The 57,671-nt window shown below is 60.9% G+C and carries 44 protein-coding genes and 1 pseudogene (1 of these 45 cut by a window edge); 26 read left to right on the top strand and 19 right to left on the bottom strand.

All coding sequences use genetic code 11. From position 1 onward, the window contains the following. Positions 1-22: 22 nt before the first annotated feature. The 4 genes from recG to mutY form a co-directional block, all read right to left on the bottom strand. On the bottom strand, positions 23-2,122 hold the full coding sequence (gene recG / locus VF629_RS20555; protein WP_331060380.1) for an ATP-dependent DNA helicase RecG: 2,100 nt from the start codon (positions 2,120-2,122) through the stop codon (positions 23-25). Positions 2,123-2,131: 9 nt separating this feature from the next. Next, positions 2,132-2,689, bottom strand: coding sequence for a gliding motility lipoprotein GldD (gldD, locus tag VF629_RS20560; RefSeq protein WP_331060381.1), 558 nt, complete (start codon positions 2,687-2,689; stop codon positions 2,132-2,134). Positions 2,690-2,860: 171 nt separating this feature from the next. Next, positions 2,861-3,283: a single-stranded DNA-binding protein gene (locus VF629_RS20565; protein WP_331060382.1), complete on the bottom strand. Its 423-nt coding sequence runs from the start codon at positions 3,281-3,283 to the stop codon at positions 2,861-2,863. A gap of 140 nt (positions 3,284-3,423) precedes the next feature. Next, the gene (mutY, locus tag VF629_RS20570) at positions 3,424-4,494 is read right to left on the bottom strand and encodes an A/G-specific adenine glycosylase (protein WP_331060383.1); all 1,071 of its coding nucleotides are present in this window, start codon (positions 4,492-4,494) and stop codon (positions 3,424-3,426) included. Positions 4,495-4,683: 189 nt separating this feature from the next. Here mutY and VF629_RS20575 point away from each other — a divergent pair, with 189 nt between their 5' ends. From VF629_RS20575 to VF629_RS20585, 3 genes are all read left to right on the top strand, one after another. Continuing rightward, positions 4,684-4,992, top strand: coding sequence for an HU family DNA-binding protein (locus VF629_RS20575; protein ID WP_331060384.1), 309 nt, complete (start codon positions 4,684-4,686; stop codon positions 4,990-4,992). A gap of 139 nt (positions 4,993-5,131) precedes the next feature. After that, positions 5,132-6,094, top strand: coding sequence for a tetratricopeptide repeat protein (locus VF629_RS20580; RefSeq protein ID WP_331060385.1), 963 nt, complete (start codon positions 5,132-5,134; stop codon positions 6,092-6,094). 343 nt (positions 6,095-6,437) lie between these two features. Further along, complete coding sequence (locus tag VF629_RS20585) at positions 6,438-8,045, top strand: Rne/Rng family ribonuclease (protein ID WP_331060386.1); 1,608 nt, start codon at positions 6,438-6,440, stop codon at positions 8,043-8,045. Between the two features lie 90 nt (positions 8,046-8,135). Here the strand turns inward: VF629_RS20585 and VF629_RS20590 are convergent, their stop codons facing one another. Continuing rightward, on the bottom strand, positions 8,136-8,816 hold the full coding sequence (locus VF629_RS20590; protein ID WP_331060387.1) for a porin family protein: 681 nt from the start codon (positions 8,814-8,816) through the stop codon (positions 8,136-8,138). A gap of 80 nt (positions 8,817-8,896) precedes the next feature. Between VF629_RS20590 and VF629_RS20595 the strand changes: the two genes are divergently transcribed. Continuing rightward, the gene (locus VF629_RS20595; RefSeq protein WP_331060388.1) at positions 8,897-9,922 is read left to right on the top strand and encodes a gliding motility lipoprotein GldB; all 1,026 of its coding nucleotides are present in this window, start codon (positions 8,897-8,899) and stop codon (positions 9,920-9,922) included. An 82-nt stretch (positions 9,923-10,004) separates the two neighbouring features. Further along, on the top strand, positions 10,005-11,210 hold the full coding sequence (locus VF629_RS20600; RefSeq protein ID WP_331060389.1) for a glycosyltransferase family 4 protein: 1,206 nt from the start codon (positions 10,005-10,007) through the stop codon (positions 11,208-11,210). Between the two features lie 100 nt (positions 11,211-11,310). Here VF629_RS20600 and nth read toward each other — a convergent pair whose 3' ends face one another. The 3 genes from nth to VF629_RS20615 all read right to left on the bottom strand — a co-directional run bounded on the left by nth (position 11,311) and on the right by VF629_RS20615 (position 13,710). Then, a complete protein-coding gene (gene nth / locus VF629_RS20605) occupies positions 11,311-11,988 on the bottom strand; it encodes an endonuclease III (RefSeq protein ID WP_331060432.1) in 678 nt (225 codons plus the stop codon). 387 nt (positions 11,989-12,375) lie between these two features. Beyond that, positions 12,376-13,011 (bottom strand): RNA polymerase sigma factor, encoded by a 636-nt coding sequence (locus VF629_RS20610; RefSeq protein WP_331060390.1) that lies wholly within the window; start codon positions 13,009-13,011, stop codon positions 12,376-12,378. A gap of 297 nt (positions 13,012-13,308) precedes the next feature. Then, complete coding sequence (locus VF629_RS20615) at positions 13,309-13,710, bottom strand: hypothetical protein (protein ID WP_331060391.1); 402 nt, start codon at positions 13,708-13,710, stop codon at positions 13,309-13,311. Positions 13,711-13,837: 127 nt separating this feature from the next. Here VF629_RS20615 and VF629_RS20620 point away from each other — a divergent pair, with 127 nt between their 5' ends. Beyond that, on the top strand, positions 13,838-15,118 hold the full coding sequence (locus VF629_RS20620) for an MFS transporter (RefSeq protein WP_331060392.1): 1,281 nt from the start codon (positions 13,838-13,840) through the stop codon (positions 15,116-15,118). 24 nt (positions 15,119-15,142) lie between these two features. On the opposite strand, the gene VF629_RS20625 is transcribed toward VF629_RS20620, so the two are convergent. The 9 genes from VF629_RS20625 to VF629_RS20665 form a co-directional block, all read right to left on the bottom strand. Continuing rightward, positions 15,143-15,781, bottom strand: coding sequence for an NUDIX hydrolase (locus VF629_RS20625; protein WP_331060393.1), 639 nt, complete (start codon positions 15,779-15,781; stop codon positions 15,143-15,145). Then, positions 15,765-16,454, bottom strand: a complete 690-nt coding sequence (locus VF629_RS20630) for a nucleotidyltransferase family protein (protein WP_331060394.1) — start codon at positions 16,452-16,454, stop codon at positions 15,765-15,767. Before VF629_RS20630 ends, VF629_RS20625 begins: the two co-directional genes overlap by 17 nt. Next, positions 16,454-18,787, bottom strand: a complete 2,334-nt coding sequence (locus VF629_RS20635) for a xanthine dehydrogenase family protein molybdopterin-binding subunit (RefSeq protein ID WP_331060395.1) — start codon at positions 18,785-18,787, stop codon at positions 16,454-16,456. Before VF629_RS20635 ends, VF629_RS20630 begins: the two co-directional genes overlap by 1 nt. Before the next feature lie 162 nt (positions 18,788-18,949). Then, on the bottom strand, positions 18,950-19,933 hold the full coding sequence (locus tag VF629_RS20640) for a xanthine dehydrogenase family protein subunit M (protein ID WP_331060396.1): 984 nt from the start codon (positions 19,931-19,933) through the stop codon (positions 18,950-18,952). 2 nt (positions 19,934-19,935) lie between these two features. Further along, a complete protein-coding gene (locus VF629_RS20645) occupies positions 19,936-20,577 on the bottom strand; it encodes a (2Fe-2S)-binding protein (protein ID WP_331060397.1) in 642 nt (213 codons plus the stop codon). Between the two features lie 144 nt (positions 20,578-20,721). Further along, positions 20,722-21,789, bottom strand: a complete 1,068-nt coding sequence (locus VF629_RS20650) for a helix-hairpin-helix domain-containing protein (protein ID WP_331060398.1) — start codon at positions 21,787-21,789, stop codon at positions 20,722-20,724. 173 nt (positions 21,790-21,962) lie between these two features. Further along, entirely contained in the window at positions 21,963-23,456 is a 1,494-nt protein-coding gene (locus tag VF629_RS20655) for an alpha/beta hydrolase family protein (protein WP_331060399.1), read from the bottom strand. 178 nt (positions 23,457-23,634) lie between these two features. Continuing rightward, a complete protein-coding gene (locus tag VF629_RS20660) occupies positions 23,635-25,020 on the bottom strand; it encodes an alpha/beta hydrolase family protein (protein WP_331060400.1) in 1,386 nt (461 codons plus the stop codon). 42 nt (positions 25,021-25,062) lie between these two features. Next, positions 25,063-26,022: a hypothetical protein gene (locus VF629_RS20665; RefSeq protein ID WP_331060401.1), complete on the bottom strand. Its 960-nt coding sequence runs from the start codon at positions 26,020-26,022 to the stop codon at positions 25,063-25,065. A gap of 184 nt (positions 26,023-26,206) precedes the next feature. Between VF629_RS20665 and uvrA the strand changes: the two genes are divergently transcribed. From uvrA to VF629_RS20695, 6 genes are all read left to right on the top strand, one after another. After that, on the top strand, positions 26,207-29,092 hold the full coding sequence (gene uvrA, locus VF629_RS20670) for an excinuclease ABC subunit UvrA (protein ID WP_331060402.1): 2,886 nt from the start codon (positions 26,207-26,209) through the stop codon (positions 29,090-29,092). A gap of 144 nt (positions 29,093-29,236) precedes the next feature. Then, a complete protein-coding gene (locus VF629_RS20675; protein WP_331060403.1) occupies positions 29,237-30,118 on the top strand; it encodes a hypothetical protein in 882 nt (293 codons plus the stop codon). A 173-nt stretch (positions 30,119-30,291) separates the two neighbouring features. Beyond that, positions 30,292-31,059, top strand: coding sequence for a triose-phosphate isomerase (gene tpiA, locus VF629_RS20680; RefSeq protein WP_331060404.1), 768 nt, complete (start codon positions 30,292-30,294; stop codon positions 31,057-31,059). Positions 31,060-31,143: 84 nt separating this feature from the next. Beyond that, positions 31,144-31,527, top strand: a complete 384-nt coding sequence (locus tag VF629_RS20685; protein WP_331060405.1) for a hypothetical protein — start codon at positions 31,144-31,146, stop codon at positions 31,525-31,527. Between the two features lie 161 nt (positions 31,528-31,688). Continuing rightward, the gene (locus VF629_RS20690) at positions 31,689-32,447 is read left to right on the top strand and encodes an ABC transporter ATP-binding protein (RefSeq protein ID WP_331060406.1); all 759 of its coding nucleotides are present in this window, start codon (positions 31,689-31,691) and stop codon (positions 32,445-32,447) included. After that, complete coding sequence (locus tag VF629_RS20695) at positions 32,429-33,820, top strand: hypothetical protein (RefSeq protein WP_331060407.1); 1,392 nt, start codon at positions 32,429-32,431, stop codon at positions 33,818-33,820. Before VF629_RS20690 ends, VF629_RS20695 begins: the two co-directional genes overlap by 19 nt. A 211-nt stretch (positions 33,821-34,031) precedes the next feature. On the opposite strand, the gene VF629_RS20700 is transcribed toward VF629_RS20695, so the two are convergent. After that, positions 34,032-34,178, bottom strand: coding sequence for a hypothetical protein (locus VF629_RS20700; RefSeq protein WP_331060408.1), 147 nt, complete (start codon positions 34,176-34,178; stop codon positions 34,032-34,034). 438 nt (positions 34,179-34,616) lie between these two features. On the opposite strand from VF629_RS20700, the gene prmA reads away from it, so the two are divergent. The 4 genes and pseudogenes from prmA to VF629_RS20720 all read left to right on the top strand — a co-directional run. Continuing rightward, entirely contained in the window at positions 34,617-35,447 is an 831-nt protein-coding gene (prmA, locus tag VF629_RS20705) for a 50S ribosomal protein L11 methyltransferase (RefSeq protein WP_331060409.1), read from the top strand. 350 nt (positions 35,448-35,797) lie between these two features. Continuing rightward, entirely contained in the window at positions 35,798-36,334 is a 537-nt protein-coding gene (locus tag VF629_RS20710) for an FAD-dependent oxidoreductase (protein WP_331060410.1), read from the top strand. 3 nt (positions 36,335-36,337) lie between these two features. Beyond that, positions 36,338-36,739 carry a hypothetical protein gene (locus VF629_RS20715; RefSeq protein WP_331060411.1) on the top strand — a complete coding sequence of 134 codons (402 nt, stop codon included), beginning with the start codon at positions 36,338-36,340 and terminating at the stop codon, positions 36,737-36,739. Positions 36,740-36,751: 12 nt separating this feature from the next. Continuing rightward, positions 36,752-37,019: pseudogene (locus VF629_RS20720) on the top strand (sensor histidine kinase); the annotation flags it as partial. A gap of 50 nt (positions 37,020-37,069) precedes the next feature. Here the strand turns inward: VF629_RS20720 and VF629_RS20725 are convergent. After that, positions 37,070-38,104, bottom strand: coding sequence for a LacI family DNA-binding transcriptional regulator (locus VF629_RS20725; protein WP_331060412.1), 1,035 nt, complete (start codon positions 38,102-38,104; stop codon positions 37,070-37,072). 367 nt (positions 38,105-38,471) lie between these two features. Here VF629_RS20725 and VF629_RS20730 point away from each other — a divergent pair, with 367 nt between their 5' ends. The 10 genes from VF629_RS20730 to VF629_RS20775 form a co-directional block, all read left to right on the top strand. Then, on the top strand, positions 38,472-40,973 hold the full coding sequence (locus tag VF629_RS20730; protein WP_331060413.1) for a TonB-dependent receptor plug domain-containing protein: 2,502 nt from the start codon (positions 38,472-38,474) through the stop codon (positions 40,971-40,973). A gap of 595 nt (positions 40,974-41,568) precedes the next feature. Continuing rightward, complete coding sequence (locus VF629_RS20735) at positions 41,569-43,938, top strand: glycosyl hydrolase family 28 protein (RefSeq protein WP_331060414.1); 2,370 nt, start codon at positions 41,569-41,571, stop codon at positions 43,936-43,938. A gap of 510 nt (positions 43,939-44,448) precedes the next feature. Continuing rightward, positions 44,449-47,490, top strand: a complete 3,042-nt coding sequence (locus tag VF629_RS20740) for a TonB-dependent receptor (RefSeq protein ID WP_331060415.1) — start codon at positions 44,449-44,451, stop codon at positions 47,488-47,490. A gap of 33 nt (positions 47,491-47,523) precedes the next feature. Next, positions 47,524-49,179, top strand: a complete 1,656-nt coding sequence (locus VF629_RS20745) for a RagB/SusD family nutrient uptake outer membrane protein (RefSeq protein WP_331060416.1) — start codon at positions 47,524-47,526, stop codon at positions 49,177-49,179. A gap of 279 nt (positions 49,180-49,458) precedes the next feature. After that, the gene (locus VF629_RS20750; protein WP_331060417.1) at positions 49,459-51,390 is read left to right on the top strand and encodes a glycoside hydrolase family 88 protein; all 1,932 of its coding nucleotides are present in this window, start codon (positions 49,459-49,461) and stop codon (positions 51,388-51,390) included. A gap of 252 nt (positions 51,391-51,642) precedes the next feature. Next, positions 51,643-53,328 carry a sodium/sugar symporter gene (locus tag VF629_RS20755; RefSeq protein ID WP_331060418.1) on the top strand — a complete coding sequence of 562 codons (1,686 nt, stop codon included), beginning with the start codon at positions 51,643-51,645 and terminating at the stop codon, positions 53,326-53,328. Between the two features lie 101 nt (positions 53,329-53,429). Continuing rightward, positions 53,430-55,070 (top strand): glycoside hydrolase 43 family protein, encoded by a 1,641-nt coding sequence (locus tag VF629_RS20760; RefSeq protein ID WP_331060419.1) that lies wholly within the window; start codon positions 53,430-53,432, stop codon positions 55,068-55,070. Between the two features lie 54 nt (positions 55,071-55,124). Next, on the top strand, positions 55,125-56,081 hold the full coding sequence (locus VF629_RS20765; protein ID WP_331060420.1) for a pectinesterase family protein: 957 nt from the start codon (positions 55,125-55,127) through the stop codon (positions 56,079-56,081). Positions 56,082-56,093: 12 nt separating this feature from the next. Beyond that, complete coding sequence (locus tag VF629_RS20770) at positions 56,094-57,077, top strand: pectinesterase family protein (protein WP_331060421.1); 984 nt, start codon at positions 56,094-56,096, stop codon at positions 57,075-57,077. 351 nt (positions 57,078-57,428) lie between these two features. Then, a protein-coding gene (locus VF629_RS20775) for an SDR family oxidoreductase (RefSeq protein ID WP_331060422.1) crosses the window boundary here: on the top strand, positions 57,429-57,671 show its beginning. 528 nt of this gene lie beyond the right edge of the window; the window shows 243 of its 771 coding nt (coding positions 1-243); the start codon lies at positions 57,429-57,431; the stop codon falls past the right edge of the window.

Consider the following 57,671-nt stretch of genomic DNA (forward strand, 5'->3'; position numbering starts at 1 on the left):
CCTAGAAAAACCAGGACCATCCTTAACTGATTCGGCTCCAATTGACGGCCGTGGCCGGCAGGCTCTCAATGTGCCGACGGATGTTGGCGTTGTCTGGGTGCACTAAGTCGGGGTCTTCTGTCAGCAGGGTTTGCGCGGCGGCTCGGCTCTCGCTCAGAATGCGGCCGTCTTTGGCCAGGTCGGCAATGAGCAAGTCCAGCACTCCGCTTTGCTGAGTGCCCATGAGGTCGCCCGGGCCGCGCAGCTTCAGGTCGATGTCGGCTATTTCGAACCCGTTGTTGGTGCGGACCATGGTTTCCAGGCGGGTGCGGGCGTCTTTGCTTAGCTTGAAGCCCGTCATCAGGATGCAGTAGCTCTGGTCGGCGCCCCGGCCCACCCGGCCACGGAGCTGGTGCAGCTGCGAAAGCCCAAACCGCTCGGCCGACTCAATGACCATTACGGAGGCGTTGGGCACGTTCACGCCGACTTCGATAACGGTGGTTGCCACCATAATCTGGGTTTCACGCTTGATGAAGCGCTGCATCTCGAAATCCTTCTCCTCCGCCTTCATGCGCCCGTGCACAATGCTGATTTGGAACTCCGGAAAGGCGCGGGATACGCTTTCGTAGCCGTCGGTTAGGTCTTTGTAGTCCATCGTTTCCGACTCCTCAATCAGCGGGTACACGATGTAAACCTGCCGGCCCAGCTTGACTTGGTCGCGAATGAACTCGAACACTTTCAGGCGGTTGGCGTCGTATCGGTGCACGGTCACGATGGGTTTCCGGCCGGCGGGTAGCTCGTCAATCACGCTCACGTCGAGGTCGCCATATAGCGTCATGGCCAGGGTGCGCGGGATGGGCGTGGCCGTCATCACCAGCACGTGGGGGATGATGTGTGGGTTTTTCTGCCACAGCTTCGAGCGCTGAGCCACCCCAAAACGGTGTTGCTCGTCCATGATGGTGAGGCCCAGGTTGCGGAACTGCACCACGTCTTCTAGCAAAGCGTGGGTGCCCACCAGCATGTGCATGGTGCCGTTGCGCAGGGCTTCGTGCAACACGCGCCGTTCGGCCGTGCGGGTACTGCCCGTGAGTTTGCCAATGCTGATGCCCAACTCGTCGGCATACACTTTCAAACCGGTGTAATGCTGGTCGGCCAGAATTTCGGTGGGGGCCATGATGCAGCTTTGGGCGCCGTTGTCGGCCGCCATCAGCATGGCAATGAAGGCCACAATGGTTTTGCCCGAGCCCACGTCGCCTTGCAGCAGGCGGTTCATCTGCCGCCCAGTGCAAAAATCCTTATAAATGTCATGGATAACGCGTTTTTGCGCGCCGGTTAGGTCAAACGTCAGATGGTTTTTGTAAAAGTCCACTAGAGTTGGGACTTCTTTAAAAATCTGACCCGCGAGCGTCACTTTGCGCTGGTCGCGCTGCCGTAGCAGCTTGAGTTGCACGTAAAACAGCTCTTCAAACTTCAGGCGGAACTTGGCTGCGGCTAGTAGCTCGGGGCTTTGCGGGAAGTGAATCTGTTGCAGCGCCTGGGCCTTGCTCATCAGGCCGTAGTGCTCTACGAGTGCCGGCGACAACGACTCCGTGATGTGAGACTGGGCTAGCTTCAGCAGCTCGGCCACCATCCGCATGATGGCTTTGCTGTCGACGCGGTGATAATTCTTGAGCTTCTCCGACGTGTTGTATACCGGCTGCAGGAAGCTTTGGCCCGGTTTGGCTTCGGTTACTTCCTCCAGTTCCGGGTGGGCCATCTGTGGCCGGCCGTTGAACATGGTGGGCTTGCCGAAAACGATGTATTCCTGATTATTTTTGGTGTATTGCTGCACCCACTTCACGCCCTTGAACCACACCACTTCCAGCTCGCCGGTGCCGTCGCCCACCTTGGCCACCAGGCGCTGCTTGGGGCCTTCGCCAATTAATTCTTTGCCGCGCAGCAGGCCCTTTACTTGCACGTAAGGCAAGTCGTCGTGCAAATCGGCAATGCTATACACCTGCGTCCGGTCCAGGTAACGGAAAGGGTAGCGCTGAATCAGGTCCCCGTAGGTGAACAGCCCCAACTCCTTGCCCAGCAACTGTGCGCGCTGGGTACTGCCCACCGTGCGCAAAAACTCCAGCCGGGTATTGAAGAAATTACTCATTCTTCGTCCCTACTTATACTTCAGCGTGTTAATCATGCGTACCATGTCGGTTTTCACGTATTCAATCACGGGCGCCAGCGAGTCGTTGGCCGTGGCCGTTTTGAAGTACAGGGCCCCGCGCAGGAAGTGCTTGGTGCTATCGGTGGTGTAGAACTGAAACTGGCTGGGCACCTCGCCCTGCAGTTCAAACACCGAAGCCCGAATGCCGCTGGGCGTCTTCAAAATGCGCTCATCAATGGCCGTGGCCTTGATTTCGTGCTTGCCCGTCAGTTTGCGGGCGTCCTCCATCATCTTGTTGTACAGGCGCCGGTCGCGCTGCACGTCCATGTAGGTAATCTGCACGTTGGCGTTCAGCTTGGGGTAGTACACGTTCAGCCAGTGCGGCTGCGCCATGTACGAAGAGTCCCGCTTTATCACCGCTTCCTTTGAGTATTCGAAAGAATAAGGATGGCCGCCGGGCAGTTGCTGGTAGCTGTGCTTCGGCAAATCGATGCGGTTGTAGCCTTTGGGCTTGGGCGTAAAATCCGGCGCCGACGAGCAGCCCGCCAGCAACCCAACTCCCACCATCAGCCCAAGTGTTATTCTCAGTATCGACACCACGTAGTTTATGCTTAAAAATGACAACGCGGCCACTGGCTGCGCCTCACGGGACCAAAGGTAACCGGTGGCCCGTGCCGGTGGCAACGAAAAAAGCCCCGGTCAAGTGCCGGGGCTTTGGGTATTCGTTTCAATACTGGGCTAAAAAGGCAGCTGGTCTAGCTCCGGCTCTTGGCGAAACGTCTGCTGAGCTTCGGGCGCGGCCGCGTCATTAGCCGGGCCGCTTCCCTGCGGACGGCCGCCCAGCATCGAAATTTCATCGGCGATGATTTCGGTGATGTAGCGCGTCTGCTGGTCCTTGTCCTGGTACTGACGGGTACGCAGCTTGCCTTCAATGTAGACTTGTTGGCCCTTTTTCAAAAACTTGTCGGCCATGTCGGCCAAGCCGCGCCAGGCCGAGATGTTGTGCCACTCGGTGCGTTCCACCCGGGTGCCTTGCTTGTCTTTGTAATACTCGTTGGTGGCGAGGGTGAAGTGAGCCACGCTCACGCCGCCTTCCAAATGGCGCACTTCGGGGTCTTTGCCCAGGTTGCCTACCAAAATCACCTTGTTCACTCCGGCCATATTATTGCACGTTAGGAAATACAGAATCAAAAAAGCCACCCGGCTTTTCCTTGCCTTAAAGATACGGAGACGAATTTAAGTTAGCTAATATTTTGCTAAAATTATCGGCAATAATTTCTAATTAGAATGGCAAGCCGTACTCACAAGTATTGGCCACAGTAATTAGCAATGAGCTTGGGCTTCGGCAGAGCCTCTATTTCGTCAACCGAATACGCCCGCAAGCCTAAGTCGCGCAGCGTAGCTTCGGGCAACGGTTGCGTTAGGGACATGGGGTGAAACCGCGCTTCTAGTTTCTGATGGCTCAGCACGTGGCGGTAAGCGGACGTTGGCTCGGCGGCTTGGCTGGTATCTAGCTCTGCGCCCAGGGCGTCGAGGTGGCGCACCAGTTCCGCCGGAGGCAGGTCCGGCACCAACGTCTCCGCCATCGCAAAATCGTAGAGCCCCTGCCAGATGTCCTTCTCCCGGCGCTCGCGCAGATAAGTCTGCTGGCCATGCCGCAACACGAAGTAGTGGAAGTAGCGCGTTCGCGAGGCTTTGGCCTTGCTCTTCACCGGCAGCAATGCCACTTCGCCATGTTGGAACGCCCAGCACTGGCTTTGCAATGGGCAAAACAAGCAATCAGGCTTGGCCGGCGTGCATTGAATGGCCCCAAACTCCATGATGGCTTGGTTGAAGTCGGCTGGTGCAGTAGCCGGAATGTGCTGGTCGGCCACCGCCTGGAACTCCTTGCGCGAGCTGGGGGCGGCAATGTCGGAATGCAAACCAAAAATGCGGGCCAATACACGGTACACGTTGCCGTCGAGCACCGCAACGGCCTCATCAAAAGCAAAAGAGGCAATGGCTGCCGCAGTGTAGGGCCCCACGCCGCGCAGTTTCAGCAAGCCGGCGTAGTTGTTGGGAAATTGCCCACCGTATTCGGCCACCACTTGCTGGGCGGTGTGGTGCATGTTGCGGGCCCGGGAGTAGTAGCCCAATCCTTGCCAGTAGCGCAACACTTCGGCCTCGGGCGCAGCCGCCAACTCTTGAACCGTGGGGTACGCCGCCAGAAAAGTTTCGTAGTAGGGAAGGCCCTGTGCCACCCGGGTTTGCTGCAGGATGACCTCCGACAGCCAAATAGCGTATGGGTCACGAGTGTGGCGCCACGGCAAGTCGCGATGATGGCGCGGATACCAAGCCAGCAACGCCGCCGCTAGAAAGGAAGAATTTGTCAAAATTTTGAAAGAGAATAATTTGGACCAGGGAGTTGTTTAGACGCTCAGGTTGGTAAAACAAAAAAAGGGGACTACCTTTGTGGCCCCAATTCAAGGGCGAACCGCCTACCGGGCAAGGGCTTACGCTGGAATCTGGGATTTTTTGCCTAAAAATGTATTTTTTTTCAACCACCTAAGTACCATACCAACGTGACTAAAGCTGAGGTAATCGCCGAAATCTCCACGAAGACCGGCATCGAGAAAGCAGATGTATTGATGACTGTTGAGGCTTTCTTCAAAGTCGTGAAAGATTCCATGACGGAAGGCAACAACATTTATGTGCGCGGCTTTGGCTCGTTCGTGAACAAGAAGCGCGCCCGTAAAGTAGCCCGCAACATCTCGAAAAACACGTCGCTCATCATCGAAGAGCACTATATCCCGAGCTTCAAGCCGTCGAAAACTTTCGTGGCAAAAATCAAGAACAGCAAGAAGGTTAAAGCCGTTTCGGCCAAAGCCTAAGTTTTTTGGTGGGGCGTGCTACGAATTCGGTTGTTTGATTGTTAACTGCCAAATGCGTCCCATCAACTAACACGTTACCGGCCGCGCCGCCGGTGTCTTTTCCGCGAGGGGAAGCCCGGCGGCCGGTTTTTTTCAGCCCATGGCTACTACCCGTCCAGCTTCTCATCAATTGGTTGTCCTTGCCGGTGCCCTTGCACTGGTCGGGGCGTTGTTTGTGTTGCCCAAAGGCATTGTAAAGCCGAAAGAAAGCCGCTCGGAACTGAGCAGCGACGCCGCCAAAACGGCCAACCGCGACGGCGGCGGACCCAATACCAACGGCTCCAAAACCGAAGCGTCGTCGGGCCCAGTGCCCGCTACCGCCACCGATAACGGCGGTGCCCACTCCGACGACGATGGCCACGACCACAGCGCTTCGGCTCCGGCCGCCGCGCCCCACACCACGGCCACTCCCGCCCAACGGCAGGAACTGACACGGTTGCTGGCCGAGTACAAGGCTGCCCCCGACGCCGCTACCCGCGCCACGGTGGCCACCACCTTGGCCCGTCGCTACGACGGCGTGGAGCGGTTCGACAGCGCCGGGTATTACCTGGAGCAGGTGGCGTTGGCCCGCCCCAGTGCCCAAGCGTGGCAGCGGGCAGCGGATGCTTATTTTCAAGCGTTTAGCTTTGCAGCGTCGGACGAGCGGGTGAAACTGCTTGGCGGCAAAGCCCGGGAGTTGTACAGCAAGGTGTTGAAAACGGAGCCAGGCAACCTCGACGCCAAAACCAACCTCGGCATGGCTTACATGGCTTCCGAGGACCCCGTGCAGGGCGTAACGTTGCTGCGCGAAGTGCTGGAAGCGGACCCGCGCAATGAGAAGGCCCTGTATAACATGGGCATCTTGGCGGTGCAAAGCGACCAGTACGACAAAGCCGTGAAGCGTTTCCAGGATTTGGTGAAAGTCAATCCGAAAAACGTAAACGGCCAGTTTTACCTTGGCGTCACCTTAGCCCGTACCGGCGCCAAGGAAGAAGCCAAGGCCGCGTTCCTGGCAGCCAAAAGCCTCAGCAACGACCCGGCTCTGGCCGCTTCGGTTGAAGAAGAAATTGCCAAATTGAAATAGAATAGAAAATACCCAATCACCAACTTAACCCCCCAAGCATCATGCCCTGCGGTAAAAAAAGAAAGCGTCACAAGATTGCCACCCACAAGCGCAAGAAGCGCCTGCGCAAGAACCGCCACAAGAAGAAGTAAGCCTCACGGGGCGTAGCGGCGGCCAGCAGTTTTCCTAACGGGAAGGGAGCAAGCCGCCTATCTCTCACGTAGCCTCCTGGATGTGGCCACGCTGAGTGCTTTTCCCGTGGCTCGCGAGGGAAGCCAGAACCCATGGTTCTGGCTTCCCTTTGCCGGTTTCGGGGTAGTGCTATGTGGTGGATTCGAGGGGTTACCCTAACTAAATCAACGCTTTGAGTAATGAATTAGTCATTAATTCTACTCAGGAAGGCGAGCGGATTGCGTTGTTGCAAGACAAACGGTTGATAGAATACCACTTCGACCGCAACGACACCAACTACTCAGTAGGCGACATCTTCCTGGGCACCGTGAAAAAGGTGATGCCCGGCTTGAATGCGGCTTTTGTGGACATCGGCTACGAAAAAGACGCATTTCTGCATTACGGCGACCTCGGCGAGCAGTACAACTCTTTCACGAAGTGGGCCCGGACGGTGCAAAGTGGCCGCGCCACCACCTCCGGGCTCGAAAAATTCACGTTTGAGCCACCCCTCGAAAAAGTGGGCAAGGCCGAAAGCGTTTTTAAGAAAGGCCAACAGATTGTTGTCCAAATCATCAAGGAGCCCATTTCCACTAAAGGGCCCCGCGTAAGCACCGACATCTCGATGGCCGGGCGCTACCTCGTGCTGATGCCGTTTTCGAACACCATCAGCGTGAGCAAAAAAATCGTGAGCAAGGCGGAGCGCGACCGCCTCAAGCGGCTCATTGCCAGCATCAAGCCCGAAAACTTTGGCGTCATCATTCGCACCGTAGCGGAAGGGCGGGAAGTGGCCGAGCTCGACAAGGACATGCAGGACATGGTGGCCAAGTGGGAACAACTCTACACCACCCTGCGCACGGCCAAGCCGAACGACAAAGTGTTGGGCGAACTCGGCCGCACTTCGTCCATGGTCCGGGACATGCTGAACGAGTCATTCGACAGCATCATGGTGGATGCTCCGACGATGTACGAGGAGATGCGCGACTACCTCCAAAAGATTGCGCCCGACAAGCTGGGCTTGCTGAAGCTGCACAACTCGAAGATTAAAATCTTCGAGCAAACCGGCATCGAGAAGCAGCTGAAGACGCTGTTTGGCAAGACGGTGACGGTGCCGGGTGGCGGCTACCTCGTCATCGAGCACACCGAGGCCTTGCACGTAATCGACGTGAACTCGGGCAGCAAAAGCAACCAGGAAAACGACCAGGAAGCCACTGCCTTGATGATTAACATGTTGGCAGCCAAAGAAGTGGCCCGTCAGCTGCGCTTGCGCGACATGGGCGGCATCATCGTGGTTGACTTCATCGACATGCGTTCGGCCGAAAGCCGGAAGAAAGTGGAGGACACGGTGCGCGACGTGATGAAGGCCGACAAAGCCAAATTCACGGTGTTGCCCATCACCAAGTTTGGCCTGCTGCAAATCACCCGTCAGCGGGTGCGGCCCGCCGAGAACATTGTGACTGGCGAGGTGTGCCCCACCTGCGGCGGTACCGGCAAGATTTCGGCCTCCATCCAGGTCACGGACGACATCGACAACAGCATCGACGACTTGCTGGTGAACCAGAACCAGTCGGGCATCACGCTGTCGGTGCATCCGTTCCTGCACGCCTACTACACCAAAGGGCTGGTTTCGCGCCAAATGAAGTGGTACTTGAAGTACTACAAATGGGTGAAGGTGGTGAAAGACAGTAGTCTGGGTTTGACTGACTACCGCATTGAAGACGAGCGAGGCGAAGAAATTCAGCTTCGTTCATCGGCCGCTGCCATGAGCCGCCTGCAAGACCGTGAGGTCGAGATTGTGGACTGACGGCAAATGCACCATCAACAAAAAGCCCCGCCGTCTGCACGAATGCAAACGGCGGGGCTTTTTGTTGGGCCAGACGGGCTAACGTCCGGCTTAGAACTTCATGCCCAGGTCTAGGGCTACGCCGCTGTTTTTGATGGTTACGTCGTTAAAATTGCGGGTTTTCTCAAAGTACCGGTCGATGTCGACCAAACCCCGATTGTAGCGAATGCCGCCAAATACCTTCGTGTTTGTTCCTAGCTGATATTCAACACCTAAGCTGGCCAAGGCGTCGGCGTCGAAGAAGTAGACGTAGTCGCTGGCTTTGTTTTCCTCGCCCGTTGCTGGGTCGGTGTAAAACTTATTGCTGTTGATGCGGGTGCCAATGGGCACGTTCAGCGAGCCACCTACCTGGAAGTACAGACGCGTGGCTGGTGCAATCTCGTTTGTAAAAAGTTTGACGCTCAGCGGCAGTTCCAGGTATTGCATGCTGATGTCCTGTTTGGCATTGATGGCCGAGCCAGTGTTCGAAGCATCTTTATACGTAATGCTGCCGCCTTTACCGTTGAGGAGTAGGCCGGTGCTGAAAGCGTAGTTCTCGCCAAAGAAGTAATCCACCACCAAGCCGCCGCCGAAACTGAATTTGCTGCCGTCGCTGGCAAAACCGTAGTTGGCAGGTGACTCGGCCCGCAGGCTAGTGATGGATGGCGAAATTTTCAGGCCTATTTCAACCTGGGCCGAAGCAGTACCAATGGTGGCCCCAAGAGCAAACAGAGCAAGCAATAGTTTTTTCATACGATGCGAAAGGATGGATTGCGGACTGCCGACACGGAGTGGCGGCGGGTTTTGGCTAATTTTGTCCCAAAGTAACGCGCGTGAAAAAGAATAATTTTGCCTGGCGGCGCTGGCTGCCCCTGTTTATAGGTGTGAGCCTAGGCCTGCAGGCCTGCAAAAGCGGCCCCGCAGAGGGCTGCCGGGTCGATGCCGCGGCCGACGCCCCGGCCGTGGCCGTGCGCTTAAAACGGTTGGAACCCGCCTTCTTTCAAATAAAGACGGCCGCCGACGCCCAGCAGTTTATGGATGCCAACCCGGCGTTTGCCCGGTACTACCTGCAGCGCCAACCGGCCAACACCCAAGCGCTTGCAGCAGGCCTGACCGAGTTGGCCACCAACGCGGCGCTGCAGCAGCTCGGCCGGGAAACCACAGCGGCTTTTCCGGACAGCGCAGCACTGAGGCGGAATTTGGGCGAGATGTTTCGCCGGGTGCACCACTATTTTCCGGATTTCCAGGCACCCCCAGCCGTCACGTATGTGAGCGGTTTCCTGGCCAAAGATATTTATGTGAACGACAGCTTGCTGGTGCTTAGCCTCGACTGGTTTGCGGGCCCCAAGGCCAGCAAGCGGCCCGACCTGCCCCAGTACATGTTGCGCCGCTACACGCCAGCAGGGCTGCTGCCAATGCTGACGCAAAACGTGTCGACCAAATACAACCGCCACGAGCTGACGGCCAACACCACGCTCGATGCCATGGTGCACGCCGGCAAGGGCCTGTATTTCGCCAGCCTGATGCTGCCTTGCACGCCCGACTCGCTGCTGCTGGGCTACACCGCCCGCGAAATGCTGGGCCTGGAAGCGAACGAGGCCCGCGTATGGGGGCATTTTTTGGAAAAGAACCTGCTGTATTCTACTACGCCCTTTTTGGTGCAGAAGTACGTAGGCGAACGCCCCAACGTGCCCGAAATCGACAAGACGTGCCCGGGCCGGGTAGGGCAGTGGGTGGGCCTGCAAATCATCCGCAAGTACGTGGCCGAGCATCCGGAAGTGAGCCTGGGCCGCCTGATGGCCGAAAAGAATGCCCAGCGCATTCTGAACGACTCGCACTATCGGCCGAAAAGGGAATGAGTGAATGGGCGAATGCGTGACTGGGTGAATGCAGCACAACCATTCACCCAGTCACGCATTCGCCCATTCACTCATTGATGCCATGCACATTGCCGTCTTCAGCCAGTACCACACCAACCCCGATTGTCCGGCTACCAGCCGGCACTACACGCTGCTGGCGCACATTGCCAAAACGCACCGGGTTACGCTGCTGACCACTCCTGCCTGGAAACCCCAGCGGCTGACGCAGGAATTCCCGTGGGTGCCGGAAGGCGTGGAGATGCGGGAAGCCGCTGTGCCCTACGAAAACAAGATGGGTCCTGCCCGGCGGGCGTTGGCCTTTGCCCAATACGCGGCGTGGGCGGTACGGGAAGGGCTGCGCATTGACAAGCCGGACGTTATTTGGGGCATTAGCACGCCGCTGACGGCGGCTTGGGCGGCGGCGCAGGTGGCGCGGTGGCGCAAGGTGCCGTGGGTGTTTGAGGTGCAGGATTTGTGGCCTTCTTTCCCTATTGCCATGGGAGCGGTGCCTACCGGGCTGGCTCGCCGGCAACTTTATCAACTAGAGAAGCGGCTGTACCAAAGCGCCCGGCACATTCTGCCGCTTTCGCCCGACATGGCTCGCTATGTGACGGACCTAGGCATTGCAAGAGCCAAAGTAACAACTGTTCTAAACGGGACTGATTTGGATTTAGCGGCACGCGCTACTCCAGCGGAGGCGCAGCTGCGGCGCTCACAAGGACTGGAAGGCAAACAGGTGGTGCTCTACGCAGGCACCTTCGGGCGAGCCAATGACATTCCGACCTTGCTGGCAGCGGCCGAGGCAATGGCTGCAACCGCGACTGACGCGGTGTGGCTTTTTCTGGGGCACGGTTTTCATGAGCCGTTGATTGCGGCGGCAGCGGCGCGGTGGCCGGGCCGTATTCGGCTGGTAGGCGGCCAGGCCCGGCACGAGGTGTTCACGTGGTTTGCATTGGCCGACGTGTCGGTGGTGTCGTTTCTGGCACTGCCGGTGCTGGACTCAAACTCTCCGGCTAAGCTGTACGATTCGCTGGCTGTGGGCACGCCGGTCATCGTCACCAACCAAGGATGGACCAAAGAGCTGGTGGAGCGGCACGGCTGCGGGTGGTACGTGCCAGCCGGCAACGCTGAAGCGTTGGTCACGCAAGTGCACCAAGTGTTGGCTCAGCCTGACTTGCGGAATGAAGCGGGCCACAAAGGGCGTCAGCTGGCGGCGGCAGAATTTGACCGGCAGCAATTGGCAGGAGTTGTGCAGCGGGTTTTAGAAGCGGCTCAAGTAACTGCATGACTTTTGTACCAAGTCACTTGTGCTTTGTGCGGCTTTGTGCTCCAAATGGAACTCTGTGTGCTGAAAAACCCGAGTATGAGCTTGTAAGCGGAGTGGTGGGCTAATTTTCCGGAATCGGCTCGTAAGCCTTTTCCTTGCCGAAGTGCTTTTCGAAATAGGCGCAGCTAGGCGCTAGCGGGCAAATAGTGCACTTGGGCGAGCGAGCCACGCAGATGTAGCGCCCATGCAAAATCAGCCAGTGGTGAGCCTTATTGATGTATTCCTCCGGAATGTAGCGCACCAGGGCCTTTTCCACAGCTAGCGGGGTGGTAGCCGTTTTGGGCACGAGGCCAATGCGGTGCGACACCCGGAATACGTGGGTGTCGACGGCCATGGCGGGCAGGTTGTAGATGACCGACGCCACCACGTTGGCGGTTTTGCGGCCCACGCCGGGCAGACGTTGCAGCTCTTCAATCTGGCTGGGCACTTCGCCCGCAAACTCCTCGGTGAGCATGCGGCCCAGGCCGGCCAGGTGCTTGGCCTTGTTGTTGGGGTAGGAGACGCTGCGGATGAAGGGAAAAATGTCGTCGGCAGTGGCCATGCCGAGGTGGGCGGCGGTTGGGAACTGCGCCAGCAGGGCCGGCATCACTTGGTTCACGCGCTTGTCGGTGCACTGGGCGCTCAGCACCACCGCCACAATCAACTCGTAAGGGTTGTTATACGCCAACTCGGTCTTGGGCTCCGGAAAGTTGGTCGTGAAGTAATCGAGGAAGTATCGGAATCGGTCGGCGCGGCGCATGAGCAGGGACAGGATGCAGGAGGGCAAAAATAAGAACGGCCACGCCGAACGCAGGGAAGCCCCTCTGCCGCGCAAGTAATCTATGTACTTACGCGGCAGAGGGGCTTCCCTGCGTTCGGCGTGGCCGCCGTTGAAATTCGCTGCTCCTCAATCCGAAGCTTTGGCCTGCCCGCGCGAACGCACGGGCCAGAGCGGCCGCCACAAGAAATCGAAGGGGCTTAGGACTTGGCTAAGAAGGTGCGCGAGTAGCGCAAAATTGCCTCGGAGGTTTCGGGCCGGGGTTCGCGACGTACGCCGTCGAGAGCCCGCTGGGCCAAAAGGAGGTCGGCGCACGAAGAAGCCAATTCCGGGTCGTGCAATAACGCCTCCTCTACCTCGCGCTGCCTTTCAGGAGGCAATTCGTTGTACACATACTGGAGCAGTATCGAATGGGGTAATAGTTGAATCATAATGGAAAGAGTTTGCAGTCATTTTCTTCCGCAGGTTTATCAACGCGTAGCGCATGCGGCCCAGGGCCGTGTTGATGCTGACGCCGGTTGCGTCGGCAATTTCCTGGAAGCTCATGTCGCCGTAGTGGCGCATCAACAACACCTCCTTTTGGGCGGCGGGAAGTTCTTGGATTAACGCCCGAAGGCGGTTGTGGGTTTCTTCGCGGGCCAGAATATCGTCCGGGCCGTCGTCGGCGAGGGTGAGCGTGTTGGCCAGGCGGTCGTTGTCGGTGAGGCTAATGTGGGGCACACGCTTGCCGCGCCGGAACGAATCGATGGCCAGGTTATGGGCAATGCGGCAAATCCAGGGCGCGAATTTGCCTTCTTCGTTGTAACGCCCACTTTTGAGCGTGTGAATAGCCTTGATGAATGTGTCCTGCACCAAGTCTTCGGCCACGTCCTCGTCGCGCACGATGAGGAGAATCGTGGTGAATACACGGCTCCGGTGACGCTCCAGGAGGAGGCCGAAAGCGGATTCCTGGCCAGCCAGGTAGAGCGAGATGAGCGCGGAGTCGCTCGGTTGCAAGAGGTCCATAAAGGGCTACGGAATAAGGGAACGTAGAGCTCTAGGCCATAGTATGCAGTTACCGAGAAAAATTTAGGAGAGCGACCGGAAGTCGGACAATTGCAGCCCGCTAGAATCAGACCAAATGTATAGAAATGCGGTGCATATCCGCAATAGCACAAAAATAAAAAAAGCCGAAATCTTTTGGGTGAAAGCAAGCAACCTTCGTCAAATCTTCATCTAGGCCCTTTTCTTGCCGGGCGGTTGGGAAGAAAAAAATAAAATTTATTTGCTTCGCCCACCAAATGCTAAGGCACTCTGCTTCAGCTAGCGGGCCAGCCACTGATAAGCCGCTGCCTCGTCGGTAAAAAGGGCGGTGAAATAGCCTTGGTCGGGGCGCGGATGGGCGCTGATGCTGGCCACCGAACTGTCGGACTGTTCCTGCTTGGCGCGCAAGGGCGAGGCCAGGAAAGCAATGCGGACGGGCGCCGCGTAGCGGCGCGGAAGCTTGGGGAAAAAGTCGTTGTTCATCCAGGCCGTTAGCGCCGGTGAGGCCAGCTCTTCGCGGCGCAAGTCGAGCAGCCAGCGCCAGCAATTCATCTCGTCGGCCGCCGCCAAGATGGCAAAGTACCCCGCCTGCAACTCGGCCGCGGTAATTTCGCGTTGCCAGCGGGCCACGAGGGCCGGCAAGTCGGGGCGGGGCGTTATTTCCAGGCCAAGGGTTGACACGAGCCAGACGGTGGAAGCGGTGAAAAATCAACAGACAAGATAGGCGAAACCACCGGGCCATGCCAACGCGCTTTTTCGGCTGGCCCTACCTTCGGGCCTCGCCGCCGTAAAGGCGTTTTTCGAGCGTATGCTTCCTGCCGACCCTGCTGCTACCCCCCCCGTTCACGACCCGTATGCTGCCTTGCGCCTGCCCGACTTTCGTAGGTTGGTGTCGGCCAGAGTTTTGCTCACCGTAGCCACCCGGGTACAGGGGCTGGTGGTGAGCTGGCAGATATTCAAACTCACCAACAACCCGCTGGCTCTGGGCTTAATTGGCTTGTCCGAAGCCATTCCGAGCATTGTGGTGTCGCTCTATGCCGGCTACGTGGCCGACTCGGTGCGGCGCAAGAACATTGTGGTGGCCGCCTTGGCCGTGCTCGTGCTGTGCGCCGTAGCCCTGGCCTACTTTGCCAGCCCCTACGGCATTGGGTGGCTCGCGAAAGGTTCGCTGTACACGCTGCCGCTGTACGGGGTCATTTTCGTGAGCGGCATTGCGCGCGGGTTTATGGGGCCGGCGCTGTTCTCGTTTATGCCCCAACTGCTGCCCGACCGGGCGCTGCTGCCCAACGCCATCACCTGGAACAGCACCACCTACCAGGGCTCGGCGGTGCTGGGCCCCGCCATTGGCGGCTATTTGATTGCCCACTTGGGCGTGGCCAATTCCTACGTGGTCAGCACGGTGCTGCTGGCACTGGCGCTGTTTCAGTTTGCCCGCATTGCCGGCCGGCCCCTGCCCCCGACGGAGGGCGAGCGTCTCAACTTGAAAGACAGCGTCCTAAGTGGCTTGAAGTTCATTTTTAGCAACCAATTGGTGCTGGCGGCACTGTCGCTCGACATGTTTGCAGTGCTGTTTGGCGGGGCGGTGGCGCTATTGCCGGTATTTGCTTCCGATATCTTGAAAGTTGGCGCCACGGGCTTTGGTCATTTGGAAGCGGCGCCGGCTGTGGGTTCTGTACTCATGGCGGTGGTACTGACCTATTTCCCGCTGCGGCACCACGTGGGGCGCAAGCTGCTGTGGTCAGTGGCAGGGTTCGGCGTGGCCACCATTGGCTTTGCGCTGTCCACCAACTTTGTGCTGTCCCTGGTGCTGCTTTTCCTCACGGGCGTATTCGATTCGGTGTCGGTGATTGTGCGCTCTACGCTCATTCACACCTTCACGCCGGAGTACATGAAGGGCCGGGTATCGGCGGTAAACAATATTTTCATCGGCTCCAGCAATGAAATTGGTGCGTTCGAAAGCGGCGCCGCCGCGCGCCTGATGGGCACGGTGCCGTCGGTAGTATTTGGCGGTGTAATGACCCTGTTGGTGGTGGCGATAACTGCCTGGAAAGCCGATAAGCTGCGACGCCTGGAGTTGGGCACGAAATAGAGTTATTCACAGCCGCTCAATCAGCTAGTCGCACAGCGCGGGCAGGTCTGGGTTTCGGGCAAACTCCATCATGGTGTGCAACTGCGCCAGCGTGGTGCGGTCGGTGGACAGCTCCAACGAGTCCAGTTCGGATTGGTGCACCCAACGGGCCGCAGAAGTTTCAGACGTGTTGGCTTGCAGACTGCCGCCCACTTCCCGACATAGCACAAAGGCCTTGTACACGTACCAGGGCTGGGGCGGGTGGGCGTGGCGCTTTTTGTCCAGCAAGGCTAGCAGGCGCACGGCTTCGGTTTCAAGGCCCGTTTCTTTCCAGGCTTCCTTCACCGCTACTTCGAAGGGCGTGTACCCAATGTCGGCCCAACCGCCGGGCAGCGTCCACCGGTTGCCGTCCATTTTCTCCTGCACCATCAGCACTTCATCGGTGCCGCGAAACAGCACCGACCGAACGTCGACTTTGGGGGTTGGGTAATTGGTCTCGCCGGCAAACAGGGCGTTGAGCTGGGCCACAGGCTCGCCGGTGAGCATGGCCATCATTTGCAGGCTGAGGTCGTGGATTTCGTGGTAGCGCTCTTGGGCATAGGAACCGGACTCATACACCAGGCCAGTTTGGGCAAGGGCTTGCAGGCGCTGGGCAATGCCCAGCCAATCAAGTTTGGGGTCCATGAGAAGAGGAAGAAGAGTCAGAGAAAGGTAAATTACTACTGCCGGCCAGCAACGCCGCGTACTGCTCGGGGGTGTCCACGTCCAGCAGGCCCGCCGGAAAAGGCACGCGGCCGACGTCGTTGCCCAAGCTGGCAATAAGCCGATTGGCTCCCTGAGTACCTTGAAGCTGGCTCAAAGCCGGAAACAGGGTGTGGTGAAAAACTGCCGGCACGCCCACTGTGTCCCCATAGGCAGCGGCTACGATGGGCGCCTGGCTTTGCTGCTGCTCAGCTACCAATTGCCGCAGCAGCTCCGCGGTAACCAGCGGTTGGTCGCTGAGCATGATGAGGGCGGCGCGCGGCTGCGCAGCCTGCACCGCTGCTAGCCCAGCCCGAATGGACGAAGCCATGCCCGTTTCCCATTCCAAATTGCGCACCACCCAAATGGGCAGGTCCGACACTTCGGCGGCCAATGCGTCGTGTACAGCGCCCGTTACTAACACAATGGGCGCGCAGCTGGTGGCTACAGCGGTTTCAGCGGCGTGGCGCAGGAGCGTGCGGCCGCGGTAAGGAAGCAGTTGCTTCGGCTGGCCCATGCGCGTAGAGGCACCAGCCGCCAGAATGAGCAGCGCCACCGCCCCGGAGGATTCCGGAACGGTGGCGCTGGCAACGAAAGACGAAGTCTGGTCGGACATTACACCGATTTGGTGCCCAGGATTTTTTCGGGCGTAATGGGCAGGTCGCGCACGCGCTTGCCGGTGGCGTGAAATACGGCATTGGCCACGGCTGCCGAAACACCCACCATCGAAATCTCGCCAATGCCCTTCACGCCCATGGCGTTGATATAAGGGTCGTGCTCGTCGATGAATTCCACGGTCATGTCCGGAATGTCGGCGTTGACCGGGATGTGGTAGTCGCCGAGGTCGGCGTTGGTGTAGCGGGCGTAGTGTGGGTCGCGGGCGGTGGCTTCCATCAGCGCCGCGCCGATACCGAAAATGCTACCGCCGATAATCTGGCTGCGGGCGGTTTTGGCATTGAGAATGCGGCCGGCGCCGTGCACGCTCACCCACCGCGTCACGCGTACTGTGCCCAGGTCGGGGTCGACTTGTACTTCGCAGAAGTGGGCGCCGAAGGAGTGCATGGAGTGCTGGCCTGCCGTTTCGGTGTTGTTGTTCGGGCCGGCGGGGTTGGAGGGGCGGCCGGTTTCGTAGCCGGCGCCATACTTGCCCTGGCCGCTGCCTTCCACGTCGTCCATGCCCGCGCGCTTCATCAAGGCCATGAAGTCTTCGCCTTTGGCAGGCTTGCTCTTCAACTGCAGGCGGCCTTTTTCCACCGTTACATCCTCGGGCTTAGCCTTGAAAAGCGGAGACTTGGAGTCTTTGATGGCCACTTTGGTGAGGCGCTCCCACACGTCCTGCGCCGCCATGTAGACGGACGAAGACACCGTGCCAGCTGCCACCGAGCCGCCCGAGTTGGGAGCAGTGGGCAGTTTGGTATCGCCCAGTTCGAAGCGAATTTTCTCGGGTGGCAGGCCTAACGAGTCGGCCGCTACTTGCGTCATCACGGTGTAGGTGCCGGTGCCTAGGTCGGTAGCGCCGGATTGCACCACGGCGTGGCCGTCGGCGTAGAGGCGCACGCGGGCGGTGCCTTGCGAGTTATGCACGGGGTAGCTGGCCGTGGCCATGCCCATGCCGACCAGCAAGCGGCCGTTGCGGGTTTGGCCGGCCTTGATGTTGCGCTTGCTCCAGCCGAATAGCTCGGCGCCGCGCTGGTAGCACTGCTTTAGGCTCTTGCTACTCCAGGGCTGGCCGGTGCTGGGGTCTTTCTCGGCGTAGTTCCGCAGTCGGATTTCGATGGGGTCAACACCCAACTGGTAGGCCAAGTCGTCCATCAAACACTCCAAGGCAAACGAGCCGGGCGCCTCGCCAGGGGCGCGGGTGAAGGTGGACGTCATCACATTGGCCCGGCCCAACTCGTAGTGCGACTCGAACGTGGGGCAGTCGTACAGCAAGTTGATGATTTTGCTGTTAGCTTCTGCGTAATTGTCCCAGGGCGACGTAGTCGAGGTTTTCTCATGAATCAGGGCCGTGAGCTTGCCTTCCCTGGTCGCGCCCATGGTGAGGGTTTGGGTCTGGTCTTCGCGGTGGCCCATGCTGGTGTACTGCTGCTTGCGGGTGAGCGCCAGCTTCACCGGCCGGCCCAGGGCTTTGGCGGCCAGCACCGTAAGCACCGTGTGCGGCCAGCACGAGCCTTTGCAGCCAAAGCCGCCGCCCAAGTATTTGGTGATGACACGCACCTGCTCCTGCGGCAGTCCCAGCATGGCGGAAAGCGCCTTTTGCGTCCGCGTCACGCCCTGGGTCGACTCATACACCGTGAGGCGGTCGGGCGACTCCCACACGGCGGTGGTTGCGCCGGGCTCCATGGGGTTGTGGTGGTTGATGGCGTGGGTGTATACACCCGTCAGCTTGATGGCCGAACTAGCCAGGGCAGCCTGCGCATCGCCGCGCCGGGTGTAGCCGTCCTGCTTGCCGTCCTGAATTTTCTGGGGGTTGAACAGCTTGGCTTCTTTGTCGGTGTAGGCGGCAATGGGCTTTTCGGCCGCGTAGCTCACCCGCACCAAGGCAGCGGCGTGGGTGGCGCGGTCCAGGGTGTCGGCCACGACCAGCGCCACCGGCTGGCCGGCGTAGTGGATGATGTCCGAGGTCATCGGCATGAAGCCCATGGGCGCGCCAATGGCTTTTTTGCCTTCGGCGTCGTTGGGTGTTTTGGCCAGTTTGGGCAGGTTCAGGTGGGTGTAGATGGCCAGCACGCCGGGCTCTTTGGCCGCCACGCTGGTGTCAATCTGCTGAATGCGGCCCTTGGCAATGTCGCTGGTTTTCAACACGCTGTACGTCAGGCCCGGCAGCGGAAACTCGGCCGAATACCTGGCTTTGCCCGTCACCTTGTCGCGGCCGTCGACGCGGTTCAGCGGTTTGCCGACCACGCCCGGCTTGGGCGAGGTTTCGAAAAAAGCGGGTTCATTTTCCATGGCGGAAGTAGGTCAGCGTGAAATATTAAAGGTGCGGCATTGGCTGGGGCCGCGGTAGAGACGCAACATCTTGCGTCTCGTCGTTGAACGATGCCGTCTGAACTCTTGCGGCCCGGTCCCGGAGACGCAAAATGTTGCGTCTCTACATCGTTCAATTATTATTTAGGCCGCCGTCAAGTCGGTAAGCGCCCGTACCAACGTGCTTTGGGCTAGCTCCACTTTGAAGCGGTTTTGCTCGCGAGGCTGGGCCTCGCGTACCGCCGCCGCGGCCGCTGCTCGGAAAGTGGCTTCCGAAGCCGGGGACCCAGTCAGTATCTTTTCGGCCGCCATCGAGCGCCACGGCTTGGTGCCTACGCCGCCCAAAGCCACCCTAGCCGAGCGAATCTGACCGGCCTGTACGTCCAGTCCCACCGCGGCCGAAACCAGCGCAAACGCATACGAAGCCCGGTCGCGCACCTTGAGGTACATCGACTTGCGCGCATGAGCCGCCGCGGGCACCAAAATGGAAACAATCAGTTCGCCGGGTTCCAGCACCGTTTCGCGCTGGGGCGTGTTGCCGGGCACCACGTGGAAATCGAGGAGCGGCACGCGGCGCTGCTTGCCCTTGGCATTTTCCAGCAGCAGCACGGCATCCAGGGCCACCAGAGCCACAGCTAGGTCGCCTGGGTGCGTGGCGATGCAGGCCTTGCTGCCGCCCAGTATGGCTAGGTTGCGGTTTTCGCCTTCCTGTGCCGGGCAGCCGGTGCCGGGCTGGCGCTTGTTGCAGGGAAAGGCCGTGTCGCGGAAATAGCCGCAGCGCGTGCGCTGCAGCAAGTTGCCGCCGATGCTGGCCATGTTGCGCAACTGGGGCGAGGCCGCCTGCAGCAGCGACTGCGAAATCATGGGAAACTGCTGCATCACCAGCGCGTTTTCGCCCACGTCGCTCATGCGTTCCAGCGCGCCAATGCGGAGGCCGTCGGAGGTCTGCTCGATGCCTTTGAGGGCGAGCATGTTGATGTCGACCAACTGGCTGTGGTTTTCCACGTTCAGCTTCATCAGGTCGAGCAGGGTGGTGCCGCCGGCAATGAAAGCCGCTCCCTTGTTGTCGCGCACGGCGGCCGTGGCGTCCTTGGGCTGGTTGACCTGGAGGTAGGTGAAGTTGTTCATGGTTAAGACTTAAAACCGCTTTTCTCTACCTGCCGAATGGCGGCCACAATGTTGGGGTAGGCGCCGCAGCGGCAGAGGTTGCCGCTCATCCACTCGCGGATGTCGCCGTCGGTTTTGGCGTGGCCTTCTTTGATGCACGCCACGCCCGACATCAGCTGTCCCGGCGTGCAGTAGCCGCACTGGAAGCCGTCGTGCTCGATGAACGCCTGCTGCAGGGGGTGCAGCTCTTCGCCGTTAGCCAGGCCTTCGACGGTGGTGATTTCCTTGCCCTGGCTCATCACGGCCAGCGTAAGACAGCTGTTCACGCGGCGGCCGTCCACCAGCACGGTGCAGGCGCCGCACTGGCCGTGGTCGCAGCCTTTTTTCGAGCCCGTGAGGTCCAGGTTTTCGCGCAGGGCGTCGAGCAGGCTCACCCGTGGCTCGGCCTGAATGGTGCGCACGGTGCCGTTCACCTTGAGCTTCATTTCGCTCACGCCTTCCACTTTTTTGGAGATGGCGGTGAGGCGTTCGGCCTGGCCGATGAGCGGCGGGGCCAGCGCCAAGCCCAAGAGGCCAGACGCTTGCTTGATAAACGTGCGGCGGCCGTCGTTGGCGGCCGAGCCGTCGGGCAGCAGGGCCGGGTCGGGCGTGGAGTTATCCGTCATGGCAAAGGAGGCTGGTAGGGGAATGGCTAACCGGACGAAACAGGAATTGATAAATCCCGCGCCGCTGCTAGCTGAACCTTACAGTACGTGGCTAGGCCCCTTAAAAGTTACTACTCAGTCCAAGAGTTTTCCTACCGCGCCGGTTTATTCACACCGCACGTAGGGGCGCATCTTTTCCCAGTCCTCGGCCTTCAAAATCGGAATCTGCTTCAGGTCTTCTACCCGCTTGAAGGGGCCGTGCTGCTGCCGGTAGGCCACAATGATGCGGGCCCGCGGCTTGCCGATGTAGGGCTGCAGATACATTTCCTCGAATGAAGCCGTGTTCACGTTCACGGCTTTGGGCGCGAAACCAGGCGCCACGAAGGTGTATTTCTTCACACTGTCGCGCAAGTCGGGCGCATCGCGTAGCACAAACACTTCATCCAGCTGGTCTTCGCGCAGGTAGCCGCCCAGCTGGTTGCGGTAGCGCACTATCCACTTGGCCCGGCCCGCGCCGATGCCCCGAATCTGCATCAACTGCGTAGTATCAGCCGAGTTCAAGTCGAAGGGCTGGAGGTTGCGAGGCTTGCGGGGAAATTTGCCGGCGGCAGCGTCCGCGTTGGCGAAGGCCGGAAACTTGCCGTCGGGGCCGGGCTGGTTGGCGGCGTAGGCCGCGGGCTTGCCGCGTTCGGGGGCTTCATCGGGCAGCTGCATGAAGGGCGCCAGGCGCTGGTACAGGGCATCTTCCAGGCCGTACATTTTCTTCACCTGGGCTTTGGCTTTGAAACCGCCGGCCGCTTCGCGGTACTTCACCATGCGGGCCGCCACAAAATGCGGCACGCCCCGGGCTTCCCACCCTTCGGCGCTGAGGGCGTTGGGGTCGAAGGGAGCCAACGCTACCTGGGCCACCTTGGGGTAGCGGCTGCCACCGGGCCCGGATGAGGAGGCTGCGCGCTTTGGGTAGCGGCTGGCGTAGCCTTGCTCAAACGTGCGGTGGTCTTTCAGCGACGTCGTGAGCCGGTCAAGCTCCCGCTGGTCTGCCTCGGGCAGGTACACCGTCGGCTCTGGCCGCAGCAGAATGGGGGCCACAATGGCCACCACGCCCACCGCCAACAGTCCCACCATGCCCCGCGCCTCGCCCCGCGAATACCCAAAATAGCGGCGTATCCAGCGCATTGGGCCTACTGTACCTCCTGGCTTGGGCAGCTGCGGACGAGGTGGCGTGGTGGCCATAGGCATAGCCCCCGCGTGAAGCTGAGAGCAGGGTAGAAAAAGGAGAGAGGACGGCCAAGCCAAAATTCCTGCTTGGCCTTGTTGAAGGCAATGATAGGCAATATTTTATCAGGCCGCCTAATGAGCTTAGTCTTGCCAGGCCGAGGATTGGCGCAACGCCTGTTGCTACCGGCCTACCCGCGCAAGCGGGGCACGCTGGCTACTTTGGTCGTCTTGCGGGGAATGCTCAGCCGCTTCACCGTGACGGGAGTCGGGGTGGCGCCTGCTGCCGCTGACCTGGTTTCGGTGGCCACCCAGGTATGAATTTTCTTCAGCGCGTCGGGCGAGAACGTGGCTTGCTGCATGCCATTCACCAGGGGCCAGTCGGCGGGGGACGGCTGAAACATGTGGTTGACGCCGGCAAGACGGTAGGCCGTCACGTCGCGTTTGGCGCGGTGCAGGGCGCGGGCCAGCGGCGTCATGTTGCGCTTGGCCGACACTTGCAGGTCGGCCGTGCCGTTGAGCAGCAGCACCGGGCTTTGTACCTTGCTGAGCTGTGCCTGCGGGTCAAAGTCGAAGAAGTAGCGCGACCAGGGCGAGGTCAGCTCCACGGCCCGGGCGCGGGCCATGGCCGCGTTCAAGCCCGTATTGGTGCCGCTGAGCAGCGAAGCCACTTTGTTGCGGGCCACGTCATTGTCGGGCGTTTGGCGGATGACGTTTACGGTGCGCTCGTACACCTCGCGCGCCGCTTGCACCTGCGACGGGTCGGCCCCAATCAGGCGCATGATTTCGCCTTGCTGGCGCAGCAGCACGTCGTAGCCAGGCTGCCCATAGCCAGCCAACGACACCACAAACGCCGGTGCCCGGCCCGGGGCCGCTGCCGCCAGCAGCGCCACGTTGGCGCCTTCGCCGTGCCCAAGCAAGCCCACGCGGGTGGGCGAAATGAGCGGGCGCGTGCGCAGGAACGCCAGCGCCGCCTGGGCGTCGGTCACCAGGTCGGCCGTGGTGGCGTTGGCGTACGAGCCGCTCGATTTGCCCACGCCACGGTCGTCGAAACGGAGCACGGCGATGCCGTGGCGGGTGAGGTAGTCGGCCAGCTGGCCAAACATGCGGTAGCCGGTTACTTCCACGTCGCGGCTTTGCGGGCCCGAATCGGAGAGCAGCACCACGGCGGGAAAGGGCCCTTCGCCGGCCGGCACGGTGAGCGTGCCGCCAAATTGCTGCCGGGTCTTGGGGTTCTGAAAGCTGACGCTGCTTTCGCGGTAGGGCGGGGTCATGCGGGGCTTGGCCACAGCGGGCGCGGCAGCCACGGCCCGCTTGAGCACCATGGGCGCCTTCACGCCGGGCTGCGTCCAGGTGCCGCTCAGCTTGGCGCCGCCGTCCAGCACTTTGCCCACGAAGCTGCTGCCGGCCTGCTCAATGCGCAGCTTGAGGTCGGAGCCGCGCAGCTCCACTTCCACCGGCATGCGGGCAATGCGCTGCTGCGGCGCATCGAGGGCCCCGTAGTACGTGCCGTTGGTGAGCGGCACGATGGTGATGATGACGGTGATTTGACCGCCAAGTAATTTTAAAGGACCTTTCCACTGGCCGTTGAGCGGCTTGGGCGCGGGAGGCGTCGGCGGCGAGGCTACCGAAAAGGGCGCCGTAAAACTGACCAGTAGCAGCACAGCAAGTAAAAATCTTATCATGGAATTATTATATAAAATACGCTATTAAGCGAATAGAGCAGCGAATTATTGCTAAAAGTACAACATACGCATTTCGCCGGCCAAGAGGTTGCGTGGTATTAGCTATGCCCGAAAAACGACAATGGGTGACCAGCGCGGCCACCCATTTCGGTGAAAGCGGAAGAAAACGCGACGAACCTTATTTCGCGGTGTGCTTCATCACCCAGTCGCCAATAAGCTGCAGCGCCGCCGGCGCAAACGTCTCCTCAATGGTGCCATACTCGGCCGTGCCGCCGGTAGTGGCCGTCTGGAACAAGTGGTTGAGCCCGGGCAGCTCCTTCACCGTCACGTCGCGGTTGCCCCCGGTTTTCAGGATGGCCGCCGTAGCCGTCAGGTTTGGCGTAGCAATCACCTGGATGTCTTTGCTACCGCCAAGGGCCAGCACCGGGCAGCGGACTTTCACCAGGGTTTGGGCCGGGCGGTCGGCCAAAATTTGGCGGTAGTTGGGCGAAGTCATGCTGACTAGCTGTGGTTCGAGCTGAGCGGCCATCTGGGCATTGCCGGTGGCGTTATATAGCGTCATGAGTTGCGCACGTGCCTGGGCGTTGTCCGGGGTTTTCTGAAGAATCTGAGTCATGGCGCGCTGCACCTTTTCAATGTCGGCCAACTGGGCAGGGTCTTTTGTTGTCAACCGGGCCATGGCCAGGGACTGCTGCACCAGCATCTCGTCGCCGGGCATGGCCGGCGAGGCCAGCAGCACCAAAAAATCAGGCCCCTTGGGCTGGATGGCGGCGCCCACGGCAGCGGTGCCGCCCTGGCTGTGCCCCAGCAAGCCCACCTGGGTTTTGCGAATGCCCGGCTGGGCGCGCAGCCACGCCAGCGCGGCCTGGGCATCGGCGGTGTAGTCGGCGCTGGTGGTGCCGGTCAGCGTGCCGCCCGACTGGCCCACGCCGCGGTCGTCGAACCGGAGTACGGCAATGCCCTGGCGCGTGAGGTGGTCGGCGAGCACGGCAAAAGGCTTGTGGCCTAGAATGGTTTCGTCGCGGTCTTGGGCACCAGAACCCGTCAGGAGTGCCACGGCCGGAAACGGCCCCATGCCAGTGGGCACGGTGTAGGTGCCGGCCAGCGTCACGTTGGCCTTTTCGTTTTTAAACGTGACGTCGGCCGACTGGTAAGGAAACGGCGGCTGCGGGGTTTGTGGGCGTACAACTGCTTTGGAAGTGGCACCTGCCCGGCTAAGGGTCAGGGGAAACACGCGCAGCCCCTGCTGCCATTCGCCCACTAACTGCTGACCATCGCCCGAGCGCCGGCCGGCAAACCGGTAGGGCGGTTGGGCAATGCTCAGGTACACGCTGTCGGCGGGAGTGGTGAACTGCAGGCTCATGCCTTGCACCTTTTGCGCGGGAATGTCGAGCGTGGCTGTGCGCGGCCCAGTGGCTGGGTCCGTGAGGTGCATAATGAACTCAATGGGCCCGAGCGAGCCGCTCCAGTCGCCGCTGAGGCTGGGGCGGGTGGTTTGGGCGTGGGCGCTGGCAGAAAGTGCCACGAGAGTAGACGCCAATATAAAACGGGTAGCGTTGAGCATGAGGAAAGGAGGTGAGGGAAGTTCAGGCTTGAGATAGAAGCCTTAAAAAGCGACAGCTATAGTAGTAGCTCGTTGGTGCTGGGGAATCTGCTTGGCCGCGTAGACTGCATTCGCGATGCAATCAGCCGCGCTATAGTGCGTCCCGATGAATAATGGTTTGCCTTGGTAAGAGGCTTTCGTGCTGGAGCCTTTTTCCGGCTTGTCGTTTGAGAAGAGAAAGCGCGTTTTACCTGCTTTGTCCGCGAGAGGAATTACCAAACGTGAATTGTCTTGCAGGACCAATCGGCACACTTCCAATAGAATATCTTTCCAAGTATTGATAGCCTTCACCGTGCCGTTGGGCAGGCGCAGCTGTTTAGGTTTTTGACCAGGTGCTAAAGAAGCCAATTGAAGCTGCGTCAACTCAATGAAAGTTGCTGCAGACGTAGGCTGTTTCTTTGGCTGTGTGGACTGTTTGCTGGCTTTAGTTGGCGTGAGATTTAACGGTATAGGCTGCGGGGCCGCTTGCATTGTACTTGCCGGATTGTGTGCCGCAGGTTGGGTTAGGCCATGGCCACAGAGAGCAGCGTCAAGACATTGAACGAGCTGCATAGCGGCTGGCAAAAGCGCATCGGCGGTCAGCGCAAATGCAATGGGTTCGGATTTTCCTTGCTGTAAGTTTGAGTGGATGTGCCAATGGACGCCGTCGGTAATGCAAACGGTTTGCACGTTCAGTGCCAAGGCATAACCCAAAATCTTGCCCACGTAGCTGTATTTATCCAAGCTACTTTCCAAGCATTTGGCTTCAATAACTAAGGCTGGCTGCCCCGCGCTATCCCGCAGCAGATAATCGACGCGCAACTCAGTGCCCAGACTTTTTTCGGGTTCTACCATCTGCACATTGGCGGTGTCCCAGCCCAGGGCCCGCAGTACCGGGTCGATGAGCGCGGCGCGGGTAGCAGCCTCGTTTTTCTGAAAGATGCTGGCGTTGTTTTCGGCACTCGCCGCCACTGAACTTAACATATGGCAGATGGCAGTGAGCGGACTGGATATAGACATTGGTGGCCTGAGGCGAAGTGTGCCACAATGTTAGGTATTAAAGCCGCATTGCTTAGCACTCTTTGCCCTACCCCCGGCCGTACCTTCGTAGCGCCAGCAACTGCCCGCGGCCGAAACCTTCCGGCCCCTTCTCGCTGTTAGTCCGTTTATGCCCAAAAAAGACGCTTTGCAAGTTTCGGCGCCGTCCGACAACGCCATTGACCACCTCGACCCGCGCGAATTCATCCTCATTAAAAACGCCCGGGTTCACAACCTCAAAAACCTGAGCGTGGCCCTGCCCCGCAACCAGTTTATCGTCGTCACGGGCCTGAGCGGCTCGGGCAAATCGAGCCTGGCGTTTGACACGCTGTACGCTGAGGGCCAGCGCATGTACGTGGAGAGCCTGAGCAGCTACGCGCGTCAGTTTTTGGGCCGCATGGACAAGCCCGACGTGGACTACATCCGCGGCATCTCGCCGGCCATTGCCATCGAGCAGAAGGTGAGTATCAAGAACAACCGCTCGACGGTGGGCACGAGCACGGAGATTTACGACTACCTCAAGCTGCTGTTTGCGCGGGTGGGTAGGACGTTTTCGCCCGTCAGCGGCGAGCAGGTGCGCAAGGACAACGTGGCCGACGTGGTCGATTTTCTGGCGGGGCAGCCCGAAGGCACCAAGGCCATGATTCTGGCCCCGTTGCACCGCCCCGACAAAACCCGCGCCATGAGCAAGGAGCTGGATTTGCTGCTGCAAAAAGGCTACAGCCGCGTGGTGGTCGAGGGCGTGACTTCCCAGATTGAGGACCTGATAGGGGAGGGGCAGCCCGAAGTGAAGGGCGACGTTTACATCATGATTGACCGGGCCGTGCTGCGCCCGAACGACGAGGACCTGCTCTTCCGCCTGTCTGACTCGGTGCAAACGGCGTTTTTTGAGGGCCACGGCAGTTTAGTTGTCCGTTGCCAGCTGCCAGTTGCTAGTGAGGAAGGCCTAACAACTGGCAACGAACAACTGACAATTAATAGGACCTTCTCCGACAAGTTTGAGCTGGATGACATGGTGTTTGAGGAGCCCAGCGTCAACTTCTTCTCCTTCAACAACCCTTACGGCGCCTGCCAGACCTGCGAGGGCTTCGGCTCGGTGCTGGGCATCGACGAGGACTTGGTGATTCCGGACAAGAGCCTCACGGTGTTTGAAGGCGCGATTGCGCCCTGGCGCACCGAGAAGCAGGGCGAATGGCTGAAGCCGCTGCTGAAAAACGGCATTCGCTTCGACTTCCCCATTCACCGCCCCTACAGCGACCTCAGCGCCGCCGAGCAACGCCTGCTCTGGACCGGCAACAAGTACTTCGACGGTCTGGACAAGTACTTCAAGTGGGTGAGCGAGCAAACCCATAAAATCCAGTACCGCGTGCTGCAAAGCCGCTACCGGGGCCGCACCACCTGCCCCGATTGCCGCGGCACCCGCCTGCGCAAAGATGCACAGTACGTGCGCATTGCCGATAAGAACATCGCCGACATCGTGCTGCTGCCCATTTCGGACGCGTTAGCTTTCTTCGAGAACATGAGCCTCAGCGAGCACGACGCCAAAGTGGCCGAGCGCCTCGTGACCGAAATCACCAACCGCCTCGGCTACCTCAACCGCGTGGGCCTGGGCTACCTGACCCTGAACCGCCTGAGCAATACGCTGAGCGGCGGCGAAAGCCAGCGCATTTCGCTGGCCACGTCGCTTGGCTCGGCGCTGGTGGGCTCGATGTACGTGCTCGATGAGCCCAGCATTGGCCTGCACCCCAAGGACGCCGAGCAGCTCATTGGCGTGCTGCGCTCCCTGCAGCAACTCGGCAATACCGTGGTGGTGGTGGAGCACGAAGAGAAGATGATGGAAGCCGCCGACCAGATTATCGACATCGGCCCCGAAGCCGGCAGCGGCGGCGGCAACCTGATGTTTCAGGGCACCATGGAGCAATTGCTGCAGGACACCACCACTTACACTGGCCAGTACCTGAGTGGCCGAATGGAGGTGGCCGTGCCCAAAGTGCGCCGCCCCTGGCGCAACGCCCTGGAGCTGACCGGCGCCCGCGAGAACAACCTCAAAAACGTGAGCGTGAAAATTCCGCTCGGCGTGATGACGGTGGTAACGGGGGTGTCGGGCTCGGGCAAATCGACGCTCATCAAGCGCATCCTGGCGCCGGCCCTGATGAAGATGCTGGGCGGCGGCGCGGGCGAAAGCACCGGCAAGTTCGACCGCCTGACGGGGGCGAACGGCCAGGTGTCGCACGTCGAGTTCGTCGACCAGAACCCCATCGGCAAGTCGTCGCGCTCCAACCCGGTGACCTATGTGAAGGCGTATGACGCCATCCGGACGCTGTTTTCGGAGCAGCCGCTGGCCAAGGCCCGGGGCCTCAAGCCCTCGCACTTCAGCTTCAACGTGGAAGGCGGGCGCTGCGAGGTGTGCCAGGGCGAAGGCCAGGTGAAAATCGAAATGCAATTCATGGCCGACATTTACCTGACCTGCGAAGGCTGCGGCGGCCGGAAATTCAAGCAGGACATTCTGGAAATTAAATTCCAGGACAAAGGCATTGACGAGGTGCTGGAACTGACCGTTTCGGACGCCGTGGAGTTCTTCAAAACCCAGCCCAAAGTGGCCGAGCGCCTCAAGCCGCTGGAAGACGTGGGCCTAGGTTACATCCGCCTGGGGCAGTCGGCCAACACGCTCTCGGGCGGCGAGGCCCAGCGCGTGAAGCTGGCGTCGTTCCTCACCAAAGGCGCTACCCTTCAGCAGGATAAAATTCTGTTCATCTTCGACGAGCCCAGCACCGGCCTGCACTTCCACGACATCAGCAAGCTGCTCACGGCCCTGAACGCGCTGGTGGAGCAGGGCAACTCCGTCCTCATCATCGAGCACAACGTCGACATCATCAAGTGCGCCGACTGGCTCATTGACTTAGGCCCCGAAGGCGGACTCAACGGCGGGCACCTGCTTTTCGAAGGAACCCCGGAAGACATGGTGAAACTGAAAGATACCAACCATACTGCCCGGTTTTTGGCGGAGAAAGTGTAACGTTGCAGCCCCGTAACACTGCGCCCCGGGCAACGTAGTGGGGGTGCCTTCCGAGTTGTGTACAGCAACAACGGCCGCGGCACGTTCGCGTCTAATCCATTCAATTTGGTTGGTACGTAGGTATGCTACGTATTCTTCAACTATATGCCCACCTACGCTCCCGCCCCCAACCCCTACGCCGTTTCCACCCACTCGGCCGCTAGCCTGGCGTGGCGCTGGATAGCAGCACTGGCTATTTTCGGCAACATTTACCTCAATTATTACTCAAACACCCATCCGTTTCAGGGGCAAACGATGGGTCAGGTTTCGGCCAAATACCCCACGCTGCTGACGCCGGCTGGCTATGCCTTTAGCATCTGGGGGCTGATTTTTCTGTCGTTGGCCGTGTACGCGGTGTGGCAGCTGCTGCCCGCCCAACGGGCCAGCTCCCTGCCCGACGCGGTTGCCAAGCCCCTCACCCTGGCCAACCTTGCCACCGGGACCTGGGTGGTCCTGTTTGCCTACGAGCTGATTTTGCCCAGCGTGGGCGTGATGCTCCTCATTCTGGCTTGCTTGATGGTAGCGTATGGCCGGGTGCGCCGCCGCATTGGGGCCGGCGCCGCGCCCAAGCTGGCCGGCGTGCCCTTCTCGTTGTTTTTGGGATGGATTTCGGTGGCCACGGTCATCAACGTCACCATTGGCATCCACGAGCTGGGGTGGCAGACGGCACAAGGCATTTCGGTGGTGCTGACCCTGGGCTTATTCTTTGTTGTTGTGGTGCTGGCGCTTATAATCAGCCGGGTGTTTCACGACATGGTTTTCCCGATGGTGCTGGCCTGGGCGCTGGTGGCCATTTGGGTGGTTCGGCTGCGCGAAGTGCCCGAGCTGGGCTGGGCCGCGCTGGCCGGAGCCACGGTGGCGGCCATTGGGGGCTTCGTGTTGTCGCGCGTGGGCGGCCGCAAGTCGCCCTGGCAGCTGCGCGACGAGGCCGCCGCGGCCGCCGAAGCCGAAATAGCCGCCCGCCGCTCGGTGCGGGTCGGCGAATAGCACGCCTTTGTGGTCACAGAACGAGTACCCCGAATTTCCAATTCGGCCCGTGAGCACGGTGCTTGTTCCACGGGCCGAATTGGAAATTCGGGGTACTCGTTTTACCGTTTGAAACGAATAGCGTCGCCGTAGCTTTGCAGGGTAACCTCCCACATCAATTGACCCTCCGCCTTATGCGCCAAAACCTTGTTGCCGGCAACTGGAAAATGAACCTGACTTACCCCGAGGCTTTGGCCCTGGTAAGCGAAATCACCACTCTGGCCGGTGCGGCTGCGGCCGGCGCCAACGCGCCCGAAATCGTGGTGTGCCCGCCCTTTCCGCTGCTGCACGCCGTGGGGCAGGCCTTGCCGGAAGGAAGCAAGTTTCACCTGGGCGCCCAGAACTGCCACCAGAAAGAAAACGGTGCCTTCACCGGCGAAGTATCGGCCAAGCTGCTGGCTTCGGTGGGTTGCGAATACGTGATTCTGGGTCACTCGGAGCGCCGCCAGTACTTCCGCGAGGACGACGAGCTGCTCAGCCAAAAATTAAAAGCCGCTTTGGCCGCTGGTCTAAAGCCCATTTTCTGCGTGGGCGAGTCGCTCGACACGCGCGAGGCCGACGAGACCTTTGACTTCATTGGCAAGCAGCTTACGGATGGCTTGTTCCACCTCAGCAACGAAGAGTTTGCCCAGGTAACGGTGGCTTACGAGCCCATTTGGGCCATTGGCACGGGCCGCACGGCCACCAGCGCCCAGGCGCAGGAGGTGCACGCCTTTATCCGCGAGCAGATTGCGCGGGCTTACGACGGCCAAGCGGCGCTCGACACCACCATTCTCTACGGCGGCTCGGCCAATGCGCAGAACGCCCGGGAGCTTTTCTCGCAGCCCGATGTTGACGGTGGACTGATTGGGGGCGCTTCGCTGAAAGCGGCGGATTTTGCAGCCATTATTCAGTCGTTTTAAGCTCCGGCTTGGCACCGTTCTTGGATGCCAGCGGAGACTGATTTCTTAGCTGGCGTAACTCCGCGCCGGCCGCTCGCATCCGCTATGTTCTTTTCCTTTTTGCTCGCCGGCCTGTTGGCTCTTACTCCTGGGCACAAAGCTGCTGCTGCGGCGCGTGTGCCAGCTGTGACTTCAGCCGCCGGGCCGCTTGAGCCGTGCAAAATCTTCGGTTCGGTGTACCTCGAAACCGACCCAAGCCGGCGCAGCTACTGCTTCGGCACGGTGTACATCGAGCCGGAGGAGGCCTTTGCTAATCTCATTGTGTTCAAGGAAGACAACAAGCTGTTTGCCGACCGGGCTGGCCTGTGGGCCGACGCCCCGGCGCGCGATTTCGCCGACTACGTGCTGTTCGTGACCACCGACCGCAGCCGCGCCGACTTTGCCATTCACTACACCAAAGTGCGCTCATTCGCTGGCTGCAAGCAGTAATTAGGTGCAGTAGTCCTAGCAAAGAAAAAACAGAGCGTCATGCTGGGCGCAGTGAAGCATCTCTCCCGTCATACTAAATGTGCTGGAGAGGTGCTTCGGCTCCGCTCAGCATGACGTTCTTTGTTTAGGCGGTTTTCATTGCTTGTCTTCTGCATCTACCCATGGAATTAGAATTACGCCGCCTCACCAAATCGTTCGGGCCGAAAACCGTGTTGCGCGACGTGTCGCTAACGGCGCAAACGGGCTACTGCGTGGGCGTGCTGGGTCGCAATGGCGCCGGCAAAAGCACTCTTTTCAACTTGCTGACCAATGCCTTGCTGCCCAGCAGCGGCGAACTGCTGCTCGATGGCGAGGCCATGGGCGAAACCTTCCCGGTAGCAGTGAAGCGCCGGATGGGCGCCCTCATCAACCAGGGCTATTTGGTGGAGGAGCTGACGGCCGAAGAATACCTGCAGTTCGTGGCCCGCATCTACGAGCTGCCCGACGGCCAGGCCCGCATCGACAGCCTGCTGGGGCATTTGCTGGAAGAATACGACTCCGTGCGCCGCAAGCGCTTGGGCTCTTTTTCAACGGGCATGAAGCAGCGTGTGGCCATTGCGTCCTGCCTGCTCCACCGGCCCGAATTGCTGATTCTGGACGAGCCGTTTAACGGCCTCGACGTGTTCGCCGCCGAGCGGGTGCTCTCGCTCATTAAAAGCTACCGGCCCCAGGCGCTCACGTTCGTGTCGTCGCACAACCTGGCCCACATCGAAAAGCTGGCCACGCATCTGCTCGTCATCGACGAAAGCGAGGTTAAATACTGGGGCTCGATGGACGAGTTTGCCCACGGCGAGCGCGCCGCTCTGGGCGATGCCTTGCTGCAGCTGCTTCACCCCGCTTCGAATGACGCCCAAGACCTGACATGGCTGACCGCCCACTAGCCGTTCGCCTCGGCCATTTTCTGCCTTACCTGCTGCGCCGCCGCTTGCAGGCCGTGCTGTGGCCCGCCGATGCAGGAGACCGAACGGCGTCGGTGGTGCTACTACTTGTAACGGCCGCCTATGGAACAGGCTTCGGCTTCCTGCTGAACCTGTCGGCAGAAGATTCAGCAATGGCCCGCCTAGTGCCTAAGTTCGTCCTCGGCCTCTACGCTTTCTCGCTGAGCTCCGGGCCGTTGGTCGACTTTCTGCCGGCCCTGCGGCGCATCACGCGCCCCTTGCCCGAGCATTTTCCGGTGTCAGCCCGGCTGTGCGCGGTCACAGCTTTTTTGCTCGACTTCATGACCCTGCGCCGGCTCACGCTGGTAGCGGGCGTGTTGGCTATGCTGGCCGTGACGCCGCGTCACGCGGCGGTGCCGGTACTGGCGCTGTTGCTACTGCTCGCCACGGCGGTGGTTAGCTTCAACGTGCGGTTTCTGGTGAGCATTGGGCGCTGGCGGCACCCGCTGCTGCTGGCTCACATGCTCAGCTTTGGGCTGCTGGTGGGCTGGGTGAGCCGGCCCGAGCTGCCGCAGCACACGGCCCTGGGCGTGTTGCTGGCGCTGTTGCCCTGGGGGCTGGCGGCGGTTCAGTTGAGGACGTTGGGCCCGTATTTCGCCGCGCGCTTCCTGCCCGAAACCCACGCAGCGGCCGTGTCTGCCGCGCCCAACTCGCTGATGAGCTGGCTCCTGCCCGAGCAGCGCGCCTACCTGCGCCGCACCTGGGGCTTGCTGCTGATGGGCTTGGGGCTGAAAGTGTTGTTGATGGGCCTCATCAGGTGGATTGGGTTGGATGAGGGAAAGCTGACGAGCGAAGGGTATTTCTACCTGGCGCTGGTGCCGCTAGTGGGCTTCACGTATGTGAACAACAACGTGTTCGGATTCATGCGCACGCTGGCCGCCAATGAGTTGCAGCGCCTGGGCCTCACGCGCCGGTTGCTGCTCCTTTACCTGCGGGTGGTGCTGCCCGTGGTGCTGGCCGATTGCTTACTGACGGTGGTGCTGCTACTGGCGCTGTTTCCGCCCACGTTCTGGCCACGCTTGGCTACCATTCCGTTGGGTGCGGTGGCCCTCACCAGCGTAGGGCTGTGGTCCAGCCTATACCATTCTAAGACAGTGGCTTCCAGCACTACATTCAGCAACATCAACAAAAACAACAGCCGGCTGATGAGCTTCGTGGCAATTGCAACGGCGGCGGCGCTATATTTTTTGCCCTGGTGGTGGGCGCGGGTAGTGTTGACCGGGGCGTTGGCCGCTTCTACCATCTGGCCCATTCGGGCCCTGTTGCGCAACGACGGCCGCCTGCGCCGCCGCCTGTGGCAGGGCATCGGCGCTTGAGCGGAGAATGCGAAAAAGCTTTGTGCGAGCCGAAAGGCCTTTTGCGAGGATGCGCTTGGCGTCGGGACGCGGGGTGAGCTTGCTTGAACCGACAGTCAGCCAGAAGGCGAGGTGGCTCGCTGGTGCTGGTTTCTTCGCTCATCGGCTTTCAGCAAAGTGGCTTGGCACGGCGGCCCGCCCAGCCACGTGCAGGCGGTGGTCAGGCGCGGGGCTATTCGCCGCCGGACAGAGCCTTCTGCGCATCGGATACCGGCACGTCTTTAAAAGTGCCCTTCAGCAGGTGTTCTTTAGTCTGCCGCAGCAGCCGGTCTTCGCCTTGATACTTAATTACTTTAGGGTCGAACGGTTCGAGGTACACGGCTGACTGAAACGAGCCGTCGACGGTGCCGTTCCCGATGCGGGTAAAGACGACCCACCTCCCGGCCCGTCAGCCGCTGAATGCCCGTACCCCAATCGAACACGGGCGCAATGGGACTGGTCTGGTCTTGTATGGGTCTCACACAGGAAAGATATTGTCCCCCTTCAGGAGACTCCTTGCTGAAGCGGGGCGGCACGTGGCAACTGCGAGTACAGGCGAAGGAGTTCCGTCGAGAATAGCAAATTTCCCAATGATAAACGGTGTTTCTTCAGTTCCCGTAACCGAAAGGTCTAACGATTTGCAACATGAGAAGAGAGTAATGAGAGTGTTTAAGGCCGTAAATAAAGCTATGCTTACTGACTCGCAGTTTGGGGAAATCCATTACAAGCGTTTGTAGCGACTTTTGTGCATTGTTAACTTATTGCTCTTCTGTCCCGCATGGATTTTATTGAACTGACCGTGGAAGCGCCGCGCGAGCTGTCCGACATTTTGGTGGCCGAGCTGGCCGAAGTGGGCTTCGACACCTTCGAAGACAAGGACAACGGCTTCTGCGCCTACACCACCGAGGACGTCTTCAACCCCGACGCGGTGGCCGAAATCATGGCCCGCTACTCGGGCATCGGCGAGCTGAACCACTCGCACCGCGTCATCACCCGCCAAAACTGGAACGCCGAATGGGAGAAAAACTTCCAGCCGCTCGTCATCGCCGAGCGCGTGTCGGTGCGGGCGCCGTTCCACCCCGAGCCGGCCGGCGTGGACTACGACATCGTCATCATGCCGCGCATGTCCTTCGGCACCGGCCACCACGAAACCACGGCCCTCATGATTGAAAACCAGCTGGATGTGGACCACAAAGGCCTGCGCGTGCTCGACATGGGCACCGGCACCGGTATCCTGGCCATCATGGCCGAACTGCTGGGCGCCCGCCAAATCCTGGCCGTCGACACCGAGCCGTGGACCGTGGAAAACGCCCGCGACAACGCCGCCGAAAACCAGTGCCACACCATTGAGTGCCGCCTGGGCGGCGTCGAAACGTTGGCCAACGAGGAGCCCTTCGACCTCATCCTCGCCAACATCAACCGCAACGTGCTGCTCGAAGACATGCACGAGTACGCGCGCCTGCTGCCCAGCGGCCGGCCCATCCTGTTCAGCGGGTTTTACGAGGAGGATTTGGCCAAAATTCAGGCCGAAGCCAGCAAGCACGGCTTGCGCTACCAGCGCCACCGTACCTTGCGCAGCTGGGTGTCGGCCCTCTTCGAGAAGGAGTAAGCAGTACGCCGCAAACGACGGCTGTGGACACCGGCTGGCATCTCTCCCAGCAACGATTGCGCGGAAAGAAAGACGCTTCGCAGCAACTACCTGCTGGCAAACACCGATGCGACTGTGAAGCTCACCGCCAAGTGCACGCAGGCGTAGCCGAACGCTAGCAAGTCCCGTCGCCGGGAAGCCCGGACGATGCCAACTGGCGTCGTCCGGGCTTTTTGCTTCTGCGCTCTGCCCGGGAGCCACTGCCGCTTGGCCGCGGCATAAGCGCACGTGCTTGGCACCAAATCCGGAATATTTGGTAATTTTTTAATGCTTTTACAATCACATAGCTACATTTAAATAAGCTTATGCTTGTGAAATTGACTCGACTTTTCTCTTCCGGAGTTAGGGTTGCGGTGCTGGGCGGGGGCGTGGCGGGCATGAGCGCCGCGCACGAGCTGGCCGAGCGCGGCTTTTCGGTGGACGTGTACGAGCGGCAGCCGCGCTACGTGGGCGGCAAAGCCCGCTCGGTGGACGTGCCCAACACCGGCACCGGCAGGCGCCCCGACCTGCCGGGCGAGCACGGCTTCCGGTTTTTCCCCGGCTTCTACCGGCACGTGACCGACACCATGAAGCGCATCCCCTACGGCACCAACCCGCAGGGCGTGTTCGACAACTTGGTGGCGTCGCAGCGGGTGCTGCTGGCCCGGTTTGGCAAGCCGCCGCTGCCGGCGCTGGTGAATTTCCCCAAGACCCGGGCCGACCTGGAAACCATTCTGCAAGACCTGGCCCACGCCGACACCGGCCTCAATGCCAGCGACATCAAGTTGTTTGCTCACAGCCTGTGGCGCATCCTCACTTCCAGCTACGAGCGGCGGCAGCAGGTGTACGAGCGCCAAAGCTGGTGGTAGTTCATGCAAACCGACGAGCAGCGGCACAGCGACGGCGTGGCGCGGGGCGCCCCGTTCCCCTACGAAATCTACTGCGTGGGCGGCCTCACGCACTCGCTGGTGGCGGCCCAGCCCAAGCTGATGAGCATCAAAACCGGCGGCGACATCTTGTTGCAACTGCTGCTGCTCACGGCCAACCCCGAAGCCCACACCGACCGCATCCTCAACGGGCCCACCAACGAGGCGTGGCTCAACCCCTGGCTGGCCCACCTCACCGGCAAGCTGGGCGTGCGCTACCACCACCACCGCTACGTCACGCGGTTCGACTGCGACCCGTTCAGCCGCCGCATCACGGCCGCCTACGTGCGCCCCGACGTGGGCGACGCCGAGGAGCGCATCGAGGCCGAGCAGCAGCGCCAGCAGTAACTTGGCCCAGCCTACCGGCCGCTGGTGTGGGTCAGCACCCAACGCACGGCCGGGAGCTACCGCATCAGCGTGCGCGACAACGGAACCGGAATGACGGCCGCCGTGCGCCAGAAAGTGTTTCAGCCTTTCTTCACCACCAAGCCCCCCCGGCGAAGGCACGGGCCTGGGCCTCTCGCTCAGCTACGACATTGTTACCCAGGGCCACGGCGGCACCCTCACCGTGGAAAGCCAAGAAGGCCAAGGCACGGAGTTCACCATCACCCTGCCGGTGCCGGGTTGAAGGCCCGGCGCTGGGCCCGGCAGCCCGTAGCTCACGGGTGGGCCGCGCCCTCAGCCCAGCACCGCCCGGGGCAGCGGGCGCGACGACTCGCGCACGACCAGCGTGGTGGGCAGCTTCATGGTGCTGGGGCCGGTGCTTTTGTGCTTGCGCTCGATGAGTTCGATGAGGCGCTCGGCGGCCAGCTGGCCGATTTCCTGGGCGGGCTGCGTCACGGTGCTCAAGGGCGGGTTGAGCAAGTGAGCCGACTGCGAATTGGTGAAGCTGAGCAGGGCGACCTGGCCCGGGATGTCCACGCTCCGCTCGCGCAAGGCGGCCAGGCAACCCAGCGCCAGGCGGTCGCTGGCGGTGAAAAAGGCGTCGGGTGGCGGCGAAAGCGCCAGCAGCTCGTCCACCAGCGGGCCGGCCTCATCGGGGCCGAAGGTGCCGTAGCGCACCAGGTTCTCGTCGAACGGCACGCCGTACTGCTCCAGGGCCGCGCGGTAGCCGGCCAGGCGCTCCTGCGTGATGCTCAGGTAGGGCGGAATGGTGAGGTGGGCAATGCGCCGCCGGCCGGTTTGGAGCAGGTGCGAGGTGGCGGCGTAGGCCCCGCCAAAGTTGTCGGCCACCACCTGCGTCACGGGCAGCTCGCCGGCCACCCGGTCAAACAGCACCAGGGGCATGCCCTGGTCAATCAGGGCCTTGAGGTGCGAGACGTCGGAGGTTTCGCTGGAAAGCGAGATGAGCAGCCCATCCACGCGGCGCGACACGGCCTGCTGAATGTTGGCCACTTCCCGCTCGTACGACTCGTGGGTTTGGAAGATGATGACGTGGTAGCCCCGGTTGTAGGCAATGGCCTCGATGCCGTTGATGGCCTGCGAAAAAAAATTGTTCGCAATCTGGGGCACGATGACGCCCAGGGCCTTGCTGCTGCTGCCCTTCAGGCTCAGGGCAATGGGGTTGGGCCGGTAGTTGAGGCGCTCGGCGTATTCCATCACCAGCCGCTTGGTCTCGGGGCTGATTTCGTAGCTGTCGCGCAGGGCCCGCGACACCGTCGAGGTCGACAGGTTCAGGGCGTGCGCAATATCCTTAATGGTGACGGGGTCCAAGCGCGTGGGGTGTGGGAGTCGAACAAAGAACTATGGCATTCGAGGCCAACCGCTTGGGGCCAAGTGCCAGGGGAAGTTTTCCGAAGCCGCCAACCCGCCGCCGGCCGGGCCGGTAGCGCGGCACACAGCCAATTGCTGGCTCAGCAGTTGCGTTTTTCGGAAAGCTCCCCGGGCCAAATCTATTACAAGAGTAACAAAAATCTGGTTAAACGCCGCCGGGAGGTTCACCTCCGGCCGCTTGTGCCCCAGATTCGGCCAGATGCCGGAGCCAAATAGCTGCGCGGGCTCGGTGCCGTCGCCATCTTTGCGAAGGAGTCCCGGCCGTAAAATGGGCCGGGAGCGTCCGTTGCCGTTGAAAGTGTCAATTATGGATGTATCGCCCCTGCGAAAGAGAGTGGCGGCTGCCGTGGTGGCGGCCGGGTTCGGACTGATGGCCTTTGTGCCTCGGCTGGCCGAAGAAAGCCCCATTGCGCGCATTGCGCGCCAGTTGGGCGAATATTACGCCGCCGCGCGCGGCGAAAAAGCCTACCTGCACCTCGACCGGCCGGTGTACGCCACCGGCGAAACCATCTGGTTCAGCGCCTACGTCGTCGACGCCTCGCGCCACCAACTCGACTCGCTCAGCCAGGTGCTGCACGTCGACTTGCTGTCGCCGCAGCGCAAGGTGGTGGCCCGCCGCACCCTGCGCCTGCAAGGCGGCCGGGCCAGCGGCGACCTCTACATTGCCGACTCGTTGGCGGCCGGCACCTATGTGCTGCGCGCCTACACCAACTGGATGCGCAACGCCGGCGAAGACTTCGTGTACAGCCGCCGCCTGAGCGTGTGGCCGGCCTCGCCCCTGAGCCCGCCCGATGTGCCGGGCACCAGCGCCGCGGCCGCCGCGGGCAAGGGCAAAAGCGCGGCCGTCCGCCGGCCCGACGTGCAGTTTTTCCCCGAAGGCGGCTACTTGGTGGAAGGCTTGCCGGCCGTGGTTGCCTTCAAAGGCACCGATGCCACCGGCCGCAGCATCAGCGTGAAAGGGCAGGTGCTCAACGCCAAGGATGCCGTGGTGGCTTCGTTTAGCAGCCGGCACGCCGGCATGGGGCGCTTTGCGCTGGTGCCCGGCGCGGGCCAGCGCTACCGGGCCCGCGTGACGCTGCCCGACGGCAGCACCGCCGAGTACCCCTTGGCCGCGCCCCAAGCCAGCGGCTACTCGCTGCACGTGGTGGAAACCGCCGATAATTTCCTCGTGGAGGCGCGCTACCGGGGCACAACCGCCGCTGGCCCCGTGCAGCTCCTGACCCAAGTGCGGGGCGTGGCGGCCTACCCCGGCCCGCGCACGCTCACCGACGACGCGCCGGCCGTGTGGCGCATGCCGAAAAAGAATTACCCCAACGGCATCATCCACTTCACGCTGTTCGACGGGACGGGCGCGCCGCAGTGCGAGCGGCTGGCGTTTGTGCAGAACGGGCCGGCGGGTTTGAAAGTAACCGTCACCTCCGACCAGGCCAGCTACGGTGCCCACGCCCCGGTGCAGCTCTCGCTGAAGGTGACCGATGCCGCCGGCCAGCCGGTGGCCGCCAACCTGTCGGTGGGCGTGAGCGACGCCGGCCTCAGCGCCCTCGACCCCAACGCGGAAACCATTGCCTCGAACCTGCTGCTCACCTCGGACTTGGTGGGCTATGTGGAAAACCCGGGCTACTACTTCCGCGAGCAGACGCCCGCCACCGCCCAGGCTCTCGACGACCTGCTGCTGACCCAGGGCTGGCGGCGGTTTGTGTGGAAGGAAGTGCTGGCCGGCCAGGCGCCCCCCGTCCGTTTCAACCCGGAGCAAGACCTGTCGCTGGTGGGGCAGGTGGTGAGCGCGCAAGGCAACCGCCCCATCCCCAACAGCCAGCTGACTTTCCTGCAAACCCGGCCTTCCAAAAACATCGTCACCGCAACTACCGATGCGCAGGGCCGCTTCAGCTTCGCGGGCATTCCGGTGCGGGACACGGCCATCATCACCCTGCAGGCCCGGCGCGCACAGGGCGGCTCCAACGTCATCATTCGCCCCGACGACGGTCCCCCGCCCGGCAACCAGCCCCTGCCTGCGCTGCCGTCGCTGTCGGCCGCGCCGGCGGGCGTGGCGGCCTTTGTGCGCCGCAGCCGCCAGGCCCAGGCCGCCGACCTGGAACTGCACCCCGAGAAAGCCATTCGCAACATCAACCTCGACAACGTGGCCGTGACGGCGAAGCGGGAAACCGTGCCCCGCGACGACCCCCGCCGCCTCTACGGGGCCACGGGCGGCACCGTGATTGACTTCGCCAACAACCCGGCCGCGCAGTCGAGCCAGAACATTCTGCAGTTTTTGCAGGGCCGGGTAGCGGGCCTCACCGTGACCGGGAACCCGCCTAACATGACGGCCCAGATTCGGGGCGGCGGCACCCCGCTGTTCATCCTCGACGGGCAACGGGTGGACATTGATTTCATCAGCAGCATTGTGCCGACGGATGTGGAGTCGGTGGAAGTATTCAAAGGCACCGAAGCCGCCATTTTCGGGGGCAGCGGCGGCGCCATTGCCATTTACACCAAGCGCGCCAACCCCAACTACAAGGGCCCCGACACGGGCCCGGCGCCGGGCATTGCCACGGTGAAGCTGCCGGGCTTCTATCAGGCCCGCGAGTTCTATCAGCCGCGCTACAACGCCCTGCTCACCAACCCGCCCGCCGACCCGCGCACCAGCACCCTCTACTGGAACCCCAGCGTGCGCACCAACGCCGCGGGCCAAGCCGAACTGCACTTCTTCACCGCCGACGGCAGCGGCACCTTCCAAGCCGTGGTGGAGGGCCTAACCAAGCAAGGGGTTCCGGTGCAGGGCACGGGCACCATGTCGGTGCGCGGCAAGTAAGCGTTGATGAAAGTGCTTCCACACGGGAGGGCTTGAACCCCATGCTGAAAGCAGCCGGGGCATGAAGTTGCTTGCCAACCCCGAAGCAAAAGGCCCGCCATAATCTGTGCGGGCCTTTTGCTTCGGGGCCGCTACGGATGGCGAAGAAGCGGTTCAGGCAGTATGTCTCTTGCCGGTCCGACGCCCAGGCGGCCGACCGGTTTTCGGTCAACGGCCCTTTTGGTATTGTGTTTGCGGCAACCGGTCGGCTGCCTGGGGCGTCGGACCGTGCTGAACCGACTCTCCAAAAACTTCGAAATCATTTTCGCGCTACTTGCTGCGGAAGCGTGGCGGCCCAAGCCGGCACTGCCGAAATACAGCCGCACCGTCAGCTTTCGGGACAGGGGAGCAGGCCTTTGGCTTTGTTCGGGGACAATTTTGGACTTAATGGGGTAGTGAGAACGTTCCCGGCAACGATTGCGCAATTAAAGTCGGTTTTATAGGCCAAAACCGGGCTTTAAGGGCTGAGAAAGGGCCTAATATTGTTAGGGAAATCCTGTTTAAGGCTTTCGTCAATACTGGTTGCGCTGATGCGTACACCCCATTTTTTCTTGCAATGAAATCAATATTGGTATTGCTGCTGGCCAGCCTGGCCGCTTTTCTGGTGATGGCCTTCCGGCCCGAGGCCGCGCCGCAAACCCAGGTGTTCCTGGTCGGCGACTCGACCATGGCCGACAAGGCTGACCTGAGCAAGCCCGAGCGCGGCTGGGGCATGGCCTTTGGGCAGTATTTCGACGGCGGCGTGGTCATTCGCAACACCGCCGTGAACGGCCGCAGCACCAAGAGCTTCCTGCGCGAAGGCCGCTGGGCGAAGGTGATGGAGCAGCTGAAGCCTGGCGACTGGGTGCTCATTCAGTTTGGGCACAACGACTCGAAAGTGGAGGACAGCACCCGCTCGGCTCCGGCCCAAACCACCTACCGGCAGCTGCTCACCAAGTACGTGCAGGAAGCCAAGAAGAAAGGCGCCAACCCTGTGCTGCTCACGCCCGTAGGCCGGCGCTACTTCGACGAAGCCGGCAAGCGCAAGGACGACCACGGTGAATACCCCGGCGTGGTGCGCGAAGTGGCCAAAGCCCAAAAAGTGCTGCTGATTGACATGCACGAGAAGACCTGGGCGCTGTACTCGCAGCTCGGCGAGCAAGGCTCCCGGCCCCTGTTTTGGAGCTACCTGAACGGCTACTACCAGCCCAACCCTGTGGCTCCGGCCAAGAATGACAACACCCACTTCTCGGAATACGGCGCCACCCGCGTGGCCCAACTGGTGGCCCAAAGCGTGCAGGAACAAAAGCTGGCCCTGGCCTCGCACCTGAACACCACCGCGTTTGCCGGCAAGTTCACCTACGACCTGCCGGTGGTGTTGCAGCCCGTTTTCCGCAAGGACACCTTCAACATCGTTAAATACGGCGCCAAAGCCGACGGGCAGACGCTCAACACCGCCGCCATCCAGAAAGCCATTGACGCCTGCGCCGAGAAGGGCGGCACCGTGCTGATTCCGCGCGGGCTGTGGCTCACGGCCTCGCTGGAGCTGAAGAGCAACGTAAACCTGCACGTGGCCCAGGGCGCGCTGGTACAGTTCAGCAACAAGCTCACCGACTACCACCTCATCAAAACCACATGGGAAGGGGAGGACGCCGTGCGCAACCAGGCCCCGCTCTACGGTCACGACCTGGAGAACATTGCCATCACCGGCCCGGGCACGTTCGACGGCGCCGGCGACGCGTGGCGCATGGTGAAAAAGAGCAAGCTGAACGAGACGCAGTGGCAGAAGCTGCTGGCCTCGGGCGGCGCGCTGAACGAGAAGAAGGATACCTGGTACCCCACGGCGCAGTCGCTGAAAGGCTCCCTCGCCACCAAGCCCGGCATTCTGAAGCCTGGCCAGGAGCCCAACTTTGCCGATTACACCGACGTGAAGGATTTCCTGCGGCCCAACATGCTCAGCCTTACGCGCTGCAAGCAGATTTTGCTCGAAGGCTTCACCATTCAAAACTCGCCGGCCTGGACCATTCACCCGCTGCTGTGCGACAACATTACCATCCGCAACGTGACGGCCAAAAACCCTTGGTACGGCCAAAACACCGACGCGCTGGACCTGGAATCGTGCCGCAACGGCATCGTAGAAGGCTGCACGTTTGACGTAGGCGACGACGGCATCTGCATCAAGAGCGGCCGCGACGAGCAGGGCCGCAAGCGCGGCGTGCCCACGGAGAACTTCATCATCCGCGACACCAAAGTGTACCACGCCCACGGCGGCTTCGTGATTGGCTCGGAGATGTCGGGCGGTGCCCGCAACCTGTACGTGAGCAACTGCACTTTCATGGGCACCGATGTGGGCCTGCGTTTCAAAACCGCCCGCGGCCGCGGCGGCGTGGTCGAAAACATCTTTGTGGACGGCGTGGACATGACCGACATTGCCGGCGAGGCCATCCTCTTCGACATGTATTACGCCGCCAAGGACCCCGTGCCCCTACTGGGCGAAAGCACCGCGCCGCCCGTGATGGCCGCCGAGCCCCTGAACGAAGGCACGCCGCAGATGCGCAACTTCCGCATTCGCAACGTGACGTGCAAGGGCGCAACCACCGCCATCTTGGTGCGCGGCCTGCCCGAAATGGCCGTGAAAGACATTCGCATCGAAAACGCGGTGCTGGAAAGCAAGAAGGGCATGGTGTGCCAGGAGGCCGAGAACATTCAGTTGAAAAACGTGGCCATTTACTCCACCGATACCAAGCCCGTGCTGGAGGTGCAAAACAGCCGCAATATTGCGCTGGACGGCATCCGCTATGCCAGTGGCGCCGAGCTGCTGCTGCGCGTCACCGGCAACCGCACCAAGGACATTCGCCTGACCAACACCGATACCAAGCAGGCCAAAAAGCAGATAGAGTTGGGTGATAAAGTGGGCAAAAAAACAGTCTTACTGTCGCAGAAATAATAGCCTGCTGGTGGCTGCTACCGGGCGAAACGGCTTCTCATAAGCTGTTTGAATTATCAAACAGCTTATGAGAAGCCGTTTCGCCCTCAGTATGCCTGCCGGTCCGACGCCCTAGGCGTCGGACCGGTTGTTGAGAGGACGTTGAATATAGATAGCGCAGGCACCAACCGGTCGGACGCCTAGGGCGTCGGACCGGCAGGCGTACCCCAACGCCGAATTCGCTTATGCTCAGTCATTAGGAACCGCCCGGGAAATTCCGGTGGCGGTTTCTAGCGGCTGAGCTACTTCTATTTAGGCCTGTTATCTTCTTTATCGGGGCAAATGGATAGGGGAGAGGTGCCCGGCTAGCGGGCTCCGGGAACGTTCCCGGCAACGTATGCGCAAATAAATCGGGGTTTTTGGAGACCTAAGGCTTTGGGTAGCACCTAATATTGGCGACCTCATTGGCGCTAATGCATCATTAGGTGCAAGTGGGGTAAAAAAGTATTGCTCACCTTTTTCCCACCCACCATGCCAAACCCACTACTTCGATTTCTCATCTTGGTTATGTTGCTGAGCAACGCCATGTTGAGCCACGCCCAGAGCCGCCAGGTGAGCGGCCGGGTCCTCGACCGGGAATCCAAAACCGGCCTGCCAGGCGCCACCATTGTGGTGGAGAACACGAACAACGGCACCAGCACGGGCACCGACGGTGGGTTCACCCTCGACATTCCCGGCAACGTCACCAACCCCCGCCTCGTGGTGAGCTACGTGGGCTACACCTCCCAGACGGTGCCCGTGACCGACGCCGGCACCATCGACGTGACGCTGCAGCCGGACCAGAAGTCGCTGGAAGAAGTGGTGGTCATCGGCTACGGCACGGCCAAGCGCAGCGACGTGACCGGCGCCATCGTGTCGGTGAAGGAAGAAGACTTGAAGAAGGTGCCGGTGGCCAACGTGATGGAGTCGCTGCAGGGCCGCTTGCCCGGCGTCGACATCACGCGCAGCAGCGGCTCGTCGAGCTCGGGCGTGAACATCACCGTGCGCGGCAACCGCTCGCTCACGGCCAACAACGGCCCGCTGTTCATCGTGGACGGCATCCAGTACACGTCCATTCAGGACATCAACCCGAACGACATTGCCGGGATGGAGGTGCTGAAAGACGCGGCTTCCACGGCCATTTACGGGTCGCGCGGCGCCAACGGCGTTATCATCGTGACCACCAAGAAGGGCGCTTCGGGCAAAACGCGGGTGTCGCTGAATTCCTATTACGGCATCACCGACGTGGTGCTCTACCCGCTGGTGAACGACGCGGCCGGCTATATTGCCCAGCGCCGCGAGGCCTTCCGCACCACCGGGCAGTGGAACAGTCCCGCCGACGACCCCAAAATCTTCTCTACTTTCCAGCAGCAGTCCATCGCCAACGGCGTCTCGACGCGCTGGCCCAAGGAGTTTCTGAAGCAGGGCCGGCAGCAGGAGCATCAGGTGGGCCTGGCGGGAGGTAGCGACCAAACCAAGTTCTACCTCTCGTTTGACTACTACAACGAGCAGGGCAACCTGCGGCTCGATAACCTGAACCGCTACACCGGCCGCGTGAACGTGGAGCACGCCCTTTCGCCGAAGCTGAAAATCGGCACCCAAAGCCAGCTCACTTATTACAACCAGGACAACCGCCGCGACCCGCTCAACATCGCCAACAAGGTGGACCCCTTGGCCGCGCCCTACGACGCCGACGGCAACCTCGCCATCTACCCCAACAGCGGCAGCTTCATCAACCCGCTGTCGGACGAAGTGGAGGGCAACTACGAGAACAACGTGCGCACCATGCGCACCTTCCTCACCGCCTTCGTCGATTATCAGATTCTTAACGACCTGAACTTCCGCTCCAACGTGGGCCTGACGCTGGGCACGGCCCGCACCGGCATTTTCCTGGGCTCGAACACGGTGGACCGAAACGGCTCTATTCCGCTCTCGTCCTACGCTACGCAGTTCGACACCAACTGGAGCTGGGAAAACATCCTGAACTACAACAAGACCTTCGGCGACCATTCGCTGACGCTGACCGGCGTGACCTCGCTGCTCACCTTCAACACCGAATCGGGCCGGAGCCAGGGCGGCAACCAGCTGCTGGGCTACCAGCTCTACTACGCCTTGGGCAACGCCAACCAGCAGCTCGCCATCAACAGCGCCTATTCTGACAGCAAGCTGATTTCGTTCTCGGGCCGGGCCCAGTACAATTATAAGAGCCGCTACCTGCTCACCCTCACGGGCCGCTCCGACGGCTCCTCCAAGCTGGCCAAGGGCAACAAGTGGGCCTTCTTCCCGTCGGCTGCCGTGGCCTGGCGCATCTCGGAAGAAGCTTTCCTGAAAGACCAAACCGTGCTGAGCGACCTGAAGCTGCGCGTGAGCTATGGCTTGGCCGGCAACTACGACATTCCGCCGTACTCGTCGCAGTCGCTGCTTACCCGCATTCCCTTTGCCTACGGCGACGTTTCGGCCCCCGGCTATGCCTTCAGCAACCGCATCGGCAACCCCGATTTGACCTGGGAGCTGTCGACTACCGCCAACGTGGGCGTGGACTTCGGCCTGCTGCGCAACCGCCTCACCGGCTCGGTGGACATCTACGAAACCAACACCGACGACCTGCTGCTCGACCGCGTGCTGGCCGCTACTTCCGGTGTTAGCGTGATTACCCAAAACGTGGGCAAAACCCGCAACCGCGGCGTCGAGCTGGGCTTGAACGCGCTGGTGATGGAGCGCGGCGACTTCCGCTGGAACGTGGCCGCCACCTGGTACAAGAACGTGGAAGAAATCGTGGCCCTGAGCACCGACGCCAACGACATCAACAACGGCTGGTTTATTGGGCAGCCAACGCGCGTGTTCTACGACTACGAGAAAATCGGCATCTGGCAAACGGCTGACGAAAAGCCCGCGGGCGTGAAAGCCGGCCAGATTAAGGTGAAGGACCAGGACGGCAACGGCACCATTACGGCCTCGGCCGACCGCAAGGTGCTGGGCTCGGCCCTGCCCAAGTGGAGCAGCAGCCTCGCCACCGACGTTACCTACAAAGGCTTCAGCCTGGGCCTGCAAATCTTCGCCCGTTACGGCCAGATGATTAACTACGAGTACGACCAGCTGTTTGACCCGCAAGGCACCGAAAACAGCTCGAAGCAGGATTACTGGACCCCGGAAAACCCCACCAATAACTTCCCGCGCCCCGACGCCAGTCTGTCGAAATCGACGTTGCAAAACAGCCTCTACGGCACCACGCTGGCCTACCGCGACGGCTCCTACGTGAAGCTGCGCGCCGCCACCATTGGCTACAACGTCCCCGCCGCCTGGGTGGGCAAAATTGGCGTGGCCTCGGCCCGCATCTACGTGCAGGGCAAAAACCTGCTCACCTTGAGCAAAATCGACAACTACGACCCCGAGCGGGCCGCCGCGGCTGCCGCTTCCAACGGCGAGCGGACGGCCACGAGCAACAACACCAACGCCAACAACGGCGTGGGCCTCGCGCCGCTTTCCAACCCCATTCCGCGGGTCATCACAGTCGGCGTCAACCTCGGTTTCTAACTCCCACCCACCCTTTTCATTTGACTTCCAAGCATGAAATATTCTGCTTCACTTTTGAAAAAAACGCTGGTGGCCGGAACGCTGCTGTGCACCTTGCCCGCTTGCGAAAAGCAGCTGGAAGAATACAACCCCTCGGGCGTGACGCCCGAAGCCGCCTACGCCACGCCCGCCGGCTTCGAGAGCCTCGTGAACGCCGCCTACTCCTACAACCGCTGGTGGTACGGCAAAGAAGACGGCTACAGCATGTCGGAAATGGGCACCGACCTGTGGCACCGCGGCGCCGGCGACGTGAACCCCGACCTGACCGACTACACCGCGCTGCAGTCCAACTCGGTGGCCGTCGAAAGCCTGTGGGGCAAGCTCTACGCCGCCGTGAACGTGTGCAACGCCGGCGTCCAAAACGTGAGCAAGTCGGGCCTCTCGGCTGATTTGCAAAAGCGGCGCGAGGGCGAGCTGCGCTTCCTGCGGGCCTTCTACTACTGGCACATCGTGGAAACCTGGGGCGGCGTGCATTTCACCACCGAGCCCACGACCGGCGTGCAAACCACCGCCAACCGCACCCCGGTCGCCGACTTCTACAAGCAGATTCTTGAGGACCTCAACTTCGCGGTCGCCAACCTGCCCAACACCACCACCGAGTACGGCCGGGCCACCAAGCCCGCCGCCGAAGCCTTCCTGGCCCGCATGCACCTCACCCGCGGCAACAACCAGGAAGCCGCCACGCTGGCCCAAAAGGTCATTTCGGGCTACAACTTCCAGCTGCTGCCCCGCTACGCCGACCTCTGGAACATGGCCAACATGGAAAACCGCGAGGTGGTGTGGGCCGTGAACTACGCCAAGGACCTCAGCCTGAACGACATCGTGGATGCATCAGCGTACCCCGCCGGCCACCCCCGCGGCAGCAACAACGGCCACTTGCTGTGGATGATGAAGTACGACGACCAGCCCGGCATGGTGCGCGACGTGGCCAACGGCCGCCCCTTCAACCGCTACATGCCGTCACTGTTCCTGCTCGACTTGTTCGATGAAACCAAGGACGCCCGCTACGCCGCCACGTTCAAAACCACCTGGATTGCCAACGCCGCCGTGGCCGGCCGTTTCGCCGTGGGCGACACCGCCGTGGTGGCCACCAAGCGCGAGATTCCGGCCGCTGTGGAAGCCACCAAGAAGTACCGCATCTGGGACCGGAGCGCCGTGTACCGCGCCAACGGCACTGTAGGCGGCGACCGCCTTCACTACGTGTGCCTCAAGAAGTTCGACGACCCCACCCGGCCCACGCTCAACGAAGCCCAAAGCTCCCGCGACGTGTTTGTGCTGCGCCTGGCCGACGTGTACCTGATGGCCGCCGAAGCCAATTTCAAACTTGGTAATACCGGGCCAGCCGTAACGCAAATCAACGCGGTGCGGCGCCGGGCCGCCATTCCTGGCCGCGAGGCCCAGATGGAAATCACGGCCGCCGACTTGTCGCTGGACTTCATCCTGGACGAGCGCGCCCGCGAGCTGGCCGGCGAGCAAACCCGCTGGTTCGACCTCAAGCGAACCGGCAAACTCGTTGACCGCGTGAAGCGCTTCAACCCGGAGTCCGGCCCCAGCATTCAAGCCTTCCACGAGGTGCGGCCCATTCCGCAACGCCAACTCGATGCCATCACCAACAAGAGCGAGTTCACTCAAAACCCCAATTACCGGTAGCCCTCAGCCGCCGCAGCCCGCAAACCGTCCGGATAATTCCGGACGGTTTTTTGCGTGAATTCCTCCCCAAAGTCCGTCATGTTTATCTGGCGTCCGTGCGGCCGAAACAACTCCATAAGGCCGCCGTGGCTCCCCTCTCTTTTGGAGAGGGGCGGGGGTGAGGTTTTCCACGCGAGATGCTTCGCTGCGCTCTGCATGACCGTTAGATTTGCTGCATCACCGAATACACCATTCGGCCTAATTCTTAACCAATCTTCCTCCAGTCGCTAATACTTCGCTATGACAGCACGCTTGCTTGGCAGCTTACTTCTGCTAACCGCCGCCCAATCCCTAAGTGCCCAAACGGCCCCGAAGCCTGCGCCCATGTCGCAGCGCATGGCCGACGCCTTCATCTCCTGGCATCCCGACTCCATCCTCATCGGCACGCGCAAAACCGCCCGTTGGGACTACGAGCAGGGCTTGATGATGAAGGCCCTGGAACGGGTGTGGCAGCGCACCGGCGACGCCAAATACTACACCTACATTAAGAAGGACCTCGACCAGTTTGTGCAGCCCGACGGCAGCATCCGCACCTACAAGCTGGAAGACTACAACCTCGACAACCTCACCACCGGCCACGCCCTGCTGATGATGAGCCAGCTCTCGCTGCCCAGCAACGGCAACGAGAAGTACGTCAAGGCCGCTCAGCTCCTGCGCAAGCAGCTCGACGGCCAGCCCCGCACTAAAGCCGGTGGCTTTTGGCACAAGAAAATCTACCAGAACCAGATGTGGCTCGACGGCCTGTACATGGCCGAGCCGTTCTACGCCGAGTACAGCAAGACCTTCAACCAGCCCGCGGGCTTCGACGACGTGGCCAAGCAGTTTGCCCTTATCGAGAAGAACCTCGTTGACTCCAAAACCGGCTTGCTCTACCATGGCTACGACGAGAGCAAAGAGCAGCAGTGGGCCAACAAAACCACCGGCCAGTCGCCCAACTTCTGGGACCGCGGCATTGGCTGGTACAGCATGGCGTTGGTCGACGTGCTCGACTACTTCCCCGCCAACCACCCGCAGCGCCCGGCGATTGTGAAAGCCCTGCAGCGCCTAGCCCCCGTGCTGGCCAAGTACCAGGACCCCAAAACCGGCACATGGAGCCTCGTGATGGCGCAGGAAAGCCGCAAGGGCAACTATGCCGAGGCCTCGGGCAGCAGCATGTTCGTGTACGCGCTGGCCAGAGGCGCCCGCATGGGCTACTTGGATAAAAAGTATGCCGAGGTGGCCCGCAAAGGCTACGAAGGCCTGCTGAAAACCTTCGTGGCCACGGAGCCGGCCGGCGCGCTGGCCTTCAACGGCACCGTGAGCGTGGGCGGGCTGGGCGGCAATCCATATCGCAACGGCTCGTTTGAATACTACCTGAGCGAGCCGCTCCGCAAAAACGACTTGAAAGGCGTGGGCCCGTTCATCTTGGCGAGCACCGAAATGGAAATTGCGGCCGAGAACAGCCTGGGTCAGAACAAGACCGTGGGCCTCGACTACTACTTCAACCACGAGATGCGCAAAAACGCCCTCACCGGCGAGCAGGAGCAGTGGCACTACACCTGGGAAGAGCGCAGCCACGGCGGCTTCTATTTCTGGGGCAACCAGTTCCGGGAGCTGGGCGCTAAGACGGTAGCGGCGCCCACGGCGCCCACGGCCGCTAGCCTCAAGAACCTGAGCGTGTACATCATCGTGGACCCAGACTCGCGCAAGGAGTCGCCCAAGCCCAACTACGTGCAGCCCGCCGACAGCAAAGCCATTGCCGACTGGGTGAAGGCCGGCGGCACCCTCGTGCTTTTCGCCAACGACACGGCTAACTGCGAAACCAAGCGCTTCAACGAACTGGCCAAGAACTTCGGCGTGCAGTTCACCGACCAGAGCGTGAACATGGTGAAAGGCGACCAGTTCGAGCAAGGCAAAGTGGACCTCACGCCCGGCAAAGCCGTGTTCAAAACGGCTGGCACTGCCTACGTGAAGGAGTTGTCGGTGCTGGCGCTGCAGAGCCCGGCGCAGCCGCTGGTGGCCAACGGCGGCAAGAACATCATGGCCACGGCCATGCTGGGCAAGGGCCGGGTCTTCGTCCTCGGCGACCCGTGGCTCTACAACGAGTACGTGGACGGCCGCAAGATTCCCGCCACCTATCAAAATTTTCAGGCTGGAAAAGATTTAGCTGCTTGGCTGCTAGGCAGTAAGTAATTGACTAGAAGGGCTGACGCAATTAGTTGAGCCACTACACAATCGGTTGTGTAAGCGGTTGTGACTTAAGCTCGGCCCTCGGGGAGAAAAGCGGCTATCGGCAACGTTTTCGGAACGGCTTCTGAAGGAAAAACAAAGATTTTCCTTTCAGAAGCCGTTTTTTTACCGGAACATTACCTTTCCATAGCTTCGCCAACGCTACGCTTTGCCGCGTGCGAAGCAACAGCACCTTAATTCCCACTCTTTCGCTCAATGAACAAGCTCGACACGATTGATTACATCGTTTTCTTCGTCTACTTCATCATCGTATCCGGCTACGGCATCTGGGTGTACCGGCGCAAAACGGGCCACGACGGCACCCTCGAAGGCGATTCCAAGGACTACTTCCTCGCCGAAGGCTCCCTGACGTGGTGGGCCATCGGTTCCTCGCTCATCGCCTCCAACATCTCGGCCGAGCAGTTCGTGGGCATGTCCGGTTCGGGCTTTAAGATGGGCCTGGCCATTGCCACCTACGAGTGGATGGCGGCCATCACGCTGGTCATCGTGGCCGTGTTCTTCATCCCGGTGTACCTGAAGAACCACATTTTTACGATGCCGCAGTTCCTCAACCAGCGGTACAACGGCACGGTGGCCATGATTATGGCCATTTTCTGGCTCGCCCTCTACGTGGTGGTCAACCTCACTTCGATTCTCTACCTCGGTGCCATTGCCATTAGCAGCATCGCCGGCCTGAACCTGGAGTTCTGCCTCTACGCGCTGGCCGGGTTTGCCGTCATCATCACGCTGGGCGGCATGAAGGTGATTGGCTTCACCGACGTTATTCAGGTGTTCTTCCTGATTTTGGGCGGCCTCGCCACCACCTACTTGGCCCTGGACCTGGTGGCCGAGCACTACGGGCAGTCGGGCGTTATCAGCGGCTTCAACCTGATGACTCAGAACGCCGGCGACCACTTCCAGATGATTTTCAAGAAGGACAACCCCAATTACATGGACCTGCCCGGCCTGACCGTGCTGCTCGGCGGCATGTGGATTGTGAACCTAAACTACTGGGGTTGCAACCAGTACATTACGCAGCGCGCCCTGGGCGCCGACCTGCCCACGGCTCGCGCCGGCATCTTGTTCGCCGCGTTCCTCAAGCTGCTGATGCCCGTGATTGTGGTACTGCCCGGCATTGCGGCCTACGTGCTCTACAAGCAGGACGTGTTCGGCCCCGCCGAGTTTGGCCAGGGCGCCGACTTGAACCCTGACCGTGCGTATCCGGTGCTGCTCAACATCCTGCCGGTGGGCTTGAAAGGCTTGTCTTTCGCGGCCCTCACGGCGGCCGTGGTGGCCTCGCTGGCCGGTAAGGCCAACTCGATTGCGACCATCTTTACCCTCGACGTTTACAAGAAGGTCATCAATCCCGAAGCTTCGGAGAAGAAGCTGGTGGCCGTGGGCAAAATCTCGGTTATCGTGGCCATGATTCTGGGCGTGCTCATCGCGCCACACCTGGGCATCGACAAGAAGGGGGGCTTCCAGTACATTCAGGAGTACACCGGCTTCGTGTCGCCGGGCATTTTTGCCATGTTCATCCTGGGCTTCTTCTGGAAGAAAACGACTTCCACCGCTGCGCTGTTCGCCACCATTGGCGGCTTCCTGCTGTCGGTGGGCTTCAAGTTCTTGCCTACCGTGATGGACCTTTCGTTCTTGGCGCCGCTGGGTTTCGCGGTGCCGAATGCGGCGGGTGTATACGAAATCCCCTTCCTCGACCGGATGGGCTTCGTGTTCGTCATCTGCGTCTTCGTTATGGTGCTCATCAGCCTGTTTGAAACCAGCCGCGGCGTAAAAACCAACGGTTTGGAAGTCGACAGCAGCATGTTCAAGCCGCAGCCGAGTTTCGCCATTGGCGCCGGGGCCATTGTCGTTATCCTGACCGCGCTCTACACCATCTATTGGTAGAAGCGGGAGCCTAATCGTTGCCCTTGAAACCCACAGTTAGGCCGTTTTCGCGGGCTGATTGTGGGTTTTGCTTGTGGGCTGAATTGTAAAAAGCAGCGCTTATGTTTCACCTCACCCGCCAACTAGTGCTCGGCATCGGGTTGGCCCTCAGCTTTGCGCTAAGCGCCGCCGCCCAGTCTACGTTGTCGAAAGTTTGGGTGCCCGACCTGGGCAACGGCACCTACAAAAACCCGGTGCTCTACGCCGACTATTCCGACCCCGACGTAGTGCGGGTGGGCAGCGATTATTACCTAACCTCGTCGAGTTTCAACGCCGTGCCGGGCCTGCAAATCCTGCATTCCAAGGATTTGGTGAACTGGTCCATCATCGGGGCGGTGTTCAAAGAGCAACCGCCCGTGGCTGAGTTTCGGCTGCCGCAGCACGGCAATGGGGTGTGGGCGCCCGCCATCCGCTACCACAACAAGCAGTTCTACATCTACTACCCCGACCCCGACCGCGGCATTTACGTGACGCGCGCCACCAACCCGGCCGGGCCCTGGGAAACGCCCAAACTCATTAAAGAAGCCAAGGGCTGGATTGACCCCTGCCCGCTTTGGGATACCGACGGGCAGGCCTACCTCGCGCACGCTTTTGCGGGCAGCCGGGCCGGTTTCAAGTCCATCATCGCCGTGTCGCGCATGACCCCCGACGGCCTAAAGGTTGTCGGCGACGATGCCTTGGTGTTCGATGGCCACGCCAAGCACCCCACCATCGAAGGGCCCAAGTTCTACAAGCGCGGCGGCTACTACTACATCTTCGCGCCCGGTGGCGGCGTGCCCACCGGCTGGCAAACCGTGCTGCGCTCCAAAAACGTGTTCGGCCCCTACGAAGACCGAATTGTGATGGACCAAGGCAAGACGCCGGTCAACGGCCCGCACCAGGGCGCCTGGGTGGATACCCCCGACGGCAAAGAGGACTGGTTTCTGCATTTCCAGGACCAGGGCGCCTACGGCCGGGTGGTGCACCTGCAGCCCATGATTTGGAAGAACGACTGGCCCGTCATCGGCACCGACCCCGACGGCGACGGCAAAGGCCAGCCCGTGCTCACCTACCGCAAGCCCCGCGTGCCCGGCCCGGCGCAACCCCTGGCTACGCCCGCCACTTCCGACGAGTTCAGCCGCACCGCGCTGGGCCTGCAATGGCAGTGGCACGCCAACCCGCAAATCGGGTGGTCGTTTCTGAACGGGCCCCAGGGCTACCTGCGGCTGTACGCCGTGCCGCTGCCCGCCGATTTTAAGAACTACTGGCAGGTGCCCAACCTGCTGATGCAGAAGTTTCCGGCCGAGGTGTTCACCGCCACCACCAAGCTGACGTTTACGCCCCGATTCGATGGAGAAAAGGTGGGCCTGCTGGTGATGGGCCTTGATTACGCCCACCTGTCGATAACCAACCAAGCGGGCCGCTGGCAGATTGCCCAAACCACCTGCCGCGACGCCGACAAACTCACCCCGGAAACGGGCGCGGCGCCCGTCAGCATTGCGCCAGCTACGGGCCCCGTGTACCTGCGGGTGCAGGTGACGGCCGGGGCCAAGTGCCGCTTCAGCTACAGCTTGGACGGACAGAAATTCGAGCCCGTCGGTACTGAATTTCAGGCCCGCGAAGGGAAGTGGATTGGGTCGAAAATTGGCTTATTCTGCAATCGAATTGGCAAAACGAATGATTCGGGCAATGCAGACTTGGACTGGTGGCGTGTGACGCTCTAAATTCGCAGGGTGTACTACCGCCTCCAAAAATATACGCTTTGTTCCGTCCCACCCATGACTAAATTTCTACTTGTTGCCTTCTTGTTCCTCAGCCTGACCGGCTTTGCGCAGAACTCCCGCGTGACCGTGGCCCAGGATGGCAGCGGCACCTACCGAACTGTGCAAGAGGCCCTCGACGCGGTGCCGCTGAACAACACGCGGCCCGTCGTCATCTTCATCAAAAAAGGCATCTACAAGGAGAAGCTCAACCTGCCGAAAAAGAAAGATTTTGTGCGCCTGGTGGGCGAGGACCTCAACACCACGGTGCTGACCTACGACGATTATAACGGCCGCACGCCCGCTAATGGCGAGCCGCTCGGCACGTCCGAAGCTTCTACTTTTCGGGTATTTGGCAAGAATTTCTCGGCTGAAAACATCACCTTCGAAAACACGGCCGGCACGTTAGGGCAGGGCCCCGCCATGTGGGTGTACGGCGACAAAGCCCGCTTCGAGAACTGCCGCTTCCTGGGCTTCCGCGACACGTTGTATGCCTACGGCTACGGCAGCCGGCAGTTTTACAAGAACTGTTACGTGGAGGGCGTCACCGACTTCATGCTGGGTTCGGCTACGGCGTATTTTGAGGACTGCACGCTGTTTTGCAAGCCGGGCGGCACCGTGATGATTGCCACTTCCACCCCGGACAGCATCCGCTACGGCTTTGTGCTGTCGGGCTGCAAAATAGTTGGCGACGCCCCCGACGACTCATACTACATTGCCCGGCCGTGGAAGCCCTTCGGCAAGACCGTACTGCTGAACTGCGAGCTGAGCAAAATCATCAAGCCCAAAGGCTGGGACCATTGGGGCAAGGAAAGCAACAAGCAGGACGCTTTTTTCGCCGAGTACAAATCCATCGGTCCGGGGGCTGCCCCCAAAGCGCGCATCTTGTGGTCGAAGCAGCTCACGCCCCAGCAGGCGGCTTTCTACACCCGCAGCACCGTGCTGGGCGGCTGGGACCCCACGCGGGTTGAGTAAAAGACGACGGGCATGAAGACGCACAGCTTATTCCTGGCCCTGCTCCTTGTGGGGGCAAAAGCCCATGCCCAACAAACACCCGCCCCCGCTGCGCCCGCCCCGCAGGTGACGCAGATGACCGTGGCTCAGGACGGGACGGGCACCTACCGCACCATTCAGGAAGCCGTGAATGCCTCCCGGGATTTGTCGCAGGTAACGGTCACCATCTCCATCAAAAACGGCATCTACCGCGAAAAGCTGGTGGTGCCCTCCCACAAAACGCACGTGAAGCTGGTGGGCGAAAGCGCCGCGGGCACCGTCATCACCTTTGCCGACCACACCGGCGACGCGGCCGGGCACAACACCTATTCTTCGCACACCGTGCTGGTGCAAGCCAACGACTTCACCGCCGAAAACATAAGCTTCGAGAACGCGGCGGGCCCCGTGGGCCAGGCCGTGGCCCTGCACGTGGAAGGCGACCGCGCCATTTTCCGCAACTGCCGCATGCTGGGCAACCAAGACACCCTGTTTCCGGCCGTGGAAAACAGCCGGCAGTATTACGTGAACTGCTACATCGCCGGCACCACGGATTTTATTTTTGGCACCGCCACGGCTGTTTTCGAGGGCTGCACCATTCACAGCAAGCGCAACTCCTACATCACGGCGGCCGCCACCACCGCGCGCCAGCTCTACGGCTTTGTGTTCCTGAATTGCAAGCTCACCGCCGACACCGCCGCCCGCAAAGTATACTTGGGCCGGCCGTGGCGCCCAAACGCCAAAACGGTGTTCCTCAACACCGAGATGGGCGCGCACATTGCGCCCGCCGGCTGGGACAATTGGCGCAACCCCGCCAACGAGAAAACGGCCTTCTACGCCGAGTACCGTTCCACCGGCCCCGGCGCCAGTCCCAAAGGCCGGGTGGCTTGGGCGCGGCAGTTATCAGCCAAGGAAGCCAAACGCTACACGCTGAAGGCCATATTCGGGGGTGCACAGCCGTGGGAGCCTAGCCAGCAATAAGTGTCACGCATCTCGGCGCCCCGAAGCACTGAGGCAGGCACCGAAGTAAGAAAAACGCATGAAGTGCGACTCGGAGCGATTTATAGTTATAATGCAAAATTCACCGAATGGCTCCGGTGCCATTTGCTACAGAGTAAATTTGGCTTTCCTGGCTTATATGGGGCATTTTAAACGCAAAAAAAGCTTGGCTTGTCCCTTGTGGCATCGTTCCCGGCAACGATTGCACAAAAAAACATTGTCCAACTCTTGGATTTGGCCGGGCTAGCGTGAAACCTTTAATGTAGCAAAACCACCCTCTACGGGATTGGCCCGCTAAATGGCTTCTTTTGTCGTCTTCGTCACGTCCTTTTTATGACTGCATTCCCTTCCTCGTTTAGCCTGGCTGGCAAGCGTGCCCTCGTCACGGGATGCGACCGGGGCATTGGGCAGGCCATTGCCTTGGGGCTGGCCGAAGCCGGCGCTGACGTCATCGGCGTGTCGCGGAGCATGCCCCAGGGCGGCGAGACGGAGCTGGCCGTGCGGGCACTGGGCCGGGAGTACCACGGCTACCGCGCCGATTTCGGGGACTTGGGCCAGTTGAACGGCTTCATCCAG

The sequence above is a fragment of the Hymenobacter sp. genome (genome assembly GCF_036388155.1).
In the GTDB taxonomy this organism is placed as follows: Bacteria; Bacteroidota; Bacteroidia; order Cytophagales; family Hymenobacteraceae; genus Hymenobacter.

What these genes read in the sequence shown, in the direction of transcription:
- VF629_RS20590 (WP_331060387.1), bottom strand. Translation starts at nt 8,816, where the DNA reads ATGAAAAAACTATTGCTTGCTCTGTTTGCTCTTGGGGCCACCATTGGT.
- VF629_RS20755 (WP_331060418.1), top strand. Translation starts at nt 51,643, where the DNA reads ATGAACAAGCTCGACACGATTGATTACATCGTTTTCTTCGTCTACTTC.
- VF629_RS20640 (WP_331060396.1), bottom strand. Translation starts at nt 19,933, where the DNA reads ATGAACAACTTCACCTACCTCCAGGTCAACCAGCCCAAGGACGCCACG.
- nth (WP_331060432.1), bottom strand. Translation starts at nt 11,988, where the DNA reads ATGCGCCGCGCCGACCGATTCCGATACTTCCTCGATTACTTCACGACC.
- VF629_RS20610 (WP_331060390.1), bottom strand. Translation starts at nt 13,011, where the DNA reads ATGGACCTCTTGCAACCGAGCGACTCCGCGCTCATCTCGCTCTACCTG.
- VF629_RS20635 (WP_331060395.1), bottom strand. Translation starts at nt 18,787, where the DNA reads ATGGAAAATGAACCCGCTTTTTTCGAAACCTCGCCCAAGCCGGGCGTG.
- uvrA (WP_331060402.1), top strand. Translation starts at nt 26,207, where the DNA reads ATGCCCAAAAAAGACGCTTTGCAAGTTTCGGCGCCGTCCGACAACGCC.
- VF629_RS20645 (WP_331060397.1), bottom strand. Translation starts at nt 20,577, where the DNA reads ATGACGGATAACTCCACGCCCGACCCGGCCCTGCTGCCCGACGGCTCG.
- VF629_RS20665 (WP_331060401.1), bottom strand. Translation starts at nt 26,022, where the DNA reads ATGTTAAGTTCAGTGGCGGCGAGTGCCGAAAACAACGCCAGCATCTTT.
- VF629_RS20695 (WP_331060407.1), top strand. Translation starts at nt 32,429, where the DNA reads ATGGCTGACCGCCCACTAGCCGTTCGCCTCGGCCATTTTCTGCCTTAC.
- VF629_RS20760 (WP_331060419.1), top strand. Translation starts at nt 53,430, where the DNA reads ATGTTTCACCTCACCCGCCAACTAGTGCTCGGCATCGGGTTGGCCCTC.
- VF629_RS20745 (WP_331060416.1), top strand. Translation starts at nt 47,524, where the DNA reads ATGAAATATTCTGCTTCACTTTTGAAAAAAACGCTGGTGGCCGGAACG.
- VF629_RS20675 (WP_331060403.1), top strand. Translation starts at nt 29,237, where the DNA reads ATGCCCACCTACGCTCCCGCCCCCAACCCCTACGCCGTTTCCACCCAC.
- VF629_RS20750 (WP_331060417.1), top strand. Translation starts at nt 49,459, where the DNA reads ATGACAGCACGCTTGCTTGGCAGCTTACTTCTGCTAACCGCCGCCCAA.
- VF629_RS20625 (WP_331060393.1), bottom strand. Translation starts at nt 15,781, where the DNA reads ATGGACCCCAAACTTGATTGGCTGGGCATTGCCCAGCGCCTGCAAGCC.
- VF629_RS20690 (WP_331060406.1), top strand. Translation starts at nt 31,689, where the DNA reads ATGGAATTAGAATTACGCCGCCTCACCAAATCGTTCGGGCCGAAAACC.
- VF629_RS20565 (WP_331060382.1), bottom strand. Translation starts at nt 3,283, where the DNA reads ATGGCCGGAGTGAACAAGGTGATTTTGGTAGGCAACCTGGGCAAAGAC.
- VF629_RS20660 (WP_331060400.1), bottom strand. Translation starts at nt 25,020, where the DNA reads ATGCTCAACGCTACCCGTTTTATATTGGCGTCTACTCTCGTGGCACTT.
- VF629_RS20600 (WP_331060389.1), top strand. Translation starts at nt 10,005, where the DNA reads ATGCACATTGCCGTCTTCAGCCAGTACCACACCAACCCCGATTGTCCG.
- gldD (WP_331060381.1), bottom strand. Translation starts at nt 2,689, where the DNA reads ATGGTGGGAGTTGGGTTGCTGGCGGGCTGCTCGTCGGCGCCGGATTTT.
- recG (WP_331060380.1), bottom strand. Translation starts at nt 2,122, where the DNA reads ATGAGTAATTTCTTCAATACCCGGCTGGAGTTTTTGCGCACGGTGGGC.
- VF629_RS20655 (WP_331060399.1), bottom strand. Translation starts at nt 23,456, where the DNA reads ATGATAAGATTTTTACTTGCTGTGCTGCTACTGGTCAGTTTTACGGCG.
- VF629_RS20765 (WP_331060420.1), top strand. Translation starts at nt 55,125, where the DNA reads ATGACTAAATTTCTACTTGTTGCCTTCTTGTTCCTCAGCCTGACCGGC.
- VF629_RS20685 (WP_331060405.1), top strand. Translation starts at nt 31,144, where the DNA reads ATGTTCTTTTCCTTTTTGCTCGCCGGCCTGTTGGCTCTTACTCCTGGG.
- prmA (WP_331060409.1), top strand. Translation starts at nt 34,617, where the DNA reads ATGGATTTTATTGAACTGACCGTGGAAGCGCCGCGCGAGCTGTCCGAC.
- VF629_RS20580 (WP_331060385.1), top strand. Translation starts at nt 5,132, where the DNA reads ATGGCTACTACCCGTCCAGCTTCTCATCAATTGGTTGTCCTTGCCGGT.
- VF629_RS20770 (WP_331060421.1), top strand. Translation starts at nt 56,094, where the DNA reads ATGAAGACGCACAGCTTATTCCTGGCCCTGCTCCTTGTGGGGGCAAAA.
- VF629_RS20740 (WP_331060415.1), top strand. Translation starts at nt 44,449, where the DNA reads ATGCCAAACCCACTACTTCGATTTCTCATCTTGGTTATGTTGCTGAGC.
- VF629_RS20650 (WP_331060398.1), bottom strand. Translation starts at nt 21,789, where the DNA reads ATGGCCACCACGCCACCTCGTCCGCAGCTGCCCAAGCCAGGAGGTACA.
- VF629_RS20630 (WP_331060394.1), bottom strand. Translation starts at nt 16,454, where the DNA reads ATGTCCGACCAGACTTCGTCTTTCGTTGCCAGCGCCACCGTTCCGGAA.
- VF629_RS20715 (WP_331060411.1), top strand. Translation starts at nt 36,338, where the DNA reads ATGCAAACCGACGAGCAGCGGCACAGCGACGGCGTGGCGCGGGGCGCC.
- tpiA (WP_331060404.1), top strand. Translation starts at nt 30,292, where the DNA reads ATGCGCCAAAACCTTGTTGCCGGCAACTGGAAAATGAACCTGACTTAC.
- VF629_RS20620 (WP_331060392.1), top strand. Translation starts at nt 13,838, where the DNA reads ATGCTTCCTGCCGACCCTGCTGCTACCCCCCCCGTTCACGACCCGTAT.
- VF629_RS20730 (WP_331060413.1), top strand. Translation starts at nt 38,472, where the DNA reads ATGGATGTATCGCCCCTGCGAAAGAGAGTGGCGGCTGCCGTGGTGGCG.
- VF629_RS20735 (WP_331060414.1), top strand. Translation starts at nt 41,569, where the DNA reads ATGAAATCAATATTGGTATTGCTGCTGGCCAGCCTGGCCGCTTTTCTG.